Here is a 57,671-nt window from a genome sequence, read left to right on the forward strand (position 1 = left end):
GCCAACATGGTTTTAGCCACCTGTTCCGAGTTTTGCCTTCAAGTCCTCCGCACGAAATCTCACGATACTCGCACTACCTGTCAGCTATACATTTCCGCCACAACGGCATGTTAGGGACTTGCACCCTTTAGAGCGAAGCGCTGCCAAGCGCACAAGAAGCTGCCCATATTAAAATGAACAGCTTCTTTCAAGAAATCCCCAATCTCCAGTCAAAGTCAAAAAGAACTTTCCTCTTCATCTGAAGTCATTTCATGGTCAATATGACCACTATTATAAGATTCCATGATTTGCTCACTTACCATATTTGCTCCCTGCTCATCAAATTCATACTTTGTCTGTTGATTTGGATCAATTCCCATGGATGATACTCCCTTCAATATGATTACCTCATTATTGTTCGAAAACCTGCCACAGTTATACGCTGTTAAATAATGTATAATCAGGGTGAGGAGGAGGATAGTCATGGAACTTAAATATACAAATATTTTAGTGGCAATTGATGGTTCGAAAGAAGCTGATTGGGCTTTTAAAAAAGGGATTGAAATTGCCAAAAGAAACCACGCTAAAATGCTGTTAGTCCATGTGATTGATACCAGATCATTTGCCTTAGTTGAAGCATATGATACGGTTATTGGCGATAGAGCAGAGAAAATGGCAAAAGAAATGCTTGTAAATTATAAAAAGCAGGCTGAAGAGGCCGGCTTATCAGATGTACAGTATGAAATTGATTTTGGCTCCCCTAAGGTAAGAATTCCAAGAGAACTTGCTAAAAACCATAAAATTGACTTAATTCTTTGCGGAGCAACAGGACTAAATGTCGTCGAAAGAATCTTTATCGGCAGTGTTTCCGAACACATCGTCCGTTATGCCCCTTGTGATGTTTTAGTAGTTCGAACAGAAAAAGAAACAGATTAACTTTAAAACCTTTAGCGGGAGCAAATTTTGCTCCCTTTTTTAATAAAATTTCGTCCAAGGCTTCAAGTTGTGTAGTACAATGAAAACAACTACAAATTATGGAGGAATACCAATGAAAGAATATTTTTCCTTTGACCAGCGTCTCGGCATTTTTATTCCTGAATTAGCGCTGGACTGGGACGAATATAGTAAAGATATACAAGAGAAGGTTCTCTTCCATTGGGAGAAAATCCGAGGTTCTATACCAGACCGCATTGTAGACCTAGAAGCTGAAATTAATAGTAAACAAGAACAGCTGAATGACGAGAGTGATTTTCCGCGCTCCTGCCAACTAAACAGTGAGATAGCGGAACTTGCCTCCATCATCAATGATTTATGGTTATGGTACCGGGCAAACCAGGAGATTTCAGCAAAAATTCATCATTAGAAAAACTCCCTCAAAGATTGGAGGGAGTTTTTCTATAAATCCTTTTTTATTTCTCTCACGACGTGGCCGATTTCGGGCAATATTAATTTATTCATCGCAAGCTTTACTGCACCAGAGGAACCAGGTGTTGAGAAAATGGCCTTATCATGAACAACACCGGCGATAGCCCTGGATAATATGGCAGCTGACCCGATATCCTCTTGATAACTTAACATTCTAAACAATTCACCAAAGCCGACAATTTCCTTTTCAATCAGTCCCTGAATGGTTTCAATCGTTACATCCCTTTTGGCGATCCCAGTTCCGCCATTAGTTAAAATCACTTCGATATTATCCTGACCGCAAGCATGCAAAATTTCTTGTTGAATGGCCTCTTTTTCATCCTTCACAATCACATACTCCATTACTTGGTGGCCAGCTTGTTCAAGCAGCTCTGCCATCAGCCTGCCGCTTTTATCTGTTTCTTTGTCTCTTGTATCACTAACCGTAATCACTTTGCATTTCACTGACTTAGGCGCCTTCATCTTATGTTCCTGGTTACTCATCTATAACTCCTCTTTTGCTTTAAGATAGCGATATTGATAATATTTATGAGCCAAATCTGTTACTTTTCTAGTTAACTGGTAATTGGCACCAGCACCAATTGTCATACTGACAAGCGGAATGCCTTGAAACATCTTTTTCCTAAACAACGTAATCACTATTGCTTTTAATAACTGCTGAAGAGGCTGCTCTATCCAGGTTATATCAGTGATTTCTTCCATTCCTTGATAAAAATAGTGACCGTCGTCAACTGCCATTTCCTCCATTAATAAGGACCAGCCATTCAGCTGCATTCTAGCAGGAAGAGTACCCGTATGGAATACCTTTAAGGATGTCATCATTTCATGAGGGGAATTTATTTCATAACCGTACGTCATAGCAATCAACTGTACCACCCTCAGATTAATAACCGCCATTGCAGGAATATCAGTACCTAATAACAGTGCCCCTCCTTTACCTGCAAGCCCCCCTTGAGCAAGTGAATATAATCTATGTCTTGCAATTTGCTGTTCGGCTATGTATTGCAATTGATCAATGGATAATTTTTGCATATCACTAATTTCTTCAATTTCCTTTTGGAAAATCCTCCCTGAAGCGATAATCCGCTCTTTAGCATCCATTTGGAGTTGGGAACCCTGAATAATGCCGTGCAAATGGAATAGCCAGGTATCAATAACCGAAAAAAATTGTCTCTGAACCCTTTCTGGTAATAAAGAAAAGGAACGTTCTAAATATTTTTCATATACTTGTTGAAAATCATTAGGTTCGTAACTATTTAGTTTTTTCTCCCATTCCTGAATATCATTCAAAACATATCGTTCCCGATCTGTTAGCGGCATCGCTAACCCTCCTCTAAATGGTTCTGTTTCCAGTATATCACAAAAGGAAAAGACAAGAAAAAAAGCAAAGACTGCTGATAGTCTTTGCTTCCTCATTAGCTTTTTAGGTAAGCCTGATTACATCGCGTGCAATCATAACCTCTTCATTTGTAGGAATGATTAATACTTTTACTGGTGAATGAGGGTAGTTGATAAATGCCTCTTGTCCTCTTACCTTGTTAAGGGCTGGATCCCAATATACACCCATAAACTCAAGGCCTTTTAACACATTTTCACGGATGACATCACTATTTTCACCAATTCCAGCGGTAAAGATAATGGCATCAACACCATACATCCGTGCAGCATAGGAACCAATATATTTGTGAATGCGATTAGAGAACACATCTAAAGCAAGCTGTGCCCGATCATTCCCTTTCTTCGCCTCAATTTCAATATCTCTTAAGTCACTCGAAAAACCAGAGACTCCCAGCATCCCGCTCTTTTTATTCAATATCTCCAATACTTCATCTGCTGTTTTCCCAGTCTTCTCCATAATAAACGGAATTAGAGCCGGGTCAATATTTCCTGAACGTGTACCCATTGTAACCCCTGCTAAAGGGGTAAATCCCATGGAAGTATCAATCGATTTTCCTCCTTGAATGGCGGCGATACTTGCACCATTTCCTAAGTGGCAGGAAATCAAACGAAGCTGTTCAAGCGGACGTCCTAAAAGCTCAGCTGCCCTGCGGGAAACATATTTATGACTTGTTCCGTGGAATCCGTATTTTCGGATTCCATATTTTTCATAATACTCAAACGGCAGGCTGTATAAATAAGAACTTTCAGGCATCGTTTGATGGAAGGCAGTATCAAACACAGCAACCGCCGGAACATTTGGAAGGACACGCTTGAAAGCTCTAATCCCAGTCACGTTTGCCGGATTGTGCAATGGTGCCAGCTCTGATAATACATCGATTTTTGCTAAAACTTCTTCCGTAATTACTACCGAATCATTAAATTCTTCTCCACCATGGACAACACGATGACCGATTCCGTCAATTTCACTTAAAGATTTGATAATACCCAAAGATGTCAGTTTATCTAAAAGCAATTTAACAGCAACTTCATGATCAGGAATATCAAGAGTCTCTTTAATTTTTTCGTCGCCTGCTGTTATGTTAAAAATGGAATCATTTAAACCGATTCTTTCAATTAGACCTTTTGTAATCACTTTCTCGCTTGGCATTTCAAATAATTGAAACTTTAAAGAAGAACTTCCAGCATTAATCGCAATAATTTTTGCCATTTTCTACCGCTCCTTTTATATAACACATTAAATACATAAACCCTTTTATATATACTGTTCTATTTTGTGTAATTACTCCTTAATTAAATCCCCAAGTTCTCATTTAAACACTGTCAAACGCAACTTGCAAGGCGAAATTATCATGCAATCGATTACATCAAGATATAAATGTATTCTGAGTTTTCCTAAAAGAAAAGGGATGACACTTAATGAAAATGTCATCCCTTGTTTTCTTTAAACCACTTATCAATTTTAACTAAAATATTATCCATTTCCGCCTTATTAGATAAACTCGGCAAGTCAACCAGTAAAGCTTGTTTAGGCGGTTTTATCCCATCACCCTTTTTTTGGACAATAAAAATACTTTTGGCGGCATTTTTATTTTTAAACATGCTGAGTGGCAGCTGTAAAATTCCCTGAATTAAAAGATGTTCTTTCATATAATCATGGAGTTTTGAAGCCTGATCACTTTCAAACAATCCATTTGGAATAATAAAAAATAAATACCCGCCTGGCTTTGTATACCGGACGCTCTGTTCAATAAATAAATGATGTGCATATGTATGGCCTTCGTCCGCTTTTACTTCATAATCCGAAGCCCTTACATCGTTTGGATAATATCCAACTGGTAAATCGGCAATAACGGCATCAGCTAATTCAATAAAAAGCGGCTCTATACTATCTTGATTAAAAAATTGAACTGGCTGCTGCTGCAGGTTAGCATTAATATACGCAAGTTTTATCAGTAAATCATCAATGTCCACGCCTACTGCTTCTGCTTTTTTATCAATATAATTTAAAATGGTCAATAATAGATTTCCAGTTCCGACAGCTGGATCCAGCAGTCGAATAGAAGGTTCTTTCATAAATTTCCCAACCAGATATGCTGCCAGCATGCCGATAGAATCTGGTGTCATTTGATGATTTGGCTGGGATAGTTCCTTCATTCCTTTTAGAATAGCTAATTGGAAAGCCTTGCGAATCTCTTCATTAGAGTATTGGTCCATCCTAATCTCTTCATATTGCTTTTTTAACCATTTTGTTGTCAGCTCGCTAAGTTCTTCTTGAAGAATCGAACCATGGAATAAATTCTCTCCGGTTTCTGCCAAAGCCTCCAAAAAGGAGCACTCCAACTCTTCCTGCAAGCGAAGCGAAGTCTCATTAAATAATGTAAATAATTGTTCAACTGGAGAAACCTTCATCATATCCCTCTCTTTTTTCAATTTAAAAAGCCTCGCAAAATGACGAGGCCCTCATTCTTATACCATTATTGTCTATTTTTACGTTTTTATTTACTTCGCGCTCTTAGCTGCTTCAAGGGCTGCTTCATAGTTTGGATGATTAGTTGCTTCACTAACATACTCAACATATGTAACAGTATCAGAAGAATCAACCACGAATACAGCACGAGTTAATAATCTATTTTCTTGAATGGCTACACCATATGCTTCACCAAATGAAAGAGCACGATGGTCAGATAATGTTTGTACATTTTCAATTCCAGCTGCAGCACACCAGCGTTTTTGAGCAAATGGAAGGTCAACGCTGACGGTTAGAACCTTAACATTTCCTAAGCTGTTAGCTTCTTCATTGAAACGGCGTGTTTCTGCGTCACAAACACCAGTATCAAGTGATGGAACAGAAGTGATTAAACGAACTTGTCCTTTAGTATCATTTAAAGTAACTTCAGACATATCATTTGCTAAAACTGTAAAATTAGGTGCTTTATCCCCTGCTTTTACCTCATTTCCCAGTAGAGTAACTGGTTTTCCCCCAAATGTAACGTTTGCCATTTTTGCATCCTCCTTTGTTTTTTCCTGAAGGGTGAATTCATTTAGAACCTCCCCGTCAGCAATATGTACAGTGTAACTATATACTGTCAGAATTATTTTTGCAATTAATATGATTTTAGAAAATATCATCATTTCCTCTTTAAGCCATAAAGAAACTCGCCGACCGGCGAGCCGTTATTTCAAATAAGTTTAAACTATTGAATGACATCAATATCCAGGTCCGCTTTCGGCTTTGAACCAGAAGATTGATTGTTTGATTCGGAGTGCTGGTTTGATTCATTTTTCTTTGAGAACATTTGTTGAATTTTATCAACTGCTTGTGGAGCCAGCTCTAATATTTTTTCATACAAATGGGTGCTTTCATCTAAATGAAGCATTTTTACTCCTGAAGAGTTCACTATTAAAAAGGCAATTGGTGTAATAGAAACTCCCGCACCACTTCCTCCGCCAAACGGAAGCTGGGAACCTTTGCTCTGCCCTTGTCCTTGTCCTTGCCCTTGCCCCTGCCCTTGACTTTGGCCTTGATTTTGCCCTCCAGAGCTGCCGCCGCTCATATTGAATTCACTGCCTCCTGCTGCAAATCCAAAACCAACTTTTGAAACCGTTAAAATAACACTTCCATCAGGGGTTTCGACAGGATCGCCAATGATTGTGTTGACATCAATCATTTCCTTTAAGCTTTCCATTGCAGTAGTCATTAAGCCTTGAATTGGATGATCTGCCATCGTAATTTCCTCCTTCTTCAAACAACTTTCGTTTTATCATTTGAAAAATTTGTTTTGTTTGTACGGCGGTCTTTCCCGCCTTTCCAGAATTTTATTAACTTTAATCCTGCTAAAATAGCATGCCCGATTCGAAACTGAAAAATACATGAAAGACTGGTCTGAATTACTGCTGCCTGGAAATGAGGTGTAATAGTTAATTGAGGCATCACCATTAAGTTTAAATAGCGGCTGATAAGTCCGGTAATACTGCCCTTTAGCGTCCATAAAGCACCAGCGGCAATTGCCGTATGTGCTGCATCGCCAAGTCCTATATTGGTCTGCCACTCAAATTTTTTAATACGAATCTTACGAAAAAATTTCCTGACAATCACATTCATTCTGACTACCTTTTTTAATAAATCTCTCGCCTTCTCCATTTTTTCCATAACTTTATTTTTCGTAATTTGTTCGACCTTATGATCTGGAGTGTCATTAGATGCTTCCCCCATTTGAGATTGATGCTTCACAATGACACTTGGAGAATTATCATCAATTTTGATGAGCGGCACGTTGATTTTATATTTTATCAGCCCGAACCAAACTCTGAATTCAATCTTTAAATCATCATCATCATTGTGATGATAGTAATTAACGATTATTGTTAACTTAGTAAAAATAATAAGAATTACCAGCAGAATGAAGACGGATAAGGAAATATAAAGCCAAAGCATCTTTTCACAACCTTTCCGCCTGCTAGTATCTCCTTAATGAAAAAAAATAAACCTATCAAACTTTTGGTTGATAGGCAGTTTTTCTAATTGGTATGAATCACTGTAGTGTCTGTAAATAAATCATGGAGTCCTTGCTTTTTAGGGAGGAAGGCAACGATAATATACCCAATCACGATTGTAGCTGATATAAACCTTCCAATCCATTCACGGAAGAGGATTGTTCCCCAGGATAGTTGTTCATGCTTTAAGTCAATTACTTTTAAACCAAATACCATTTTTCCAAGAGTTTGATTAAAAAACTTCGTCATTAAAACGAAATATAAATAAAAGATAACCGCAGAGGCAATGGAAATGGGTGCAAACATATTAAATTCAGTTAATGGAATATCAAACAGGCGGAATACTGGATTAATAAACAGCCGGACTAAACTTCCAATCACAATTAAATCCAAAAGATAGGCCCAGAAACGCATCCAAAAGCCAGCATAGCGGACAGGAGATGGAATAGTTTCCAAATGATTATTTACTCTTATTTCTTGATCAGAATGAGAAGTGCTGCTTGACTCCTCTTTTGGATGAATAGAGTCCTCTTTAGAGCCTTCTTTCAACACATTTAAACTTTCATTAGTATCCATTATGTCACTCCTTATTCCGCGTAAAGGTACATAAGCCTTGGTGAGTTCGGTTTAGAGAGAACCTTCATAAGTCCAGCCATTTCTGCGCTGTCACCCATTAACTTCTTTGCCTGGAAGGTAAATAGTGAGCCAAGGCCAAGTGTTTCCGTATAACGGACAACCTTTGCTCCTTTAAGCTTTTCATCTTTTTTCATTTGCTTGATACAATCATCCAAATAGCCAAAACCATCGATTAAATTTAATTCTTTTGCCTGCCGTCCATCATAAATTCGGCCATCCGCAATCTTTTTAACCTGATCTACGCTTAAATTACGGCCTTCAGAAATCACTTTTACAAATCCCTCATACGAGTTATTGATCATCGTTTGTAAAATTTTACGCTCCTCCTCGGTCATCTTACGGGTCGGGCTCATAATATCTTTGTATTTTCCACTTTTAATGGTCACAAAATCAACACCGTATTTATCTGCTAAACCTTTATAATTAATTCCCTCCATAATGACTCCGAGGCTGCCAGTCAAAGTTTCTGGACTAGCATAAATCTTTTTAGCTGCAGTGGAAATATAATATCCCCCTGACGCTGCCATAGAACCCATGGATATATAAACCGGCTTTTTGGTGTTCTTTTGAATTTCCACTAATTTATCATGAATTTCCGCACTTTCAACAACACCGCCGCCAGGAGAATTCACTCTAATAATCAAACCTTTTACGGTATCATCATCCTTAATATCATTTAATTGTTTTAAAAACAGCTGATGATTGTAACCGGTACTTTGTAATAGTGACCCAGCGTCGCCAGAATCCTGTATAACACCCTCCACATCTAGTACAACAATTTTCTTTAACTCATTCCCATCCTCAACCACTTCTTCCGTAAACGGCTGATCTGCTGCAGCAAAAAAATCGCTAAAATCCGTTTGAATACCTTTAACAGCAAAAGCAGTTAAGAAATTTATAAGAACCGATACAAAAAATAATGCTGCAGCAATACCAAGCGCTGCCCAGCGTCTCCCATTCATCTATTTGCCCCCTCTTTTTTTCTATAATTTAAAACCCGTTGTATTTTCATATTGTTTCAAAAAAATGCTAAACTAAATTCAGGACTTGCCTTATTTTATCAAAAATTAATGGTAAAATGACTAAAAGGTTGAAGTTTTCTCATTTTCTTCTAGGGGGAATCATTTATGGAAGACAGACGGAATGTATATTTTTATTATAAACGCGATGACGAATTAATCAGAAAAGCTGCCCCTCTTTTTGAAGCAACGGAACGTTATGGCTTTACCATCGTAAACGATTATCGTAAAGCGAATATCATTATCAGCATTGGAGACGACGGAGCATTCCTTCAAGCAGCCAGACAAACCGGGTTTCTTGAAGATTGCCTTTATATGGGGATTTCTACTAAAAATCACTTAAACATGTATTGTGATTTTCATATAGAAGATTCTTCAAAAATAATTGAAGCGATCTTAAATAAACAGCTGGAGGTTCGACGTTACCCGCTGATTGAAGCGGCTGTAGACGGGCAAGGAACTTTTTACTGTCTGAATGAATTCAGTATTGTCTCCTCTATCATAAAAACTCTTGTGATTGATGTGTTTATTGATAATCTTCATTTTGAAACATTCAGGGGGGATGGCTTAATTGTGGCAACCCCAACTGGTAGTACAGCTTATAATAAATCTGTCAAAGGAGCGATTGTTGATCCACTCCTTCCCTGTTTACAGGTAAGTGAAGTGGCATCCATTAACAATAATAGCTACCGGACGCTCGGCTCTTCTTTTATTTTAAGCGGCGACCGAAAACTTATCCTTAAGGTCGTATCCGAGTTGAACGATCACCCGACAATGGGCATGGATAATGAAGCGTTAAGCGTCCGTGAAGTAGACAACATCCAAATTCAATTGGGAAATAGACGTTTAAAAACCTTAAAATTAAAAGATAATTCCTTCTGGGAAAAAGTGAAACGGACGTTCTTATAAGAACAGAAAACCTTACCTAATGGATGGGTAAGGTTTTCTTATTGTGACGACTCTTTTTCTTTTAATCCTTTTCCGGCGAAAGATATTGTTTTAGATAGGGAGTAAACCGCTAATGCCGACCAAATAAATAGAAATGAAATTAATTTCACTTTCGAAAAATGCTCCTGATAAACAAATATTCCGAGCAGCAGCATTAAAGTTGGTGCAATATATTGCAGAAAACCAAGTAAAGACAAAGGTATTTTTTGCGCCCCTTTGGCAAAATAAAGCAGCGGTACTGCCGTTGCTGCCCCGCTGCCTATTAACAGCCAATCGGTTTGAACCCCTGCAGCAAAAAAAGCATTTGTACCATGAATAAACAAATAAACCATATAGATGACTGCAATCGGTGTAATCACTATAGTTTCCAATGTTAATCCTACAGAAGAATCCACATTAATTAATTTTTTCGCCAGGCCATATAACCCAAAGGAAAGTGCTAAAGCGATAGCAATCCAAGGAAAACTGCCATGTGAGATGGTAATAATTAACACACCAATTATCGCTAAGCCAAAGGAGATGTATTGGTACAGAGACAATTTCTCCTTTAAGATAATCATTCCTAATAGGATACTAACCAACGGATTAATGTAATAGCCGAGACTGGCATCAACGATATGTCCGTTATTTACAGCCCAGATATAAATATACCAATTTACGCTTATTAGAACCGAAGCCAGCAGCAAAGCATAAAGCTGTTTTTTATTTTCAGCAAATTCCTTGATTGTGGAATGAAACAGCCTCCACTTATTTGTGAAATAGAGGACAATTAACATAAAGACAAACGACCAAAAAATTCGGCTGGCTAGAATCTCCTCCGCACCTACATGATCTAAAAGCTTCCAATAAATCGGTAATAATCCCCACAAAAAATAGGAAAAGCCGGCATGGATTGTACCAAGCTGTATTTCATTTTTTTTCATCACTTTTCCAGCTCCTAATTATTTCTAGTTTCGAAATAACTATAATTATACCTTGAATTACTGTGTCAGGGGGAATTATTTATAAAAAAATATAAAGCAGACGGTAGGACCCGCCTGCTTCGCTTCAGTTAATTACTTCTTCACTGCTCCTAATTCCTTCTGCCTTAGCTCCACTCTGCGGATTTTCCCTGAGGTCGTTTTAGGAAGTTCCTGTACAAATTCAATTTTTCTTGGATATTTGTATGGGGCAGTTAATTCCTTTACATGATTTTGCAATGTTTTAGTTAATTCAGGTGCATTGACATCAATACCTTCTTTTAAGACAACGAATGCTTTTACAATAAAACCGCGGATCTCATCTGGGCTTGCAATAACCGCACATTCCTTTACATACGGGTGTTTAACAAGGGCATCCTCTACTTCAAACGGTCCAATGGTATATCCTGAGCTGATAATAATATCATCACTGCGGCCTTCAAACCAGAAATAGCCTTCTTCATCCTTTTTGGCTTTATCACCAGTGACATAATAATCTCCGCGGAACTGCATGGCCGTTCTTTCTGGGTCTTTATAATATTTTTTAAATAAGGCAGGAGTCTCTACATGTACAGCAATATCTCCTACTTCTCCGACATCACAAATTTCTCCATCATCATTAATGATTTCTACACGATTTCCAGGGGTTGGTTTTCCCATTGAGCCTGGTTTCAAATTCATACCTTTTGTTACCCCGACAAGCAAAGTATTTTCCGTTTGACCATATCCGTCACGCACATCTATTTGGAAATGCCTTCTAAAAATATCGATAACCTCGCGATTCAATGGTTCCCCTGCCGAAACAGCACTGCGAAGGTTTGGCAGCTGATATTCTGCTAAATGATCTACCTTTGCCATTAAACGATATTCTGTCGGTGTGCAGCAAAGGACATTAATATCATATTTTTGAAGCAGATGTAGGTATTGATTGGGTTCAAATTTACCATTGTAAACGAATCCTGTGGCACCTGAACCTAGAACAGACAGGAATGGACTCCATATCCACTTTTGCCATCCTGGCCCTGCTGTTGCCCAAACGGTATCTCCTTCTTCAATACAGAGCCAATTGGATGCGGCTGTCCTTAAATGGGCAAATGCCCACGCATGGGTATGAACAACTCCTTTTGGATTCCCAGTAGTACCTGATGTATACGACAAGAAAGCCATATCCTCTCTATGTGTATCAGCCATTGTGAATTCATCATCTGCTGCTTCCATTTCAGCATCTAGATGGATCCATCCCTTTTCATTTGCTCCAATAGAAAATTTAACAAGCGGCTGAGTGGTGGTAATATTAGTAAATTGGTCAACGTATGGATAATAGCTTATTACGGCCTTTACATCCCCATGGGTAATACGATATTGTAAATCTTTTTCACGCAGCATTTCGGAACTTGGAATAACAACCATGCCAGCTTTTAGTGCAGCTAAATAAACTACGTAGGCCTCAATCAACCTGGGTACGATTACGAGAACCACATCGCCTTGATGCAAACCACAAGATTTAAAAACATTACCAGCACGGTTGACCTGTTTTAATAGTTCCTCGTATGTAACTTGCTTGGTTTCTCCAGACTCATTTTCCCATTTTAAAGCTATTTTATTTGGATTACTGGCAAAACGCTCTACTTCTGATACAAGATTATACCGCTCAGGCGCAATTAAGTCTTCCCGGTTCATACTATTCCCCCTAAAAAAATGTCTTCCACTTAATTATACTAAATTATTTTAAAATTTAAAAAGATAGTCCAGGAAAAAGATATTACAACTTTTAAAACATGCAAAAAGAGAGTGGAGGAAATTCTCCACTCTCTGTAGCCATTATATTCTTTTATTGATTAGCGGGAATATCCGCTTAATTGCTGCTGCGCCATAGAAACGAGACGCTTAGTAATTTCACCACCAACAGAACCGTTAGCACGTGAAGTTGTATCAGCACCAAGGTTTACTCCAAATTCTTGAGCGATTTCTACTTTCATTGACTCAAGAGCCTGCTCAGCACCTGCAACTAATAATTGATTTGAATTGTTGTTGTTTGCCATGTGATTTCACCTCCTTGTGAGTATATAATGTGTAAAATCACATGGCATAATTCTTTATTTTAACTGGTAATTATTCGCAAATTTTTAAAAAAATACTATTAAAACAAATCATCAAATTCCTGTGAAAGTTCCTCGCCTGGTTTAATGGTAATGGTCTCTACATCATGAACCGCTTTTTGAATTAAAGGTTCAAAGTCAAAGTAACTTTCATATTGACGGACCTTTTCTCTTTTTGGCTTTGTTTTTGGTGAAGCAGGCACAAAGATTGTACAGCAATCTTCATAAGGTCTATTTGATATTTCTAATGTATCAATCTTATCAGCAATTTTTATAATATCGTTTTTATCCATCGATATCAACGGGCGTAAAATGGGTGTATTGGTCACATCATTAATTGCATACATACTTTCAATGGTTTGGCTTGCAACCTGTCCCAGATTTTCCCCGGTAATGATAGCCAATGCCTCTCGATTCTTCCTGATTTCATCTGTGATCCGCAGCATCATTCTTCTCGTCGAAGTCATCGTATAATTTTCTGGTACCTGTTCCCGAATTGCCTGCTGTACCTCAGTAAACGGCACAATATGGAGGGTAATGGAACCTCCTGCTATTTCTGCCAACTTCCTTGAAAGATCAATCACCTTATCTTTTGCCCTCTCACTGGTAAACGGCGGGCTAAAAAAATGAACCGCTTCAATATCCAATCCTCTTCTCATTGCTAAATAACCTGCCACAGGGCTGTCAATCCCGCCTGAAAGCATCAGCATGGCTTTACCGCCCGATCCTGCTGGAAGACCACCTGCGCCTGGTATCGTTTCACACGACAAATAAATAGCATCTTTTCGTACTTCAACTCTCAAGTTAATATCAGGATTTTTCACATTAACTTTTAAGCCTGGGATATTTTGCAGCAAATGGTCTCCAAGTGTGTGATTAATTTCATCCGTAGTTAATTCAAATGTCTTATCCGATCTTTTGGCTGTTACTTTAAATGTTTTTCCATCTTTATATTGTGACTGAACCAAGTCCAAAGACGATTGTTTTACTAACTCTATTTCTTTAGCCGCTTTAATAGCTGGACTGAAAGATTGAATTCCAAAAATATGGGTTAATTTTTCAATAATTTCCCTCGCATTTTCACCATTCAGCACAACATACATTCTATCGCGGCTTGCTTCTATTTTAATTTCAGGGAAGTTTCTCAAGGCGATGCGTACACTTTTTCTTAACTTATCAATAAATTTATTACGGTTTCTGCCTTTAGTAGATATTTCCCCATAACGAATTAATATACGATCATACTCCATTTATTTCATTATCCTCTCTAGTTGTTTTACTGTGTTTTTAATCTCTTTAATAACTTCAATTGCCTCTTCAATTGTATTCTCAAATGAAAGACTGATTCTGATTGCACTCTCAGCGATTGAATCAGGGACTCCCATTGCAATTAGTGTTGAACTTGCCGATTTCTTTTTGGACGAACAAGCACTTGTCGTTGATACGAAAATCTCTTTCTCCTCAAGTGAATGAATAAACACTTCTGATTTTATCCCTTTTAAAGAAAAATTAAAGATATGTGGCGCCGCTTGTTCACTTGGCGTATTTATTTTCACAGTTTCTATTTTACCTAGTTCCAACCTAAGCAGGTTCTGAATTTTCTTCATATTCTCCACCCCGGCTTGGAATTGATCAAAAGTCATTCGTAAAGCTTTAGCCAAGGCAACGGCACCGGCAACATTTTCCGTTCCGCTTCTTAGTGTCCGTTCTTGGTTCCCTCCCGAAAACAGAGGCATTATTTTTGCACCATCACGTGCATAAAGGACTCCAGTCCCCTTTAAGCCATGAAACTTGTGTCCGGAAAAAGAACAAAAATCAATTTTACTTTCATATATGTCAAACGGAACTTTTCCAATCCCTTGAACGGCATCAACATGGAAAAGAACAGTCGGATAATCCTTTAACATTTCTCCAATTTCCTTAATAGGCTGAATAGTGCCTACCTCATTATTTACCAGCATGATGGAAACTAAAATAGTGTCTTTCCGAATAGCTTGTTTAACATCAAGGACTGAAACCCGCCCATATTGATCAACAGGTATATACGTAATCTCAAATCCGGCCTCCTCAAGCTGTTCCATCGCAAGACGTACAGAGGGATGCTCTACTGCAGATGTAATTAAATGCCTTCCTCTACTTTGATTCTTGTAAGCAGCACCCTTTATTGCTAAATTATTACTTTCAGTACCGCCAGAAGTAAAATAAATTTCGTTTGCTTTCACATGCAGAAGCCGGGCTGTTTGTTCGCGAGCCTGAGAAAGCAATTTTTCGGCATGTCCTCCAAAGCTATGCAGTGAAGACGGATTTCCAAAATATTCACTAGAAACCGTCAAAAAAGAGTTTAAAACTTCTTTATATGGCTTTGTCGTAGCACTATTATCAAAATAAATCATCGTCGTCACCTTTCTCTACCGAGATAAATCTTAACACAAAAGAATGGATTTTTAAAAACTTAAATAAAGAAACCGGTCGACCAATATTTGGTCAAACCGGATTCCTTGTTAAGCAGATTCCACTGCCGCTTTTATCTTTTTCAATGCCTCTGGGTCGATTCCTTCAAGTGATGCAGCAACTTGTTCCAATGCCTCTTGATATTCGTATCGTCTAAATGCCATTTCAGCTTCTGACAAACCTTTAGCAACCGATGGATAATGAGTTCTATACCGATTACCATATTGGATGGCCTTTTCTGCAAGCATTACATTTTCAATCAGCTCAACTGTGGAATCCGCCAGTTTTTCAACGGTTGAGACTGCAGTCTCTAAATATTGATTTATAGCGGAAACATTAAGAGGCTTTTCCTCAAGCTGAAACCGAACATTTTGAATGCTTTCATTTGCATCTTCAAATAGATATTTATAGTCTTCAGGCAGTCCTGGTACATTATTTTTTTGTACAAAACGAACCGTTTCGGCCACTTTTTTGGTTAATTCTTTCACTTTCTCTCTTGCCTCAAACTCATCCTTCCTGAGAGCCTGAAGCTTTTGAGCCAAGGTCTGCTGTTCTTCTAAAATTAAATCCAGCTGTTCTTTTATCTCTGCAAGTTCCTCACCAATAACCGATTGCGCAGTTTCATTTTGCTTCATTTTTTCCATTAAAATCTCGTAACGTTTAAAAACAGCTGAAAGCTCTTTTTCTAGATTCCCTTGAATTTCAAGATCCTGCTCAGATACTTGATAGCTCGATTGAACGTGCAAAACTTCTTCCGACAGAACTTTATTTTCCTCCTCAGCAGAAACAAGCAGGCCGCCGGCAAGTTCCTGATGTTTCAATACAAAGTGCTTCGCATGTACTTCTTTTTCCAATAAATCTAGAAGGATATCAATTCTATCCTTTACTTCTTTAGTCCCTTCAGCCGCTATTTCAATTTCCAGCGTTTCAATGGATTTAATATTCTCAGCAAGTTTCTCTTGCAAACGTTTGGTTTCTTCTTCTACATTAATATGTTCTAAATAATATTCCTGCTCAGTCATTTCCTTATAGCCGCCAAGAACCTCTGAAAGCTGGTTCGGAAGAAGTGACTGGTTTTCAATTAAGAGCTGAGGAATGACGTTCATATTATTTTGTATGGTTTCAAGCTTGTTGTGAATCAACAAGACAACTTCACGGGCTTCTAGATAATTCCCGTGTTCCGTCTTTTCATCGAATTCATGGAACTTTTGAGTAACCTCTTCAAGCACTGCTTCAAGCTGTTTTTCTGCTTTTCCAAAATTATGACGGTGAGCTAGAAGCATTTTCTTTGAATCTCGATATAACTCCTTCATTTGCTCAATTTCTTCACGATTTTTTTCCTCACTGCCAACCAATTCATGTAATTCTTCCAAAATCGTATTAATTTGGCCTTCCGTCTCCTGTAAATGTTCAGCAACTTTCTGCTGAACGTCTTTAGCCTTTTTGAAACGGTATCTGTCTATGTACTCTTCAGCATCAAACAGCATTTCTTCTAGATTTGGAAGCTTATCGGTTATAACCTCGTCCCATTGATTTCGCCAGCGTTCAAAGAGTTCTTCCGTTTGTCCTGTCATATTTAATTGTTTCACCTTAGACATTTCATCCGGAACCGGACGATTAAATAACTCAATCTTCCAGGCCTCCAGGCGATCCATTTCCTTAAAATACTTTTTCTTGATGATATATCCCACTACAAATAAAGCCAGTAAGAGGATGAATGGTCCAATGATATATATCACAAGTAAGCCTCCTATTCCAAACCACAATTAAATCATCATTCATCTATGATATCTATTTTTTTAATCGTTTAAAGTTTTGTCCAATGCCTTAATGATACCATGATAACGACAATTTTTGACTATTATTTTCAATTTTTTTGTAAAAAAAATAGCGGATGGCCGCTATTTTATTAATGCACCTTTTCTTATCGGTATGTCCGAACATAAAGTTTTGTCAATCCATAAATAAATATCTTTTAAATATTTCTGTACAAAAAATGCTTCATTAGGAAATATATATAAAACTTCTCTCATGTAATGTGTATTTGTAAACGGCATCATCAATAGGGACTTCAGCTGGATAATTAAATAGGGAATTGAGTGCGGGCGGAATTCATTCCATTCGAAGCCCCTTTCAAAGATTTTCTGAAAGTAATATTTTTCTTTTAAAGAATAGGTCGACAAAATTTCGCGGACTACTTGCGAATCCACTGACATTTCGCGATAAACAAAACTTGCCAGCTGAATATTTTCACATTGAAATTGAAGCAAATCCCCTGCCACTTGTTTTAAACAAGCTCTGGCACCCTTTTCAATAGAATTATACGCATTTTCCATTTTTTGAATATACTGTTCAAAAAAATGTGTAAAACAGTGCTCTAACAAGCCAGCTTTATTTTCAAAGTGGTAAGAAATAGAGGCAGAATTGACTTTTGCTAAATTTGCAATGTCCCTCACTGATGTTCCTGCATATCCTTTGGAATTAAATAAAAGAATGGCCGCTTTAACAATGGCTTCCTTTGAATTTTTTTTCATCGGTATTCCCCCTTTGGAGCCTCCATATTTCCCTATAATATTAAGATTCTTGTTGTCACAATTGATTCCTTCAAAAAAATGTCGACAAAGTCTGCTCATTTTCTTCGTTATCTGATAAAATAGACTATAAAATTTAAAGAAACTGGGTGAAATGGCATGTTTAGCGTCGAAATATATACCGGGACCCGTGAAGAAAATTATGAACTTGTAACAAAACAACTCCGTGCACTGCTGCACGATGAAAAAAATCAGATTGCTAATCTTAGTAATGCAGCAGCCTTATTGAATCAATTTCTTGACCGAATTAATTGGGTCGGGTTTTATTTAACGGATACGAATAATGAACTAGTATTAGGACCATTCCAAGGCCTCCCAGCCTGCGTCCGAATTCCTATTGGCAAAGGGGTTTGCGGTACTGCCGCACTGAAGAAAGAAACGGTCCGCGCTGCAGACGTAAACCAATTCCCTGGACACATTGCCTGTGATTCCGCTTCTCAGTCAGAAATCGTCATACCTCTATTAAAAGGGGATCAATTAATAGGCGTATTAGATATTGATTCACCGGAAACAAACCGCTTTGACGAACTGGATCAAGAAAAGCTTGAAGAATTTGTAAAAGTATTAACCGAATGCATTTAAAAACCCGCCCGTTTTAATGGGCGGGTTTCCTTATAGGCTGCAAACCAGTGAATCACCGCTAACATCACTGGTCATTCGCAAGTATTTTACGACTAAATTCTAAGAAAATCACATCAAGTATTGGCGGCCGAAACTGGTTAAATGGAGTATTTCGGCCGCCAATCAAGGCTATTGTTTGGGCGGGCTTTGTTATATTTTTTCCAATGCTTGTTCAAGGTCTTCTTTTATATCCTCCCATGCTTCAAGACCAACGGACAGCCTCAGCAATGTATTTTCAATCCCCATTTTTAAGCGTTCATCCTCAGGTATAACCGCATGAGTCATTGATGCAGGATGCTGTATTAAAGTTTCAGGGTCCCCAAGGCTGACCGCAATTTTAATTAATTTAAGCTGATTCATAAATTGCTGAGCTGTTTCCTTTGTTCCTTTAACTGAGAAAGAAATCATACCCCCAGGCTGCCTCATTTGTTTTTGCATGATTGAAAAGTCCGGGTTTTCCTGATCCCCTGGATAATAAATGGTATCAATTTTCGGATGATGTTTCAAAAATGCAAACAACTTGCTGGCATTTTCTGAATGACGATCCATTCGAACAGGCAGTGTTTTCAATCCTCTTAATAGCAGCCATGCATCAAATGGAGACATAATGCCGCCCATGTCTTTTTGAGTTGTCCGTGAAACTCGTTCAATCCACTCTTTTTTTCCAACCACTACTCCAGCCACAACATCGCCGTGTCCGCATATAAATTTGGTGGCACTGTGAATCACGACATCACAGCCTTTTGTTATAGGAGTTTGTAAATAAGGTGAACAAAAGGTATTATCCACAACAACCGGAATTCCTCTTTCCTTTGCAGCATTCACCGCCATTTCTAAGTCAACCAGCTTCATCGTCGGATTAATGGGCGTTTCAATATAGATAACAGCGGTATTTGGCTTAATTTCTTTCTTAAGTGACTCAATGGAGTCCATTGCGGAAAAGTCATGAGATATTTGATATTTTTCCTTAAACAATTGCAACAATCCAAATGTACAGCCGTAAATTCCTTGTGAACAAAGAATATGATCACCTGATTTTGTTAAGTCAGAAAGTGCTGCACTAACAGCGGCCATTCCAGACGAAAAGGCAAGTGCAGCCTCCCCTTTTTCCAGCATTGCGATTCGATCCTCTAAAATCTTTACCGTTGGGTTTCCTAATCGCGAATAAATATATCCCTTATCTTCACCGGCAAATCTTTTCTCTCCTTGTTCTGCATTGGAAAATGTAAAAGTGGATGACTGATATATTGGCGGCACTAAGCTTCCATGATACTGTTCTTCCTGATAACCAGCATGAATGACTTCCGTCTCAAATCGTGACTTCTTTTCTTTCATCTCGCCAGCTCCTCCTGCTCAGAAAACGCTCTCATTATACTATATTATATGATTAACTCATTATTATCGTTTAGGCTGGTTACTATCATATTTATCCTCACAATCCTCTATAATATCTGTTCGAACCAAATCAAAACAGAAATTACCTTGACTTTAGTAGTATAAAAATTATATAATATTTTTTGTGTAAAATATTGCAGCCTTTGAGAATGATCTATAATTGTTTCATTTTGTTCCTCATAAGAAAGGCGGAAGGCGACGCTTAACAGCGTATTGGACTTTAACCCTTCGACTGAGATATAGGAACCACGAAGAGCATAAGCGAATTCGTGCTTCACTTATCGTAGAGAGAAGAGCGAAGGACACTAGCCGATAGAGCCTGGAGATGGACAACTGTCCGTCCAATTTATGATGGTGCATCGTGTAACCCTCTGCTGCTAGGGCGATGGTGCATGAAAACAAAATGACTGTTATGGTGTTTCTTAGCGGTTTTTATTTTACCAAAATAAAAACACGAAGGAGGAGTCATATTATGGCTCGTTATACCGGCCCAAGCTGGAAATTATCCCGTCGTCTTGGAATTTCTCTAAGCGGCACAGGTAAAGAATTAGAAAAGCGTCCTTACGCTCCAGGACAACATGGTCCAAACCAACGTAAAAAGCTTTCTGAATACGGATTGCAATTACAAGAGAAACAAAAACTTCGTCATATGTACGGAGTAAATGAGCGTCAATTCCATAACTTGTTTGTAAAAGCAGGTAAAATGGGCGGCGTTCACGGCGAAAACTTCATGATTCTTCTTGAGTCCCGCCTTGACAACCTTGTATACCGTTTAGGTCTTGCCCGCACTCGTCGTGCAGCTCGTCAGTTAGTTAACCACGGTCATATTTTAGTGGATGGTTCTCGTGTAGATATCCCTTCATACCGTTTAACTCCTGGACAAGTAATCAGTGTTCGTGAAAAATCACGTAGCCTTGATGTCATTAAAGAAGCAATCGAAGTAAATAACTTCGTTCCTGATTATTTAACTTTCGATGCTGAAAAATTAGAAGGTACTTTCACTCGCTTACCAGAGCGTTCTGAATTACCTGCTGAAATTAACGAAACATTCATCGTTGAGTTCTACTCTCGTTAATGGTAAAAAGAATCCCCTGCCACAATGGTCAGGGGATTTTCTTTTTCATTTGGTTTATTAAATCGATTTTCTAAATAAGGTTTATTACATAAAAAGCACACGAAGAAAATTCTCGTGTGCTTTTCTTTATGCAGGCTTATCGGCAGGTTTTTCTGTCGGTTTAACTGGTTTAACCGGTTTGTCTGGTTTAACTTTTGGTTTGTCTTCCGGTTTATTACCCGGCTTTTTAACCGGTTTTCCTGACGCAGGTGTATCTGCAGGTTTTTCCGCTGTTCCAATTTGCACCACATTCGATGGTGCTGACTCATTCCCGGCAATGTCAACTGCTGTTACATAGTAAGCACCATTACCAGCATTAAATGAACGTTTCGACCCATTCACCACACTGCCCACTTTTGAACCATCTCGGTAGATGCGGTAACCGACAACATCTTTATCTGAGGCAGCGGACCAGGATAAAGTATTTCCACTCATCTTTAAACCGACAGGATTTGGCTTTTTGCCATTATCCTTCATTTTCGCTGTTGTTACAAGAAGTTTTCCCCAACGGTCATTATTCGGAATCAGCTGGCTGTAATTATGAAAATTACTTCCTGTCAGACGTTTGACAAAATCAGGGTTTAAGATTACACCAAACTGGGAAAACTCTTTTGGTGTGGAATTCAATGCTAAATATTTTTTACCGCCAACCGTCACATATTTACCTTCAATTAAACTATCATCCACTTTTGTGGGGACATTATTGACATTGAAATAATCACTCCTGACAAGCCCTGCTTTTACGCAGGCAGCTGATGGGAGCATGCCGGAAACACCGCAATAGGAGCGTTTTACAATTCCGTCCGGCATTTTAAATGATTGTTTTGGAGCAATTAAATCCGGTTTAATTTTATAAGCTGCATTCATTAATTGAGCCCATAGGTTATTTGTCCTTTGGCTGTATGACATTCCTGCTGTCTGAAGTGACTTAGGCTTGTCATACCCCCTCCAAATGCCAAATGTAATATTAGGGTTAGTTGCAACAAACCAAGAATCAATATACTGATTTCCTGTACCTGTTTTTCCAGCCCAGTCAGTACTGAAATTAAGCTTGCTTTTAATTCCGGATGCCGTTCCCATTTTAATTACATCCCGCATCATATCTAAAGTCAAATAAGCTGTCTGCGGCTTAAATACATCCACCGGTTTCACTTTATGTTGATAAATGATGTTGCCATTTTTATCTACAATTTTATCAATCAAATAGGCATCGATAAATTTGCCGTCATTTGCAAATGTGCTAAAAGCATTTGTATTTTCTTCTATTGTTACACCATTTGTCAATGAACCGATACTAGCAGCAAGATTTGTGTGATCCGCTTTTGTAAGCGAAGTGAAACCCATTTTTTCAAGGTACTTTGCCGGCTGCTTATTTACAATTTCCTTATAAAGCTTAACAGCCGGAACATTATAGGATTTCGCAAGCGCGTATCTTGCTGAGACAATACCATTATATCGATAATCATAGTTATGCGGCCATGGACTGCTGCTTCCAGGATTCAGACTAAGCTCAACATCAGGAAGCGGAGTACCTGGCGATGCCTTCCCAAGTTCAATGGCAGGTCCATATATCAGCAAGGGCTTCATGGTGGAACCATTCTGCCTAATGGCATTTGTTGCATGATTCAGCTGATGTTCACTGTCATAATTTCGTCCGCCGACAAAGCTGATTATTTTCCCTGTTTTATTTTCGATTAGCATGGCACCTACCTGAGCGGGCTCCATGGCCGTTTTCTCTTCACCTGTTTCCGGATCTTTTACCTTCTCCGGTTTATCTGGTCCGTACCATTGATAGTTATCCTTTACCTTTTGGAAGACATCATAAATATCTTTATCAATGGTTGTATAAATTTTATAGCCATTTTGCCTCAAATCGTGAGCTGCTAATGTCTTATACTTATAATAAAGAGAATCATCCTTTTTCAAATCTTCCTCGGAATAACCGTCCTTTTGTGCTAAAACTGTTGTGAGAACCTCTTTGGCACGGTTTTCTATTTCAAACGTGAGATAAGGATATTTTTCAATCGGATTTGCCACAGGCGGTGCAAAATCTTTTGTAATATCATAGGCCAGGGCATCTTTATATTGTTTTTCAGTGATATATCCGTTCGTAAACATTCTTTTTAAGACGGTCTTCATCCTTGTAATCCCGGGCTCAAGATTTTTCTTAACGGCTGCATCGTTCGTAAAAGGCGTATAGCCGAATGGACTTTGCGGCAGACCTGCAATGAAAGCAGCCTCCGGCAGTGTTAAATCACTTACTTTTTTGCCAAAGATACCTTTTGCAGCGGCCTGAACACCGGCAATATTTTTACCTGATGAGTTCCTTCCAAATGGTGCAACATTTAAATATGCTTCAAGAATTTCCTTTTTATCAAAAAATTTCTCTAAGCGAAGTGCAAGCAAAATTTCATTGGCCTTCCTTTCGAAGGATACTTCATTAGTCAGAATCTGATTCTTGATTAATTGCTGTGTTAACGTACTGCCTCCGGATTGAACAGATGAATTTGTTACTTCTTGAAACAGGGCACGGAAAACAGCCTTAGGCACAACACCATGATGTTGATAAAAATATTCATCCTCGGTTGCCACAACAGCCTTGACTAAATAATCCGAGACTTGATCGATTTTCACTTCTTCCCGTTCAAGATCCGTTCTTAACTTTCCAAGATAGACATTATGATCAAAAAATAATTGCGATGTTTCCGTGTAATTATAAATGTCTTTTTTCATACTATCGTAAGAACGAATTGGTTCATCTTTTACAAGCGAGGCAAAATAACCGGCACCCACTCCTGCAGCAAAAGAGCCTCCAATAATGATTACCACGACAATGAGGAGTACTAAGTTCCACACAACTGAATAGGTAATCCGGGCACCCTTTACCGTTTTTTTATGGGTAAGCAAGGTAAAGATGGATTTGACTTTATTAATCCAAGTTTGCCATTTTTCATTCATTCAATGCATCACCTCATTTTAAATCACCATTCATTATAGCATACTCAGTATATATAAATTGACAGGATTCCACTTTTTCTGAAATTTCCATTTCTAATTTGACAAGATATGATGTTTATGTTAAAAAGACTATAAGTTCATTTTTAACATAAGCATTGAAGGGAAACAATGGTAGTTCTTCTATCCCTGATTAAAGAGAGGCAGCGGTGGGTGCAAGCTGCTACAAATAGAAGAGTGAATTACATCCTGGAGCTTTCTCTGTGAAAATTTTATTAACAGAGAACGGTCAAAACCGTTATTTTTTTGAGTTGGAGGAGTATTCCTCAAGCTGGGTGGTACCGCGATTATTTCGTCCCTGCACTTTGTGCAGGGATTTATTTTTTTATGGAGGTATTGGATATGGATCTATTAGAGGATTTAAAATGGCGGGGAATTATTTATCAGCAAACAGATGAAGATGGCCTAAAAGAATTATTAAATAATGAAAAGATTTCGCTTTATTGCGGGGCAGATCCAACAGCTGACAGCCTGCACATCGGTCATTTAGTACCATTTTTAACATTAAGGAGATTTCAGCAGCATGGACACCGTCCCATCGTGTTAGTTGGAGGAGCCACCGGTCTAATTGGTGATCCAAGCGGTAAAAGTGAAGAAAGAAAACTACAAACATTAGAAACTGTTCAAAAAAATGTGGATGGAATTCAAAAACAGCTTGCCTCTATCTTTGATTTTAATGGAGAAAACGGAGCCGTCTTGGTGAATAACTATGATTGGACCAGTTCAATGAGTGTTGTAACATTCCTGCGTGATATCGGCAAGAATATTGGTGTTAATTACATGCTTGCAAAGGATATAATTGCTAACCGGCTTGAAACAGGAATTTCCTTTACTGAATTCACCTATACCATTTTACAGGCTATGGATTTCAACCATTTATATGATCACTACAATTGTAAACTTCAAATTGGCGGCAGTGATCAATGGGGAAACATTACGACTGGACTGGAATTAATCCGGAAAATGCACACCGAAGAAACAAAAGCCTTTGGAATGACCATTCCTCTCGTAACAAAAGCAGATGGCACAAAGTTCGGTAAAACAGAAGGCGGAGCTATCTGGCTTGATCCCGAAAAGACAACACCATATGAGTTCTATCAATTCTGGTTTAATACAGCAGATGCCGATGTAGTGAAATACTTGAAGTACTTTACTTACCTTTCTCATGAAGAAATTGATACGTTAGCGGTAAGTGTAGAAGAAGAACCTCATCTCCGGAAAGCTCAAAAAGCATTGGCAGAAGAAATGACACGCTTGATTCATGGTGAAGAGGCATTGCAGCAGGCGATAAAGATTTCTCAAGCTTTATTCAGCGGCGATGTCAAAAATCTTACAGCTGCAGAGATTAAGCAGGGATTTAAAGATGTACCCGCCTATGAAACAAAGGGTGAAGAAAATTTAGTTGACCTATTAGTCGCTGCAAAAATTTCCTCATCAAAACGTCAGGCCCGCGAAGATATCTCCAATGGAGCAATATCTGTAAATGGTGAGAAAATTACTGATACTGCCCATATCCTGCAGGAATCTGACAGAATCGAAGGCCAGTTTACCATTATTAAAAGAGGTAAAAAGAAATATACTTTAATCAAATTTTAATAAAAATAGACCTTGGACATGAAGATATGAACCAAGGTCTATTTTTATTTATTAATCTTCCATTGTTGAAAGGTCACCCGTTGGCAAATCTAATTCCCAAGCTTTCAAGACACGTCTCATAATTTTACCGCTCCGTGTCTTCGGAAGTTTATCACGGAAATCAATTTCCCTTGGAGCTGCATGGGCAGCAAGACCTTTTTTCACAAATTGACGGATTTCTTCTTTTAATTCGTCAGATGGACTGTAACCATCTCTAAGCGCGATAAACGCTTTAATGATTTCGCCGCGGACAGGGTCCGGTTTACCGATTACCCCTGCTTCTGCTACGGCAGGATGCTCCACAAGCTTGCTTTCGACTTCAAATGGACCTACACGTTCGCCCGATGTCATAATAACATCATCCACCCGGCCTTGGAACCAGAAATAGCCATCCTCGTCCATATAGGCTGAATCACCAGATACATACCAGCCGCCATTTGGTAAAAAGTAAGACTCATATTTTGCTTGGTTTTTCCAAATCGTATGCATCATGGAAGGCCAGCCTTTTTTAATGGCCAAGTTCCCCATCCGGTATGGCGGCAGCTCATTGCCCTGATCATCTACAATGGCTGCAACAACTCCCGGAATTGGTTTACCCATGGAACCAGGCTTAATTTCCATACATGGATAGTTACTGATTAGCTGTGCACCGGTTTCTGTCATCCACCAGTTATCATGAATCCGCTTATTGAATACTTTTGCTCCCCATTTTACTACTTCAGGATTCAATGGTTCACCAACACTTAGAATATGGCGGAGACTGCTAAGATCAAATTTCTTCACAACCTCATCCCCTGCCCCCATTAACATCCTAAAGGCGGTTGGTGCGCTGTACCATACTGTTACCCCAAAATCTTCAATCATTTTATACCATGATTCCGGACTGAAACGGCCGCCGATAATTACGTTTGATGTCCCGGTTAACCAAGGACCGAAAATTCCATAAGAAGTTCCAGTAACCCAGCCAGGGTCTGCGGTACACCAGTAAATATCATCCTCTTTTAAGTCAAGAACCCATTTGGCTGTCTGATAATGCTGAAGCATTGCATTATGTACATGCAGCACGCCTTTTGGTTTTCCTGTCGAACCAGAAGTATAGTGAAGAATCAAACCGTCTGTACGTTCCACCCATTCAATATCAAGCTTGCTGCTTGCATCTTCAAATTTTTCCATAAAATTAATGAATAGTCCCTGGTCTTGCACATTGCCTCCGACCACGAAAATATGCTTTAATTCTGGCAAATCTTGGACCGGTACACGATCAAGGAGCTCCGGTGTTGTTACTAAAACACTTGCACCACTATCCTGCAGTCGGTCTCTGACAGCACCCTCCATGAAAGCTTCAAATAATGGGCCGACAATGGCTCCAAGCTTTATCGCGCCTAAAACAGTAAAGTATAGTTCAGGTGAGCGGGGCATAAAAATAAATACCCTGTCTCCTTTCACTACATCACCATAATTTTTTAATACGTTTGCCGCTTTATTCGTCAGTTCCTTCATTTCCTTAAAGGTATACTTTTCATTTCTAGAACCATCACGATAGTAGAGAGCAATCTTATTCTTCCTGAAAGTCTCAGCATGCCTGTCAATAGCTTCATAGGCTAAATTGACAAGCCCAGTCTTACTCCATGAAAATTCCTTTTCTGCCTCTTTCCAGTCAAAGCTTTTATACGTTTCTTCATAATTTTGTAAATTGTATTCCCCTTGTACAACTGGCAACGCTTCCACTTTCACTTAAATCTCCCCCTTTTGAAGTTGATAATAATATTATATTACAAATAAGAATTATTCACAATTTTAAAAAAATGATTTTTTAAAAAAATTTAATTCTTCATATAAATAATCCTAATCAAATAATACCGAAGATTTTGTGGAATTGTCTTTTCTAAAGGAAAAATTATGTATAATAGAATTGTTCAGTATAGATTTTTCCAGGGGTGACCTAATGAGACATAAAAAAACCTATTATGCAAGGGAATTAAATACTCCATATGGCATGTTAATAATTGAGGGCCCTATTTCTTCTGAAATTGTGCAGTCTTATGATTTTCATGAAGATTTGATTGCATTCAGGCCGCCGGATCAGCAGCATAAAGCATTAATTGGGATTGCTGAACTTGAAGAAGGCAGAATTATTATTGCACGACATCAAAACACGATTGTTGGTTATGTCACTTTTCTCTATCCAGATCCGCTTGAACGGTGGTCAGAAGGGAATATTGAAAATTTAATAGAATTAGGTGCTATTGAAGTAATACCTCAATTTAGAGGATGTGCTGTCGGCAAAAACCTTTTAATCGTATCCATGCTGGATGATGCCATGGAAGATTATCTTATCATTACTACCGAATATTATTGGCACTGGGATTTAAAAGGAACAAATTTGAATGTATGGGAATACAGAAAAGTCATGGAAAAGATGATGAGTGCCGGCGGACTGGAGTGGTATGCAACTGATGACCCTGAAATTTGCTCCCATCCTGCTAACTGCCTTATGGCAAGAGTGGGGAGCCGGGTAAGTCTTGAGACGGTGCAAAAATTTGACCGACTTCGCTTCATGAACCGGTTTATGTACTAATGGAATGTATTTCCTCCTGCAAACTTAAAGAAATGAGGGGATATGAATATGATTGTTGAAGAAATAATGAAAACAGATGTTGTCACATTGTATCCAACAGATACCATTGCAGATGCCATTCGTGTAATGGAAACGAATAATATCCGCCATATACCCATTATAAATACAGATAAAAAGTTAGTGGGACTAGTGACAATCTCCCGATTAAAAGAAGCGACTCCTTCCACTTTCCGTACAAACGAGAACCCGGATGATTTGAAGAAACCGCTTGAGTTAATTATGGAAAAGAACGTCATTACCGGTCATCCCCTTGATTTCGTAGAAGAGATTGCAGCAGTGTTTTATGAACATAAAATCAGTGCGATTCCTATTTTACTAGACCAAAAAGTAGCAGGGATTATCACTGAAACGGATATCCTTCGTACGATGGTAGAGCTGACAGGTGCTCATCAGCCAGGTTCGCAAATTGAAATACGGGTTCCAAACATTTCAGGCGTCCTATCAGATATTGCCGGAATCATTCGCAAACGGAAAGCCAATATTCTCAGCGTTTTAGTTTACCCGGATAAACAGGATGATCAATTTAAAGTACTAGTTATTAGGGTGCAATTAATGAATCCAATAGGCCTGATTCAAGACCTGAAAGAAGCCGGACATGAAGTAATATGGCCTAATCTGCCGGGGATTTCTCTATGACAGATCGTTCCGTATTCGTCTTTTCAGAAGAACTGCTAAATTATAAATTTAGCAGTCATCATCCTTTTAATCAATTCCGGCTTAAATTAACTATTGATTTATTAAAGAAAATCAATGCTTTAGATTCTGAGCATATTATTCCTCCTAGGATGGCATCTGAAGAAGAATTGCTGCTTATCCATGACCCGGGATTTATCAATGCTGTAAAAAAAGCTGGCTATGGACAACTCCCAAAGGAAATTGCGGAAAATTACGGACTAGGTACAGAAGATACTCCAGTGTTTCCCAATATGCATGAGGCTAGTTCCCTATTGGTCGGAGGAACCCTTACTGCAGTTGATCAAGTCATGACGGGAAAAGCTCTCCATGCAGTACATCTTGGCGGGGGGCTGCATCACGGATTTCGCGGAAAGGCTTCAGGATTTTGCGTTTATAATGACAGTTCTGTCGCATTAAAATATTTGCTGAAAAAATATCGTGCACGGGTTTTATATGTTGATACAGATGCCCACCATGGTGATGGTGTTCAATGGTCTTTTTATGATGAACCAAATGTATGTACACTATCGATTCATGAGACAGGGCGCTATTTATTCCCAGGAACAGGCAACATTAATGAAAGAGGACAAGGAGCAGGATATGGATATTCGTTTAATATACCTGTTGATGCCTTTACAGAAGATGAATCATGGCTATACGCTTATTCCCATGCAATTCGAGAGGTTGCAGAGTTCTTTAAGCCTGATGTCATTCTTACCCAAAATGGAGCAGATGCCCATTACTATGACCCTTTAACACATTTATCAGCAACTATGAAGATTTATAGAGAAATTCCAAAACTGGCTCATAAAATTGCTCATCAATATTGTGAGGGCAGATGGATTGCTGTCGGCGGCGGCGGATATGATATTTGGCGAGTTGTCCCTCGTGCTTGGGCAATGATTTGGATGGAAATGATAGAAAACCCAAACTCCATCGGCCGTCTTCCGGTTGAATGGGTCGAATACTGGCAAGCCAAATCGCCGGTTGAACTTCCAAAGGAATGGGATGACCCGGAAGATTTATATCCCCCCATTCCAAGAAAGCCCGAAATAACAGAAAAAAATCTTAATACGCTTGAAAAAGCACTGTACCCGATTAGAAGTCAGAAAAAAAGTGAAACTATTTAGAAAAGCGAAAGCTCTACCAAACAAGCACATCATGTTCCTGCGAATTCTTATAAAAATAATAAAGAAAAGAATAAAAAAAACGACTCTAAAAATTCATTTTGAATTTTAGAGTCGCTTTTTTGATTGTTGTCCTATATTTGCCCAAAAGATACTAAGGATTTTCAGTACCTTCGTTAAACTTTGCAGGAATTACGAGGTGCCATGGGAATAATTGTCGTACATCTAAAAAGAATTTTGAAATGAATTGATTAAAATATACGAAAAAAAACCCCTATTCCGCTGCATTGTACACGTGTCTGTGTTTTAATTTTCTATTTGACTGGATTTAATTTGTCTACTAACTCTATTTCCTTTTCTTTTACTTTAATTAAACAATAAAAAAGGTATAAAACCCTTAAATAATGCGGATTTTATACCTTTTTTATTTTGGTTTTGTACAAAGTAATTAAAAAAATTTAACACCGTTGATTGGAGCGGAAGGCCGTGTAGACTCCTCGTAAATGCTAACGCATTTCCTTCGTGCGTGGGCGGATTCAATGAAGTAAATTCAGTGTCCCGCGGGGAGTACGGAGCAGCAGGGAATCCCCACAGACGCTACAGCGCCGAGGAGACTTCCCGGCACGCCCGCGGAAAAGCGAAGCCGCCTGGAGCGGAAATCAACAACTAAGTGAAACAGTCATTTTCCTATAAAGGGTACTTTTTCAATGCCCTCAGATTAACCTGCCTCTTTCTTTTTAGTTTTCTTCCCTCGTAGATTGACGATGTTCAATTCGATGTGGAAGAACGACGATTTGATTTTCAACCTTTTCTTTGTTCATTAGCTTTGTAAGCAGACGCATAGCCACTGCTCCAATATCATATAACGGCTGTACAATGGTTGTAAGCTGCGGTCTGACCATTAATGACAATCTTGTATTATCAGATGTAATAACCTCAAAATCCTCAGGAATCTGATAGCCTTTATCTGCTGCCCCATGGACTACACCAAGAGCCATTTCATCCGCACCGACAAGAATGGCAGTTGGCTTTTCAGGTAATTCTACTATTTTTTCAAAGGCTTCGAGACCTGCATCATACGTATAATCCCCTTCAAGAATCAACTCCTCCTTGAAGGAAATATTAGATTCCTCTAGAGCTTTTTTATATCCATTTAATTTTTTTACAGCTATATCAGGTTCATAATGCGGCCCATTCACAAATGCAATCTGTTTATGGCCTCTGCCAATAAACTCTTTCACTGCATCATATGCAGCCTGTTCATAATCAATATTGACTGATGGAATCCTTTCTGATTCTTCAATAGATCCAGCAAGAACAATGGGCACTTGTGATTTTTCAAATTCTTGAACATGTTCCTCTGTAATGTTTCCTCCCATAAAAACAATTCCATCCACTTGTTTACCAAGCATTGTATGATACAAATGAATTTCCTTATCTTTATTTTGATCAGAGTTACTAAGGATGATATTGTATTTATACATTGTTGCAATATCTTCAATTCCCCGGGCTAATTCGGCAAAAAAGATATTGGAGATATCTGGAATGATGACCCCGACGGTTGTAGTTTTCTTACTTGCCAGCCCTCTTGCTACCGCATTGGGAACATAACCAAGTCTCTCAATTACTTCTAATACTTTTTTTCGTGTCACCGGTTTTACATTTGGATTTCCATTGACGACACGAGAGACCGTTGCCATGGATACGTTTGCCTCACGGGCAACATCATAAATCGTAATATTATTCACTATTAACACTCTCCTAAGAAACGAACATTGTTTTCTTTATTTTGCTGCAGGATGTAAAAATCTAGTCATTTTTCCTTGTATGTGATGAATTATACAATCCTAATTATGTACTAATGATACGATAAGAATTAAAAAGCCGCAATTATAGTATAAAATATTTTTTAAAGAAAAGAACCCTCTGCCGTGGCAGAGGGTCTTCATTTCAGAATTCATTAGATCCTTACGTAATTGGATGCAAGGAGTTCATTATAGAATTGATCGAATTGTTCTAAGTTCATTTGCTGCTGAGCATCAGATAAGGCAACAGCAGGATCTGGGTGAACCTCAGCCATTACGCCGTCTGCTCCAACTGCAATTGCTGCTTTTGCACAAGGAAGAAGCAAATCTCTTCTGCCTGTAGAATGAGTAACATCAACCATAACTGGCAAGTGTGTCTCTTGTTTTAGAATTGGAACGGCAGAAATATCAAGTGTGTTTCTTGTTGCGCGTTCATATGTTCTAATACCGCGTTCACAAAGAATAATTTGTCCATTCCCCTGTGCCATAATATATTCTGCTGCATTGATAAATTCTTCGATTGTAGCAGCTAGTCCTCGCTTCAATAAAACTGGTTTATTAACTGCCCCAGCGGCCTTTAATAATTCAAAGTTTTGCATATTGCGAGCTCCAATTTGAATGACATCCAAGTACTCTGCTGCCATTTCAATATCTGCTGGGTTCACAATTTCACTGATAACAGCCATATCAAATTCAGTTGCAACCCGTTTTAGAATTTTTAAGCCTTCTACACCCAAACCTTGGAAATCATATGGAGAAGTTCTTGGTTTGTATGCACCGCCGCGTAATAGCTTTAAGCCTTTTTCTTTCATTGCTTTTGCAACAGTTGCCACTTGCTCGTAAGATTCTACTGCACATGGACCGAAAACAAAGTGCTGTTTGCCGTCACCGATATTTTCACCCTTTAAGTTAATAATGGTATCTTCCGGCTTTTTCTTTCTTGATACAAGTAATGCTTTTTTGTGATCATCCTTTTGTAAATCAAGGCCAGCTTTGAAGATTTCTTTAAAGATATGGTCAATTGTAGCATTGTCGAAAGGACCATCATTACTTTGCTTTATCTTATCAAGCATCATTCTTTCGCGAACTGGATCAAAACGAAAGACACCCTGGCTTCCTTTTACCTGTCCAATATCTTGGACGAGCTGGGCCCTTTCATTGATTAACCTCAACAGTTCCAAGTTTACTTCATCCACGCGTTCTCTCAACTGATCTAATTCATTATTGCCCATATTCGTCCCCATCCTTTCATTGCAAATCAGAATTACATGTTAACTGACTCACAAACACATATATTTTTAATTTTAAAACAATTTTTGTAATATTAGGGTTTATTATAACTGAAAAAAATTTCTTTGTCACCTATTTTTCCTTTATTTCTTAAACGCTTTTAAGCGTTAAAGCCTTTTGATTATATTGAATTATAATATGAATCAATCCACAAGTTGGTGAGCCTTTTATTCAGTTAAATTAGGATCTTCATACCTAACTTAGCTATTTTCCATTAGTGCATTGATTAGAGATTTATTTGTAATTTTCCAATGTGATGCATTCCATACAGCTTTCCCATCTGAAAACAAAATTGCCTGCGGGGATTCATGTTTGATTTGGAAGTGATCAGCTATTTCCGTTGATAATGGACGTGATTCCTGTACAGCAAGATAATAACTTGGTATCTCTTCATGCTCTGCCGCAAACTTCTCATATTCTTTATAGGCGGCCTGGCTGATTGGACATGTAAGGCTGTGTTTCAAAAAATAAAATCGGTCCTCATCCTTTAATAAATCATTAAATTGTTCAATGGTATCAACTTTTTTAATCATTCCAAAGCCTCCAATTCAAAAAATAAACGATGAAGTCATTTTATCACTTCACCGTTTATATAACAATAAAACTGAACTTTCTTAACCAAATTTACAATTTGATCCTATTTTCTTCTTCATCAAAGGCCACTTGAGCTTCCATTAATTTTTTTCTAATGGCCTCATCATCAGAAGCACCTTTACTCTCTTGTTTTTTAGAATCCGCTTTTCCAGTGCCTCCAATAGGGATAAAGCGAATTTCCCTTTCATTCTTATTTTCAGTTGCTTCCCTGTTTGAAGCTTTTTCTTTAACTTTGTTGATTAAGTCTGAAGATTGATGAACGATTTCTTGAGAAAAAGATGAAGTTTTGGCAGCCAATTCATTTCCTTTATTTTTCATCGTTTCGCCTAATTTTCCTGTTTTGTTCACAATGGAACCCGTATTACTGCTAATCTTATTACGAATGTCTTTTCCGCTTTTTGGCGCAAACAGAAGGGCACAAGCGGCTCCAACTACTCCCCCAATAATTGCCCCAAGCAAAAAGCTGCTGGAATCCTCATTCCGGTTTTGATTAATTTCCCGTGATTCATATTCTCGATTAGACAAATCTCTCAGCTCCTTTTTTATTTAATATGAACGAACTTTCTGCTTTACTTGGATACTTTCTTCCTTCTTAGTTTCTTTTGCTTCTTTTCTTTCTCTCCATTTTTCCTTTAGTTCCAAAATAACATTACTCCACTGAATAATTTGTGAAACCTTTTCTTTACTTTCTTCCACCTGCTTGTCCACTGTCTTCGTAATGTTTTGTAAGGTCCCATTAAAGTTAGAAACCGTTTCGCCAACCCCTTTTACCGCATCTACAACACTGTTTAATTTTGCTGACTTTTGACCAACATCATCTGCCAGTGCATTCGTCTTCTGTAAAAGTAAAGTGGTTTCTCTTGTTACTCCATCAAGCTGCCCCTCAACACCTTTTAACGTATCAGAGACACTATCAAGTGTTCTTTGAAGAGATTTAAGAGTTTTAGATATATAAATCACCAGTACCAAAAATGCTACAGCAATCAAGGCTACGCTTAAATATAAAATTATTTGCATCGTTCAACCTCCTGCTTAATCTCTCTTTCTTTATGTATTACCCAATTATGTGAGAATCTACACATTAATGCTTTTCCTTACTACTTCCATATATTTGTCTTGTTTTCCTGCAAACAGAATAAAATTTTTATATGACCTTAAAATATTGAAAGGATGCCACAACCTGTTGGCATCCCCTTCATTACACTAGCTGCTTTTCATAAGCTTCCTGGAACTTTTGGATATCTCCAGCTCCCATAAACAGAATGACACTTTGATCATGCTGTTTTAAGACGGAAGTATTTTCTTCTTTGAGAATTTCCGAAAATGGGACTTTCTCCTGTAAATCCTTAATTGATAATTTCCCGTGATTTTCTCGGGCTGAGCCAAAAATCTCACATAGATATGTTTTATCTGCCAAACTTAATGCCTCGGCAAAATCTTCAAGAAATGCCTGTGTACGAGTAAAAGTATGCGGCTGAAAAACTGCTATGATCTCTTTATCTGGATATTTTTGCTTAGCAGAATCTATAGTTGCTTTAATCTCAGTTGGATGATGGGCATAATCATCAATTAGAATCTGACTTCCAACCCTTTTTTCTGAAAATCTCCTTTTAACTCCCTGGAAAGTTGCCAATCGCTCCTTCACCATCTCAACATTCATTTCATCATAGTGGCATAAACCTATAACAGCTAATGCATTTAAGACATTATGATCACCAAATGTTGGAATTAAAAAGGTATTATAGAATGTATTTCGAATAAATACATCAAAGCTGGTTCCATCCGTTGTTTTAACAATATTTTTAGCTTGATAATCATTTCCCTCATCAAAACCGTAAAACACAACAGGAACCTTTGCTTGAATTTTTTGAAGCTGCTCGTCATCACCACAGGCAAATATTGCTTTCTTTACCTGAAACGCCATTTCTTGAAATGCGGAAAAGACATCATCAATATTGGCAAAATAATCAGGGTGATCGAAATCAATATTTGTCATGATGGCATAGTCTGGAAAATAAGAAAGAAAATGTCTTCTATACTCACATGCCTCAAAGACAAAGTATTCTGCCCCTTCCTCCCCTTTTCCTGTTCCGTCACCTATTAAGAATGAGGTAGGCTTCATTCCCGAAATTACATGGGCCAGTAATCCTGTTGTTGACGTTTTTCCATGAGCACCGGTTATGGCAATACTAGTGAAATTCTGCATAAAATCGCCTAAAAACCGATGGTACCGTACGATAGGAAGTCCAAGCTTCATAGCTTCTTGAATTTCCTCATGTGTATCAGGAAATGCATTTCCTGCAATAATTGTCATCCCAGGTTTAATATTTTCCTTTTGAAAAGGAAGAATCGTAATCCCTGACTTTTCAAGAGCATCCTGCGTAAAAAAGTGCTTTTCAACATCGGAGCCTTGTACTTCATATTTCATATCATGCAGCACTTGCGCAAGTGCACTCATTCCTGACCCCTTTATACCCACAAAATGGTAAATAGTCATAGAAGAACCTCCAACCAACATAATACTGTAAAACAGTATATGACATCTGTCTGTATTTGCTAATAATTGAAACCTGCATTTTTAAAACACTATTTATTATATTAACTCATATTTCAATATTATAGCATTGTTCATTTGTAAAAACTATTTTGATACGCTGGCACAAATCTGCCAGTTCTAACATCATTCTTATTATTTGTTCATGTCATTAAAGAATACTATCGATTATACATTATAACTTGCTTCTTGGATTGCCTCCAAATCGGATTCTGAAATCAATACTTCACGAGGCTTGCTGCCATTTGCACTTGTAATGTATCCATTTTGTTCAAAGCTGTCCATCAACCTTGCTGCACGGTTATAACCAATTTTAAACCGACGCTGCAGGCTTGAGGTGGAAGCAACCCCTTGGTCAACAATAAATTCACATGCCTCAAAGAACAGCTCATCCTCTTCTTCCGTTACCTGTGCCTTTTTTAATAATTCTTCCTGCTCAAATAAATAATCTGGTGCCTGCTGCTCTCTGACGTGTCCAACTACAAGATCAATTTCTTCATCAGATACAAATGTACCTTGCAGACGGATTGGTTTTGATGAGCCATTTTCTAAGAACAGCATGTCGCCCCGTCCTAATAATTTCTCCGCACCGCTAATATCAATAATGGTCCGGGAATCAACCTGTGATGACACCGAGAATGCAATACGGGTTGGAATATTGGCTTTAATTAGTCCGGTGATAACATCTACAGAAGGCCTTTGGGTTGCGATTATTAAATGAATCCCACAGGCCCTGGCTTTTTGAGCTATACGGCAAATCGCTTCCTCTACATCAGCCGGAGACATCATCATCAAATCAGCCAGTTCATCAATGATGATGACGATATACGGAAGTTTATCGGAATATTGCTTATGCTCCATAGCCAGTTCATTAAACCGACTTATGTCACGAACACCTGTATGGGCAAATAATTCATAACGCCGTTCCATCTCGTCGACAGCCCATTTCAAGGCAGCCGTTGCAGCTTTCACATCCGTTATTACAGGACTGACAAGGTGTGGAATCCGATTATACGGTGCGAGTTCGACCATTTTTGGATCGATAAGCAGCAAGCGCAAATCCTCAGGTAATGCCTTATATAACAAACTGATTAGAATTGAATTTACACAAACACTTTTCCCAGAACCTGTTGCTCCGGCAATCAAGCCGTGCGGCATCTTTTTTAAATCCGTCACAATTGGCTTTCCTGCAATATCAAGACCAAGAACGGCTGTTAACGGTGAAGCAGATTCTTCAAAAGTACGGGTTTGAATGATTTCACTTATTTGTACCGGCCTTGAAATTTGATTAGGCACTTCAATCCCGATTGTGTGCTTTCCTGGAATAGGTGCTTCCATCCGGATATCCCTTGCAGCAAGGCTTAATTTAATATCATCACTAAGATTGGTAATTTTGTTGACCTTTACGCCTGGCTCCGGCTGGACTTCAAACCTAGTTACTGCAGGACCTTGTGTAACATTCACAACACCGGCACTAACATTAAAGTTTTGCAGCGTTTGATTTAGTAGCTCTTGCTGTTGATCCAGCCACTCCGTATCTTTCCCTTTCGAAACCGGAGGCTTTAACAAACCATAGTCAGGAAAGGTGTAATGGGCTTCGTCATCAGATTGTTTAACCCCATCCACGTTCTTAATCTGCTGCACATTTGATTCTTGAACAAGTACCGGTATTGGTTCTATGCTTGATTCTTGGACGGTAACCGGTATTGGTTCTTCGCTTGATTCTTGAACTGTAACGGCTATTGGTTCTTCACTTGATTCTTGAACAGCAACCGCTATTGGTTCTTCACTTGATTCTTGAACTGTAACGGCTATTGGTTCTTCACTTGATTCTTGTACAGCAACCGGTATTGGTTTTTGTTCCGTTGGTGTTTCTTTCTGCGTTTCCAGAGATTTTTGTTCGTTCGCATTCGGCTTGGTTCTTCTTGTCTGCTTGTGCCAATCCCATTTTTGCTTATCCTGTTTTAACATCATCACATTAAACGGCAAATGCGATCTTTCAGACCTGGCTGACCTTCTTTTTTCAATATTTTCCTCTTTTAAAAATGGTTCATCATTTTTTTCTTTAAGGACATCCACCTTATTCTCTGTTTTTTCCTGATGGGAAACGGGCTCTTCATATGTATTTTCAAGATCATAATCTCTTTCAGCTCGTTCTAACGCTTCAGTTAAAACATCCGAAATTCCCTTGTTCTGTTCAGCAATTGTTACAGCTGCCTCTAGTTCAGTCTGCATCTGAATATCCTTTTCTGCCTCTTGTTCAGTCTGCATCTGAATATCCTTTTCTGCCTCTTGTTCAGTCTGCATCTGAATATCCTTTTCTGCCTCTTGTTCAGTCTGCATCTGAATATCTTTTTCTGCCTTTTCTTCAATAACTTGCTGTGATTCGGCTTCTGATTGCAAAAAATGGCTTAATTCATGCTCTACGATGGCAGTTGATTTTTTTCGCCGATGAAACCCAAACACCGGTGATGGAATTTCAGTCGGATGGAATGGACCATGAATTTTTGGCTGAGGCTGCTCTTTTTTTATTTTTGGCGGGTCAGCCTCTTTAGAACTCATTTTACTTTGATTGGTACTGCTTTTTTCAGCCTGACTATTTTTTCGGCTTTTTGGTCTTTCTTCCCTGGGTGTTGTTTTACTAAACATCATTGATGAAGAAGAAGGTCCTTTAGGATATTGATAAGAAACTTTAACATCAACATCTTTTACATAGTCATCTGGCGGTGATAAGTCTCCCGTTTTATCATTATGAAAAAAACGTTCCTCAAATTCATCTTCACCGTCTTTTTTTAACTTTTGAAATAAGTTTTGGATCCAGCTCAAAACTATCACTCTTTCTACTTCATCTATCATTCTATTTTAACAGCATTTTTATTTTTTTCGACACATTTCTGTAGAATTAGTCAAATTCTCTTATTTTCTGAATTGACCAATGTAAAAAGGACCAAATATATGGTCCTCTCCCTGTTTTATCCCGCATTAACGGGCAGCAAGCCCCCGTTTCATGGCTTAGCATAAGCAGGAAGTATAAGCGGGGGCAACTGCTGGTTCAACTAAAAATCAGTGGAGATGACACCTCCCTGCTGATTGTAGTTACAGTTTATTTGTTTTTCCCAAGGATGAAAATAGGCTCTAATTCACCATTTTCATAATAAAAGGATAATGCCGTAATCGGTACATGCCCGCTTGCAAAAAAGCTCATTGTCATTTGTGCAAGTACATCATACCCTCGATCATTACGAACATCTGCAATAATCAATACATCCTGATGTGGAACAGCCAATACCATTTTTCCTTCAATTTTCTTTTCAATCTCATTCAAGAAGCCTTTATTTAAAATCCGGCTTGCATCATAACCATCATTCGTGTTTAAAAAATAGAAAATGTTCCCTGCCACCTGATCTTCTTTTAAAGAAGTTGATAAAGATCTTACATTAAACAAAGCAATTTCTTTTATCCTATTCGTATCCCAGCCCTCTTTTTCAAGAAGTTTTGAATCAATTAACCGATATGTTTTCCCCATATCATATGCATAATAAATTCTTGTTTCAGCGGTATGATCATCTGTTAAAAAACGAATACCCTCTTTTGATTCTAGTGGAAATGAAGTAGAGCGAATGACTGGGAAAATTCTCTTCTCATGGTCATTTAATTGAATAGGGCTTTCCATTGCCTTTAGACCCTCTTCTACATAATAGACAACTTCTTCAATAGCCTTTTCCTTTTCGGTATGCCACTTTGCCACAATATTTGAAATGGATACGGTTATTCCTTTTCCGGCCTTTGCACTTTCAATTCGCAGTTCATCTTTCTCACGGTCATAGGAAATGATTCTGTCTTCGCCCGAAAAGCGTGACTCTAATTCACGTTTCATTTTTATACTATCCATCTTCATCCTCCTTTCATTTCGGAGTCATTTCTTTTTATTTTACATGAAAAAACCTCCTTCTCCAAAGGAAGGAGGTTTGCCATTATTTCAAGCCCTTAATAAAGTTTTCAATTTCTTCTTTTGTCTTTCTGTCCTTGCTGACAAATCTTCCAAGTTCTTTACCATCCTCAAAAGCAATAAAGCTAGGAATACCGAAAACATCCAGCTGTTGGCAAACATCAATATAATCATCACGGTCTACATGAATAAAAGTAAACTCTGGGAAATCTGATTCTATTTCAGGTAATACTGGTTCTATGAAACGGCAATCTGGACACCAGCCCGCAGAAAACATAAAAATGGTTTTTCCTTGATTACGAAGCTGCTCAAATTGCTCCATTGATTCTAGATTTTTCATGTCAAAGCCTCCATCTGCCTTATTATTATTTAAGGTTCCTTCACATAATAGCAGTCTAAGGACCCATTAGTCCAACAAAAAGCAATCATTGATTAAACGACATTCACTAATCCACAGGCACTCTCTTTGAAACTATTTCTTCGCTTTCCACACCCGTCTTGCCCCATAAAACACACTATACGGCTGTTTCTTTTCCGTCTTTGCTTATCTCTCTATGAGACTGTTCCTTCACGTTCACCGCCTGAACTGTCCCATAGATACTCCTTATAAGTTTGTTTTCTTAACCTTCCATCATTTCAAAAATCAGCGGCTATTATGTTTTTGCTGATAAGCAAATTGCCCTGCTAATAGATTTATTACATGGGTGAACATTTCTGCACGATTAACCGCCTCATTTGTAAAGACACCGATAGCGCCTTCGTGTTTCCTTACATTTTTCTTTTTTACATAGTCCTCCATTACAGGTCCAAGTTCTTCACCAGAACGCAGTCTTGATGCCACTTCCTCAGGAAGTAAAATCCGCGCACCACCGGCTATTATAGGTTCCATGCCCCTGGCTGCCAAGGCACCCCAGTTACACATCAAAAGACCATATGCCGTTTCTTGAACTCCCCCCTCAAGTCCAATGCCAATATCACCTTCCCCTTCACGAAGCGCACCTTCTGCCCTGTTGATTGCCCCCTTAATCGTTTCTTCATCCAAAAAAGGCTGTCCACTTACTCCTGACGGGATATCAAGAGAAATGTATTGAGTGTCTTGATGAATAAAACTATTTTTTACCGCCTGAACTTTTGCCGGGTTCTTTGACCCAATGATGATTTTCATTAAATTACATCTCCTCGTAAAAAAGAGAGGCAAGTTCTCCAATGCCTCCCTTTAACATTAACTATTTGCTTTAATCGTATCCACTGCAGCTTTGTCGCAGGCTTTAACTAATTTCACTAATAATTCCTTAGCAGCCGCATAATCATCGACATGGATAATAGAGGCATGGGTATGAATATAACGTGAACAAATACCAATTACCGCACTAGGGATTCCTTCATTTAGGAGGTGAACCCGACCGGCATCTGTCCCACCCTGTGAGACAAAATATTGATAAGGAATGTTATTTGTTTCTGCCATATCAAGAACAAACTCCCGCATTCCGCGATGGGTAACCATGGACCTGTCAAGGATACGGAGCAGTGTCCCTTTCCCTAATTGACCAAATTCATTTTTATCTCCGCTTGCATCATTGGCCGGACTTGCATCTAGAGCAAAAAAGATATCAGGCTTAATCATATTTGCCGCAGTTTGGGCACCGCGCAGCCCAACCTCTTCTTGAACAGTTGCTCCAGAGTATAAGACGTTTGGCAATGTTTCATCTTTCAGTTCTTGTAACAGCTCAATCGCCAAACCGCAGCCATACCGGTTATCCCATGCCTTTGCCATAATTTTCTTCTTGTTAGCCATTGGGGTAAACGGACAGATTGGCAAAATGGCCTGACCAGGTTTAATTCCCATACGTTCAGCATCTTCCCGGTCATCAGCACCAACATCGATCAGCATATTTTTTTGTTCCATCGGTTTATTTTTCTTTGATTCATCTAAAAGGTGCGGCGGAATCGAACCTATTACACCAATAATTGGACCATTTTTCGTCATCACCTGAACTCTTTGGGCAAGCAGAACCTGACTCCACCATCCTCCCAGCGGCTGGAATCGAATCATCCCATTATCGGTTATAGCCGTTACCATGAATCCTACTTCATCCATGTGACCAGCAACCATAATGGTCGGTCCAGTTTCATCGCCTCTTTTTACACCAAATATACTTCCAAGCTTATCTTGGACGATTTCATCCGAGAAGGGCGCCAGCTGTTCCCTCATAAATTTTCGGACTGCATGTTCATTTCCTGACGCGCCAGGCAGTTCCGTCAATGTTTGAAAAAGCTTTAATGTTTGATCATTCATGGACTGTAAGCTCCTTTAATTGTATTCTAAATAATATGTATACAAATTATTTTACAGAATTACGGTTTGTCTTACCAACATTTCATTTTCAATATCAGTAATATTACCTTCTTCCTGTTAAATACGATATACTAAGGGAAAATGTTTACATGCAATCTTTTCCATTTTTAATCTTGGAGGTCCTATTAAATGAACTGGAGATCTTTTATTATTGGAGCTGCGATTGGAATTCTCAGCGGCTACACGGCACGGGAACTTCTAAACAAAAAGGCAAGAGTTTCACCTGAAAAAGTTTTAGAAAACGTTAAAAAGCAATTTAATCAAAATGGACCAATAACAGGTTCATGGATTCATATGACAGCAGAGCCATATGAAAAACAACAAATTCAGTATCAAGTCTATAAAGGCGGCATTTCTAAAAATGTGGATGGAAACAATGAACAATATGAATTCGCCGCTGATGCCACAACCGGCACCCTGATTGATGTCCGCCGTATAGCATCTTAAAAGCCGTATCCACACGGGTACGGCTTCCTTTTATTTTGTACGTTTTATACTTTCCACTATTTGACCGTCAGGCCCCCACTTAACTGCACGGTATAAACAATCATGATAAAAAGTAAACCATGCATTCTTCTCCATGGCAAATGGCTGCCACTTCCCTTTTGCTGAAATGGAATCCATTGGATAATCATCATAAGCCATCACCCACAACACATTTTGATGGGCATGCGTGGCTAAAATATCAGCCATATGAATCGCCATTTCTCCTCCATCTTCAATTATGATAATGGAATGACCATTACTGTGCCCGCCTGTATGAATCATCCGAATTGGTCCCAAGCTCCAGGTTTCTTCAAATGGCTCTACCTGCATTTCAATAGCTTCCCAATTTTCCTTCCAGTATGTACTTTTTGAACGGATATTGGGATTTCTCATTTCATCCCATTCGATTTGTGAGGTAATAATTTTTGCATTTGGAAATACAGATACATATTCCCCGTTCACAGGTTTGGTTAAACCACAGGCATGGTCGAAATGTAAATGGGTCATTAACACATAATCTATTTTGGATGGATCAAGGCCTAAGCTTTCTAAAGAAGAGTCCACTTCTGATTCCCTTGTCACACCATAATTACGAATCTGTTTTTCCGTTAATTTCCCCTTGCCGATTCCAGTTTCAATTAAGATATTCTTTCCATCCGCTTGAACCAGAATAGGATCTGTAGGTAATTCGATTTGGTTTTTTTCATTTACAGGATATTTTTTTGACCAAAGCGGTTTTGGCACCACTCCAAACATGGCTCCACCGTCTAAATTGGTGATACCGCCGGTTAACCAGTAAAGAGACACGTCTCCAATTTTCAAAGTATCCATCATTTCATCTCCTTTCCTATAGTTTAACATTACCTGACAATTATGAAAATTAAAAAGACAACCCTTTAAAAGAGTTTGTCTACAGTCTTTTTTCTTTTAAAATAGAAATAGGTAAATAGTGTAGGTTGATTTCCATTCCGGGTGGAGGCTTTTCGCGGGCGGGGCCGAGCCGCTTCCCTCGCTACGCTCAGTCCAGGGTCTCGACTTTCCCGCTTTTCCCGCAGGAGTCGCCACCCTCCGCTCCAATCAACATCAACGTTTTAAACATTGGATAAAATACTTTCGAGGTGACGTACCAAGATGACGAGAAACCAATCAAATGAAGCGGACATTTAGAAATGCTGACAATTGATCAATTAGTTCCTGAAGATCATTTAGTACGCAAGCTAGAGTCAGCTATTGATTTTTCGTTCATCTATCCCTTGGTTCAACAACTATATTAAGGGATTGGTCGTCCAAGTATCGACCCCGTAATTTTGTTTAAGATGGTCTTCATACAGTACATATTTGGCATACATTCCATGCGCCAAACCATAAATAAAGGCTGTTTTCGTAAACTATGTTGTTATGCCAAGAAAAGCGGTGGTTTATTCTATTTAGGAATAAGCGGACTCTGCGAAAAAGCTGGATTACAGGATAGCCCCCTTGAAAGTAAAAAATAAGCGGAAGTTTTCCCGTTATTTGCAAAATTAAACTTAAATAGTAAAAAATAAGCGGAGTTTTTTCCGTTATTCAATGAAAAGCACCCGATTTTAGCAGTTTAAAATCAAATAAGGGAAATTCCTCCGTCTATTTCAGCTAATTAACATCCAATTTCCTAAATAAGGGGAATTTCTACCCCTATTTTTTGAACGAATCTTAAAAAGGGAGCAAAAAGCAACAATCTTTTAGAAAAGAGCCTAAATAAAAGAAATTGAAACAAACATGGACTATCGATGATTTCTAGGATTTGGTTTCTACACAGAAGTCCCTCACTTCTCTACCTTCGGTAAAAATTATGAGCGTCGCTTTCACAATACCGATGTGTTCGAAGACATCTTTTACCACATTTTGAAGGAGATTATGGATAAGGGATTGCTGTCTGCTGACCATATTTTCTTAGATTACACGGGAAAAGCCATTTCCTTCTGAGAAATTTGAAAAAGAAGAATGGAAAGAAATTAAGGAAAGTACCACAGACCCAGAAAGTGGCTACTATGTGAAAGATGAACGAACCAAACAGTTTGCGTATTCGTTCCATGCAACTACCGATGAAAAAGGATTTGTATTAGGTACGATAGTGACTCCGAGAAATATGCATGATAATCATCTGTTACAGCCTCTTTTCGAGAAGGTTATAGAAAAAGTTAAGAAGCCACTTGCAATCGCTGCTTACGCAGCTTATAAAACACCAGCGATCACGAACTTTCTATTAGAGAATCAAATGCAGCGATTTGGACTGAATGTCCGTTTCTATCGAAAGTGTACCGAGAGTAAAAACCATCAAAAGCTTATACAACGTCATATTTGGGAGGCTTATTTAGAAGAGGTAGAACATCTACGCCACAATGATGAAATCAAACAGATATATGCGAGACGCAAGGAGACGATTAAACGTGTCATTGCAGATGCAAAGGAAAAGCATGGTATGCGATGGACAACCCTACGGGGTCTAAAAAAATTGTCTATGCAGGCGATGCTTACGTTTGCTTCTATGAATTTGAAAAAATTAGCAAATTGGACGTGGAAAATGGTTTGAAAGAGCTCAAACTAGTTGATTGGAGTGGAAGGTGTTTGACTCCTGGGGGATTAGCGTTACAGGCGAGACCCCGCAGGAGCTTCAGCGACGAGGAGGCTCGGCGAACGCCCCTCGGAAAGCAAACACCTGGAACGGAAATCAACGTATTTTTAACCGAAATATAATCCAAAAATGACAAAGACATCGAGAGGGAGTCCTCTCGATGTCTTTTGTTGACAATCTGAGACAACCCTTTAAAAGAGTTGTCCAACCTTATCCTTATTTCGATTGAAATTTCACTTCACAACGGTAAATACGATTCCCTTTTTCAGAAAACTTCTGTTCATATTCTGTCATGATATTGCCTTCAGAATCACTGTTATGAAGGTCAAGACTGATAAACTTTAACAGCATTCCATATGCTGAGAAACTCATTAAAGAATATTCAAACAGGCCTTGATTGTCGGTTTTAAAATGAATTTCTCCGCCATCGACCATGATTGCTTCATAAAGCCTTAAAAAGTCTTTATAGGTTAATCTTCTTTTTTCATGGCGTGTTTTTGGCCAGGGATCAGAAAAATTCAAATAGACACGATCTACATCATTTTTAGCAAAAAACTTTGCTAAATCATTTGCATTCACATTTAACAATTTAAGATTCGGCAGATCTGCCTCGATTAACCTGTCTAAAGCCTTAATAATGACACTGTCAAACAATTCGATTCCAATGTAATTTATATCAGGATGAGCTTTCGCCATCTCTGTAATAAAGCGGCCTTTGCCGGTTCCTACTTCAATATGAAGCGGCTGCTGTCTTTCAAAAGCCTCATTCCATTTTCCTTTATACTCTTCCGGATTTGGAACCACATATTGCGGGTATTCTGCGATTCTTTCCTTTGCCCAAGGTTTATTTCTAAGTCTCATGCCGGCACTCCTATTTAAATAAATATCGTTTTAAACGATATCATGAAGCAATTTTACTTGCAAGTGTATAAACAAAAAAAGAATTCACAACCTAAGTGTGAATTCCGTTTTTTATTTTGTTTGAAAGGGTGTTAAAAAATGCCGTTAAGTCATCTTGATCAAGTAACATTACTGAAAGATATATTGAATAATCATCAAACAGATTGCTGCGGGTCAACAGCTGAATGTGAACAACTGGAACGATTAGCAAAATCACTGATTGTCAATGCACAGGTGAATCAAAATGTCAAAAACGTTTTGGAAGATGTTTACAATTATAGTCAACAAGGTGCCCAGACAGCTGACTTGGATCAGCATATTTTAACCAATCAAGAAAATCTATCTCAATGGGTAAATGATATCGGTCAATATTCATAATTAAAGGATATCATGTAAAAATTGGATCCATTTATTCATTTCTTCTAATTTATGCTTGTCTTTATGAAATTGAATAGATGAAATAGTTTGAAGAACAACATACCATTTCATTCTTAGACGTAAATCGTCGGTAAGCTCTTCTCCATACATCAAGAGCCAGTCCTGCCAATTCTCTTCAGGAATGTACCAATATAAAAGCATTCCAAGGTCAATGGCGGGGTCAGCAATTGCGGCCCCGTCCCAATCTATTAAATACAACTGGTTATCCTCCGTAAGCAGCCAGTTGTTATGATTAACATCTCCATGGCAAACAACTTTTTCATCACTATGGACATTTTTAGCTTCCTGATTTAAAAAGTTCAATGCATTTCTTACTTCTGGCAAAGAAAGAGTTTCTTTGTCTACTTTCTTAATCATGGATTCAAAAATCATTTCGGGATTTAAAGGAGACTTTTCAAGCCGGCTGAGCAGGCCAAGCATCGGTTCTGAACGGTGAATTTTCTTTAACAGCCTGGCAACAAGCTCATGATTCATCTCCGCCGGCTTTAATTCTCGCCCTTCCAGCCATTGCTGTGCAGTAATGACATCCCCATTTTCCAATCGTTTTGTCCATACAAGTTTTGGAACAATCCCTTCAGCTGACAATACCGCTAAAAAGGGGGAAGAATTCCGTTTAAGAAACAGACTTTGGTCCTCAAACTTTGCATAAAAAGCCTCACCCGTAGCACCGCCAGCAGGAGCAATCTCCCACTCTTGTCCTAATATATGATCCAACATTGTTCACCTTCAATTTATGCCGTTCTAATGGTGGACGGCCCCTCCCCTAACCCGTGGAAAGGGAACCTATCTATAACAATGGTAAAACCTAGACGTCTTAAGGTTCTACCCTTTACCATAGCCAATTCCATTAAAAAAATTTAAAAAGCATGAGTTTAAATTAAATAAAAAAAAGCTATTGATACGTTTTTCTACAATAGCCATCTTCATAAATTTTATCCCCAACTACCTTTTTTCGTCAAGTCATCTTTTTGAACAAAAAGCTCAGGTGCCTAAGGCAGCCCGGCCAGCGTATGACAATCTCGCAGAATGCCGCTGCAAATAGTTATTTTCTGCTGGCGTGCGTCGAGGTGAACATCCCTTCGTCGAATCGCAATGCTGCAGGAGAAAGGCTGCAGTTTTTAATGATACCAAGTTTAGTTTTGACCCTAAGAGCTAGGCGCTTGAGCTGATTTCAAGAATACATTGAGTGAAATAGGTGTAATTGATATATTACCATGATAAACATCACCTGTCGTTTTTTTGCCAGCATAATGTTGATTTGCTAAAACTGACCATTCCCCCTCCGGCAGTAAAATAGAAAGGTTTTTTGGAGCAGGATTAATAACAAATAATAGAATGTTATCATCTGATTTCATCGTGTATCCTAAAAGCGGAGCAGCCAATGGATGGGACTGAATGTTCGCTCTAATTTCAGCCGCCGTCCGAAAGCGAAAACAAGAGTAAGCCTTTCGAATTTGAATAAGACCTTTTACATACTCAATATTTTCTTTAAATTGGATTTTCCGCCCCCAATCCAGCTGGTTGATGGTATCCGAAGAACGATAGCTGTTTCCATTTCCTTGTTTGCTTCTAAAAAACTCCTGTCCGCTGTGAAGAAAAGGAATACCCTGTGAAAGGATCACAATACCTGTTGCAAGCACATGGTATTTCCGTAACAATTCTTCATCCTCATCCTTAAAGCAGAGCTTAAGTTTATCCCATAATGTATGGTTATCATGACATTCAACATAATTCACTGATTGTGCAGGCCCATCAAACAGTCCTTTGCTATCCTGATTAAATCCGATGCTGCCGAGTATAGATTCAAATGCCGCAAGACGGTAAAGGTCATTTCCCAAGGCATATCCTTTATCATATAGATTAAATGTGCTGCCTTTAATATGATCCCGGAATTGATCATTAAATTGACCAATTTCCGGCAGTTTCTTTTGATTAGCAATAATCGATTTTTGCTTAAAAGGGAGAGGAGTATTAAGATTCCAGCCCTCACCAATGATAAGAATATTTTTATCAATCGAATGACAGACATTTTTCACTTCGTTCATGGTTTGGACATCCACAATCCCCATTAAATCAAAACGAAATCCATCAATATGATATTCTTCCACCCAATATTTCACAGAATCTAGAATAAACTTACGCACCATACGTCTTTCAGATGCAATATCATTTCCGACACCAGTTCCGTTTGACGGCATGCCCATCTCATTATGACGGAAGTAATAGCCGGGAAGAATTTTTTCAAACGAAGACTTTTCACGACAATAAACATGATTATAAACCACATCCATAATGACCCGCAGTCCGGCCTTATGGACTTGGTCTATCAATTGTTTTAATTCAATAATTCTGGAATATGGATTTGCGGGGTCAGTGGAATAACTTCCTTCTGGAGCATTGTAATGAAGAGGATTATATCCCCAATTATACTCATTATCAGGTGCCAATTCATCCACACCTGCAAAATCATGGAATGGAAGAAATTCAATATGGGTAACACCTAAATCCTTAACATAAGATAAGCCCGTGGGTTCAGAATCTTTTCCAATTACGTTCAGCTGGCCTGCACCAAGGTATAATCCTTTATTCTTAACACCACTTTGGGGGTGAATGGTAAAATCTCTTATATGTGTTTCATATATGATGGCATCAACAGGACTTTCCAGCGGCGGAAGAACTATTTTGGGGCGGTTTGTTTTCTTCAGATTCACAACTACGCCCTTTTCTCCATTTGCTGTTACAGCCTTTACATAAGGGTCAACTGCCTCCCGCCAAACCTGATTTACTTGAATAAGAAAACTATATTGGTAATATTCCAAATCACGTGGAACAATTGCAGACCAAACGCCTTTGTCCCCACGCTTGAGTTTTACAATTTCGGAATACTGACTGTCAGGGGCCCGCAATTTTAATTTTACTTGAGAAGCTGTTGGCGCCCAAATTTTAAAGAGGCTCTGTTCGTGTCGATACGTTACACCTAAATCGGTTCCATCATAATAAAACTTTTGATCAAAAGCTTCTGTTCTGATTACTGCACCGATTTGCAGGTCGGTTTTCCCTCCATGTTCATCCATAATCCAATATTGTTTTCCAAAACAATATTCCATAGAAAATTCACAAACATACTTATAGCACCCTTCTATTGAAAACCTTTTTAATACTTGCAGCCGGCTCTTACCAGGCCCGTCAGTTATATAAAAAGAGGAAGACAACCCTTGATGATATGAAAGGGGAAGAAGGATGGTAATCAAATTCAACTCGTCCAAATAGGCTAGAAAATCCCTCTTAATGGATGTCATTTTAAATCCCTCACTTTTATATCAGCTTCTTTTGAATATCGCAAATAGTCAAGCACCTGTACCGCCTTCACCTGGATATTGATTTTTAATGGAGCCCTATCAATATGTTCGCCGTCCCCATGTACAAATAAATTTTCGATTGATTGAATCGAAATCATTCTGCCTTGAAAGGTTTTTACTTCCGGAAAGTTTACATGCTTTCCCCAAAATACGTTTATAAATAGGAGAAGCAGTTTCCATCTTGATAATCCATGGACCACTATAATATCAAGAAGGCCATCATTAAGGACCGCATCTGGTGCAATTTTCATCCCGCCCCCATAATACGGCTGATTTGAAACAGTGATAAACCATGTTTGTTTAAATGTATGCTTTCTTCCGTCAATTAATAATTCTATTGCCGTTGTTTTGTAAGTAAATAATTCTTTGAGCAAAAAATAAACATATACCAAGCGTCCCAATGATAGTTTATTGAATATCGGCTTGATCCGTGAATGATTAACCTGATAGGCAATGAAGGCGTCAAATCCGACCCCCATATTATTAATGAAAAATTCTTCAGTATCGTTCATCATGTTTATTTTCCCGGCATCAATGAGGACGGGTTCTGTTTTTGCTAGACAAAGCAGCATTTTTAAAGCCTTGACAGGGTTCTGAGGTATTTTAAATTCCCGGGAAAAATCATTTCCTGAACCTCCTGGAATAAACCCGAGCACTATATTTTTATGCATCATGATACCATTCATTACTTCATGCAGGGTGCCATCGCCCCCAACAGCTGTCATTATTTTATCCTCCTGATTTTTATCGGCAATTTGTTCTGCCAGCTTTTTCGCATGACCCGGATATTCTGTAAAAAATGCCTGATAGGAAACTCGTTCAGCCTTTAGTTGAGCTTCCATTTCCCCCCACACTTTATAGCATTGTCCGTTCCCCGCTTTTGGATTGATGATAAAATATAGACTCCTCATAACCCCAGTCCTTCACTATTTTAATGTAATGACATTAATGGCTTCGTATTTTGGCAGCTGATCTAAACGTGTTTGATATAATACAATCTCATTTACTGTAAAGGGAAGAGGCTCAAACAAGAATGGCTCCAGCTTATTTTTTTCAAAGCTGGACACTGAATCCCATTTCCGCGCCAATGTTATATGAGGTCTGAAAGGTCTAGACTCAAGGCTGAACCCTGCTTTCTCGCAAGCCAAAAATACTTTTTTTCTAATCGATGATAGTTCAGCGCTTTCCATCGTATCCGCCCAAAAAATTCTTGGAGAATCCTTCCTGCCAAATATTCCAAGCCCATGAATTTTTAATGAAAAGGTCTTTTCATTTTTTAGTCCATCTTCCACAAAACGTACAGCTGCTGTCAGCATGTCCGAATCAGCAGCTCCTAAAAAAGCAAGTGTAATATGTAAATCCTGATGATATACCCAGCGCTTAAAGGGGAAAGCCTTCTGTAATTTTTCCATTTTTCCCTTCATCACCACTTTTGTCTCTTCAGAGATTTTGACAGCAAAGAAATAATGGGTGTACTGCATCATATATTCATTCCTTTCCTCAAGTTTATTCTATTTTCACCAAATTGTATGTAAGAATATTACAAAAAAAGACGTGGATGCTTCTCCGCGTCTTTTCTTGCTCCTGTTACAGCTTGCCGCATTGTTTTTCAATTTCTTTTCGAAATAGGTCTTGTATTTTTTTTGTAACAGGACCCGGCTTCCCGTCCCCGACATTTTTTCCGTCTATCACAACAATCGGAGTCACTTCACTTGTTGTACTGGAAAGGAAAACTTCATCTGCCTCTTTCAGCTCATCTATTGAAAAAGTCCGCTCCTCTGCGTGGATGTTGTTTTCAATGCAAACTCGCAAAATCACTTCTTTTGTAATCCCTTTTAAAATCAAATGATTTGATTCATGCGTGACAACTGTACCGTTTTTAACGATAAAAACATTAGAAGAACTGCCTTCTGTCACCTCTTCCCCACGGTGCTGGATGGCTTCATAGCAGTCATTTTCCTCTGCTTTTTGTTTGGCCAAAACGTTGCCAAGCAAATTTAGGCTTTTTATATCACAACGGAGCCAGCGAATATCCTCCGTCAGAATGGTTTTTACACCAGCTGTAAGATTTGTTTTAGGAATCGGATACTCCGATGTATAAGCGGTTAGACATGGAGTCACATCATGTGTTGGAAAGGCATGATTTCTTGGAGCTGTCCCCCTTGTGATTTGCATATAAATAATCCCTAACCTAAGGCTGTTTCTTTCAATCAGGTCTTTCAGCATGTTTGTTATGTGTTCAAGAGTATAGGGAAGTTTAATCCCAATACTGTCGGAACTTTTCACGAACCGCTCCATATGCTCTTTCGCAGCGAACATTTTCCCATTATATACTCGAATAACCTCGTATACTCCATCACCAAATTGATACCCTCTGTCTTCTATGTCTACCAATGCACTAGGCCGATTGATCATCCTGCCGTTTAAGATCGTGTACTCCATGTTTCTCATCTCCCAATTAATCTTTATTAACTACATTATTTTTATTTCGGAAAAATTTACCATAATATTTAACTGAAGATTCTAATATTTTATCATAATCCGTGCACCATAGACCATACCTTATAGTAAACAGCTGGAAAAAGGAGGTTGATAGTCACTTTTTTTCAAATTAGTGGTAAATTTTTTGTAAACTTTACTATTACGGTGGAAATTTTCAGAAATTGTGGGTACAATATGGATAGATGTAGACAATCAAGTACTCACATGAACTTTCTTTAAAGGAGATGTCTGCGCGGAAAAGAAAACTACATATTTGAAGAGTAGTCTTCAAACAGGCTGTCGGTAGAGGGATTAAGCCATAGGTTTGAAAAAAGGATAGGGAGTGGTTCTTTGAAACCTTCAACTAACCGGATGTTAAACCGCATCAAATGTATCTACATGTTTATTCGTAAGAACGGCACTGTTACAACGCAGGAACTTGTAGAGGAATTTGGTATCACTCCTCGCACGATACAACGAGATTTAAATGTCTTAGCCTATAATGACTTGGTCATGAGCCCAAGCCGCGGAAAATGGACAACAACACGAAAAAAAGTAAAGATGTCATCGTAAATATTAATATTAGTATAGTTTAGCACGCTGATTACAGCGTGCTATTTTATGTTTATAACGGCTTCGACTCTAATAAAACCAATTGACAAATAGACAAAAAATGATATATTAGTATAAAATACTTTATTGCTTAAAAGCGTCTAAGCATGGCAGAAAAAGGTGCGATATGGGACAAAAACAACAAGATTTAAACAAAGGATTATTGCCGCGTCATGTACAATTTATAGCATTGGCCGGAATGATTGGCACCGGAATCTTTAAAGGAAGCTCTGATACGCTTCATATTGCCGGCCCTAGTGTTATTATTGCTTATTTAATAGGCGGATTATTACTATTCATTATTATGGCAGCATTAGGAGAATTAGCCCTGGCTTATCCTAACCACAATGTACAGCATTTAGTGAACAGGGCATTTGGTTACCGGACTTCCTTCATGGTGGGATGGCTATATTGGATTAACTGGATCATTGTGACGGTTGTAGAATTATTGGCAGCAGGAAGCTTCCTGCAATTTTGGTTACCGCAAATACCTCTATGGCTATTAAGTTTGATTTGTGGGGTCATTATTATTGGAATCAATCTATTCCAAGTAAAATATTATGGCGAACTGGAATTTTGGTTTGCCGGCGTTAAAATACTTGCTTTAACAGCATTTATTGTTTTAGGACTTTTACTCTTGTTAGGTATTATTCCAAGCGGGATTCAACATCCAATGTCAAACTATACAGCACACGGCGGCTTTTTTCCGAACGGTTTTAGCGGTACATTCAGCGCCTTTTTAGTGGTTATGTTTTCATATGGAGGTGCTGAATTAATTGGTGTCGCTGTTACCGAAACTAAAGATGCTGAGCGGGTTCTGCCGAAAATTATTAAAAGTGCAGTTTGGCGGGTAGTCATTTTCTATGTATTTCCTATTCTCATTATTTGTGGAATGATTCCGTGGGATAAGGTTACCGGTGAGGATAGTCCATTCGTGCAGGTATTTAGTGTAACAGGTCTCCCGGGTGCAGCTCATATTATGAATTTTGTGCTTTTAACAGCGGTCCTTTCCGCAGCCAATTCAGGGATATACGCCACATCCAGGACCCTATTTTCAATGGCACAAAGTGGTGTGGCACCCGTAAAGTTAGCCAAATTGTCCCGTAACGGTATTCCGATTGCAGGTCTTATGATTACAAGTATATTTATTTTGGTCGGTGTATTCCTAGCATACTTAACCCCTGAAGAAGTAATCAGCTACTTGATGACAATTCCAGGTTTCACCGTCATGATTATTTGGATGAGTATTTGTGCGGCACAGTTAAAACTTCGGCCGCATTATCTGAATCAACCTTCCTTTAAAGTAAAATGGTTCCCATACACAACCAGTTTTGCTTTAATCACTTTAGGAATTATCTTTTTCGGATTTCTATTTAATCCTAATAATCTAACGGGTACAACAGTAAGTCTTATTGTAATCGGGATTTTAATTCTATTTTCGTTTATTACTAGAAAAACAAATTCTGCAACAGTATAAAAGCCAGCCCCTGTGCTGGCTTTTTCTTATGTCTATTAAAAAACTTTTTTCTTTCCTTGTTCATCCTTTAATATTTCCACAGCCTCGCGGAAACGCTGAGAATGCACGATTTCTCGTTCCCTTAAAAAACGCAGACCGTCATTTAAATCAGGGTCATCACTCAAATTAATAAGCCACTGGTAGGTTGCCCTGGCTTTCTCCTCTGCCGCAATATCTTCATAAAGATCAGCGATAGGGTCTCCTTTAGCCTGAATATAAGTAGCGGTCCAAGGGACACCGGCTGCATTGTGATAAAACAATGCCTTATCATGATCAGCATAATGCCCTGTTAAGCCGGCTGCTTTCATTTGATCTGGAGTTGCATCTTTCGTTAATTTATAGACCATTGTTGCAATCATCTCAAGGTGGGCAAACTCTTCTGTACCGATGTCTGTTAAAAGTCCAATGACCTTATCTGGAATCGTATACCGCTGGTTTAAATAACGGAGTGCAGCAGCAAGCTCCCCATCAGCACCTCCATATTGTTCAATTAAGAATTTAGCCAGCGCTGGATTACAGGTACTTACGCGAACAGGATATTGCAGTTTTTTTTCGTAAATCCACATGTCTTCTTCCACCCCCAGTTGTATGTTTCTGCCTTATACCTGCCAAGGCCATGGTGAATCATTCCAATTCCATGGAAAGTCGGAGTAACTATTTCCAAATTGCTGAAGCGGTCCATATTGACTTTCAAAAGCCTTTTTAATTCTTTTTCTTTCTTTTACATAATGATTAAACTGTTTTACTGCCTCTAGGTCATCATCATGTGTATCAAGGTAAAGAGTGAGCTCAACCAGAACAAAATCAACAGCTTGAAGTTGTTCCATTAATTGATAATACTCAGCTGGCATCTGTTTCATGATTGATGCCCTCCCCTATTCGGCTTCTCATACGGACTATACCATGTATCATAAAAATCTTTCCAAAGTGTCCCTGCTTTAAGTGCTTCAACTGGAGTGAATTGTGGAAGATTCGGCGGCTGGAAACCCATGTATAGATGGGGCGGAGTAGAATATTTTTTTTCTAAAATAGGCTTACAAGGGTCAAATGGACTTACATATGGATGGTAGGTCTTAAGATGTGTACTCATCGTAACCCTCCTTTTGTCAAATCACTTAATCATATGATATCGAACAAAAAACATGCCAAAACTTTAAAATTTCATGGTAAAAAAAGAAATCTTGGCATTAAAGAGAGCCTGCCTTTATTTTAAAAATTGCTAAAAAAAAGCATACAAATCATTTACGATTTGTAATGCCTTTTTAGGTTTTTCGTCACGTTTGTTTGGGCATCTAGACACTCTCTACTTGACCCGAATCGTTATTACTAGCTCCGTTCGGGCACCTAGACATCCTCTACTTGACCCAATTCATTATTACAAGCTCCATTCGGGCATTTAGACATCCTCTACTTGACCCAATTCGTTATTACAAGCTTTGTTCGGGAACCTAGACATCCTCTTCTTGACTCAATTCGTTATTACAAGCTTTGTTCGGGAACCTAGACATCCTCTTCTTGACTCAATTCGTTATTACAAGCTCCGTTCGGGCATCTAGACATCCTCTACTTGACCCAATTCGTTATTACAAGCTTTGTTCGGGAACCTAGACACTCTCTGTTTGACCGAAATTGTAAAAACTATAAGGATAGTTATTGATTAACGATTGGATAAATATTTCCTACTGTTTGAACATCTGCCTGTGGTGCCGGTGTTAATGGATAATAGCCTTTTTTCACCATGTACTGCCAAATATCATATGCATGTCTGCTGCTATTTAGAAATGCATTTTCAAAAAAGGTCCTTAAATCAGGATTGGCACTCTCCAGTGTTGCTGCAGCATAATTCTTCGCTGCTGCTTTTTGATTCAACAGATAGCTGGTGGCAATTTCCCTATCGTTATGCTGCTGAGCGTATAACCTAACCTCCGCTGGTTGGAAATCGGGTGAAGGCGGCTGCGTGAAAGAAGTTAGTTTTGGATGCAGCTCAGTTGGAACAAACTTCGTAATATCAGGTGTAGTGCTGCTCTTTAAAAATTCCGCTTTTAAATTATAATCAGCCACATGTTTAGGAAAATGTCCTTGCAATAACTGCTTTAATTCTGGATCTTGAGCTTGTTCAATAAAACTGGACATACAAGTGATTGTGTTGTAACAACTCATAACTAATTCACTTAATTCATGAAATTCATGGCCTGCTAACTGCATGAAAGTTTCCTCCATTCATTCCTATTTAGACAAAACTGAATTTTTCACTCTGTCCATTGGTTATGCTTTTCATATCCTGATGAAAATATTCTGATATCGTTTTTTCCTATATTTTAGCTGTCAGCCATTTTATATAAAAAAAAGTGCCGAATTTATCGACACTCGAAGAGACTTTCTATCACTATTTTTATTGGCCGGTTGATAGTAATGCCTGCGCAATTCCGATAAAATACTCTGATTCGCGGATAATATGCACCAGCACTACTTTTGCTGTGTGATTGCTGCTTACCGCT

56 protein-coding genes, 2 pseudogenes and 1 other annotated feature (1 of these 59 running past the window's edge) are annotated in these 57,671 nt (G+C 38.6%); of the genes and pseudogenes, 15 read left to right on the top strand and 43 right to left on the bottom strand.

From position 1 onward, the window contains the following. Positions 1 to 215 precede the first annotated feature (215 nt). Positions 216 to 359, bottom strand: coding sequence for a hypothetical protein (locus tag M3183_RS16035; protein WP_251471213.1), 144 nt, complete (start codon positions 357 to 359; stop codon positions 216 to 218). Positions 360 to 462: 103 nt separating this feature from the next. Between M3183_RS16035 and M3183_RS16040 the strand changes: the two genes are divergently transcribed. After that, a complete protein-coding gene (locus M3183_RS16040) occupies positions 463 to 915 on the top strand; it encodes a universal stress protein (RefSeq protein WP_251471215.1) in 453 nt (150 codons plus the stop codon). A gap of 112 nt (positions 916 to 1,027) precedes the next feature. Next, positions 1,028 to 1,342, top strand: a complete 315-nt coding sequence (locus tag M3183_RS16045; protein WP_251471216.1) for a hypothetical protein — start codon at positions 1,028 to 1,030, stop codon at positions 1,340 to 1,342. A gap of 32 nt (positions 1,343 to 1,374) precedes the next feature. Here M3183_RS16045 and M3183_RS16050 read toward each other — a convergent pair whose 3' ends face one another. The 9 genes from M3183_RS16050 to sppA all read right to left on the bottom strand — a co-directional run bounded on the left by M3183_RS16050 (position 1,375) and on the right by sppA (position 8,897). Beyond that, positions 1,375 to 1,887 (bottom strand): MogA/MoaB family molybdenum cofactor biosynthesis protein, encoded by a 513-nt coding sequence (locus M3183_RS16050; protein WP_251471218.1) that lies wholly within the window; start codon positions 1,885 to 1,887, stop codon positions 1,375 to 1,377. Beyond that, positions 1,888 to 2,724: an EcsC family protein gene (locus tag M3183_RS16055; protein WP_251471221.1), complete on the bottom strand. Its 837-nt coding sequence runs from the start codon at positions 2,722 to 2,724 to the stop codon at positions 1,888 to 1,890. A gap of 103 nt (positions 2,725 to 2,827) precedes the next feature. Beyond that, complete coding sequence (locus M3183_RS16060) at positions 2,828 to 4,012, bottom strand: acetate kinase (protein WP_251471223.1); 1,185 nt, start codon at positions 4,010 to 4,012, stop codon at positions 2,828 to 2,830. A 218-nt stretch (positions 4,013 to 4,230) separates the two neighbouring features. Continuing rightward, on the bottom strand, positions 4,231 to 5,214 hold the full coding sequence (locus tag M3183_RS16065) for a class I SAM-dependent methyltransferase (protein WP_251471445.1): 984 nt from the start codon (positions 5,212 to 5,214) through the stop codon (positions 4,231 to 4,233). A 90-nt stretch (positions 5,215 to 5,304) separates the two neighbouring features. Beyond that, complete coding sequence (tpx, locus tag M3183_RS16070; protein ID WP_251471225.1) at positions 5,305 to 5,805, bottom strand: thiol peroxidase; 501 nt, start codon at positions 5,803 to 5,805, stop codon at positions 5,305 to 5,307. A gap of 194 nt (positions 5,806 to 5,999) precedes the next feature. Continuing rightward, positions 6,000 to 6,530 carry a GerW family sporulation protein gene (gene ytfJ / locus M3183_RS16075; RefSeq protein ID WP_251471226.1) on the bottom strand — a complete coding sequence of 177 codons (531 nt, stop codon included), beginning with the start codon at positions 6,528 to 6,530 and terminating at the stop codon, positions 6,000 to 6,002. A 17-nt stretch (positions 6,531 to 6,547) separates the two neighbouring features. Next, a complete protein-coding gene (locus M3183_RS16080) occupies positions 6,548 to 7,240 on the bottom strand; it encodes a DUF2953 domain-containing protein (protein ID WP_251471228.1) in 693 nt (230 codons plus the stop codon). An 83-nt stretch (positions 7,241 to 7,323) separates the two neighbouring features. After that, positions 7,324 to 7,875 (bottom strand): RDD family protein, encoded by a 552-nt coding sequence (locus tag M3183_RS16085; protein WP_251471229.1) that lies wholly within the window; start codon positions 7,873 to 7,875, stop codon positions 7,324 to 7,326. A gap of 11 nt (positions 7,876 to 7,886) precedes the next feature. Beyond that, complete coding sequence (gene sppA, locus M3183_RS16090; protein ID WP_251471230.1) at positions 7,887 to 8,897, bottom strand: signal peptide peptidase SppA; 1,011 nt, start codon at positions 8,895 to 8,897, stop codon at positions 7,887 to 7,889. 165 nt (positions 8,898 to 9,062) lie between these two features. Between sppA and M3183_RS16095 the strand changes: the two genes are divergently transcribed. Further along, a complete protein-coding gene (locus tag M3183_RS16095; protein ID WP_251471232.1) occupies positions 9,063 to 9,863 on the top strand; it encodes an NAD kinase in 801 nt (266 codons plus the stop codon). A gap of 38 nt (positions 9,864 to 9,901) precedes the next feature. Here the strand turns inward: M3183_RS16095 and rarD are convergent, their stop codons facing one another. From rarD to refZ, 7 genes are all read right to left on the bottom strand, one after another. After that, positions 9,902 to 10,825, bottom strand: a complete 924-nt coding sequence (gene rarD, locus M3183_RS16100) for an EamA family transporter RarD (protein ID WP_251471447.1) — start codon at positions 10,823 to 10,825, stop codon at positions 9,902 to 9,904. 132 nt (positions 10,826 to 10,957) lie between these two features. After that, entirely contained in the window at positions 10,958 to 12,541 is a 1,584-nt protein-coding gene (mbcS, locus tag M3183_RS16105) for an acyl-CoA synthetase MbcS (protein ID WP_251471236.1), read from the bottom strand. Positions 12,542 to 12,699: 158 nt separating this feature from the next. Continuing rightward, positions 12,700 to 12,903, bottom strand: coding sequence for an alpha/beta-type small acid-soluble spore protein (locus M3183_RS16110; protein ID WP_251471239.1), 204 nt, complete (start codon positions 12,901 to 12,903; stop codon positions 12,700 to 12,702). Between the two features lie 98 nt (positions 12,904 to 13,001). Further along, positions 13,002 to 14,210: a tRNA uracil 4-sulfurtransferase ThiI gene (thiI, locus tag M3183_RS16115; protein WP_251471242.1), complete on the bottom strand. Its 1,209-nt coding sequence runs from the start codon at positions 14,208 to 14,210 to the stop codon at positions 13,002 to 13,004. Next, positions 14,211 to 15,353, bottom strand: coding sequence for a cysteine desulfurase family protein (locus M3183_RS16120; protein ID WP_251471245.1), 1,143 nt, complete (start codon positions 15,351 to 15,353; stop codon positions 14,211 to 14,213). It lies immediately after the preceding gene. Positions 15,354 to 15,461: 108 nt separating this feature from the next. Further along, the gene (gene ezrA, locus M3183_RS16125) at positions 15,462 to 17,150 is read right to left on the bottom strand and encodes a septation ring formation regulator EzrA (RefSeq protein ID WP_251471246.1); all 1,689 of its coding nucleotides are present in this window, start codon (positions 17,148 to 17,150) and stop codon (positions 15,462 to 15,464) included. A gap of 162 nt (positions 17,151 to 17,312) precedes the next feature. Beyond that, complete coding sequence (refZ, locus tag M3183_RS16130) at positions 17,313 to 17,945, bottom strand: forespore capture DNA-binding protein RefZ (RefSeq protein ID WP_251471248.1); 633 nt, start codon at positions 17,943 to 17,945, stop codon at positions 17,313 to 17,315. Positions 17,946 to 18,101: 156 nt separating this feature from the next. Between refZ and M3183_RS16135 the strand changes: the two genes are divergently transcribed. Next, complete coding sequence (locus M3183_RS16135; RefSeq protein ID WP_251471250.1) at positions 18,102 to 18,584, top strand: GAF domain-containing protein; 483 nt, start codon at positions 18,102 to 18,104, stop codon at positions 18,582 to 18,584. A 189-nt stretch (positions 18,585 to 18,773) separates the two neighbouring features. Here the strand turns inward: M3183_RS16135 and megL are convergent, their stop codons facing one another. Further along, positions 18,774 to 19,958 carry a methionine gamma-lyase gene (gene megL, locus M3183_RS16140; RefSeq protein ID WP_251471251.1) on the bottom strand — a complete coding sequence of 395 codons (1,185 nt, stop codon included), beginning with the start codon at positions 19,956 to 19,958 and terminating at the stop codon, positions 18,774 to 18,776. Positions 19,959 to 20,490: 532 nt separating this feature from the next. Here megL and rpsD point away from each other — a divergent pair. Next, complete coding sequence (rpsD, locus tag M3183_RS16145) at positions 20,491 to 21,093, top strand: 30S ribosomal protein S4 (RefSeq protein ID WP_251471253.1); 603 nt, start codon at positions 20,491 to 20,493, stop codon at positions 21,091 to 21,093. A gap of 126 nt (positions 21,094 to 21,219) precedes the next feature. On the opposite strand, the gene M3183_RS16150 is transcribed toward rpsD, so the two are convergent. Next, on the bottom strand, positions 21,220 to 24,090 hold the full coding sequence (locus tag M3183_RS16150) for a transglycosylase domain-containing protein (protein ID WP_251471255.1): 2,871 nt from the start codon (positions 24,088 to 24,090) through the stop codon (positions 21,220 to 21,222). A 146-nt stretch (positions 24,091 to 24,236) separates the two neighbouring features. After that, positions 24,237 to 24,450, top strand: a binding site (T-box leader). Positions 24,451 to 24,489: 39 nt separating this feature from the next. Between M3183_RS16150 and tyrS the strand changes: the two genes are divergently transcribed. Then, positions 24,490 to 25,743 carry a tyrosine--tRNA ligase gene (gene tyrS / locus M3183_RS16155; protein ID WP_251471257.1) on the top strand — a complete coding sequence of 418 codons (1,254 nt, stop codon included), beginning with the start codon at positions 24,490 to 24,492 and terminating at the stop codon, positions 25,741 to 25,743. Positions 25,744 to 25,794: 51 nt separating this feature from the next. On the opposite strand, the gene acsA is transcribed toward tyrS, so the two are convergent. Further along, a complete protein-coding gene (gene acsA, locus M3183_RS16160; protein ID WP_251471260.1) occupies positions 25,795 to 27,516 on the bottom strand; it encodes an acetate--CoA ligase in 1,722 nt (573 codons plus the stop codon). Between the two features lie 211 nt (positions 27,517 to 27,727). Here acsA and M3183_RS16165 point away from each other — a divergent pair, with 211 nt between their 5' ends. The 3 genes from M3183_RS16165 to M3183_RS16175 are packed head-to-tail and all read left to right on the top strand — an operon-like array spanning position 27,728 to position 30,225. Continuing rightward, positions 27,728 to 28,360: a GNAT family N-acetyltransferase gene (locus M3183_RS16165; protein WP_251471263.1), complete on the top strand. Its 633-nt coding sequence runs from the start codon at positions 27,728 to 27,730 to the stop codon at positions 28,358 to 28,360. Positions 28,361 to 28,408: 48 nt separating this feature from the next. Then, a complete protein-coding gene (locus M3183_RS16170; protein ID WP_251471284.1) occupies positions 28,409 to 29,056 on the top strand; it encodes an acetoin utilization AcuB family protein in 648 nt (215 codons plus the stop codon). Next, the gene (locus M3183_RS16175) at positions 29,053 to 30,225 is read left to right on the top strand and encodes an acetoin utilization protein AcuC (RefSeq protein ID WP_251471288.1); all 1,173 of its coding nucleotides are present in this window, start codon (positions 29,053 to 29,055) and stop codon (positions 30,223 to 30,225) included. Before M3183_RS16170 ends, M3183_RS16175 begins: the two co-directional genes overlap by 4 nt. Before the next feature lie 734 nt (positions 30,226 to 30,959). On the opposite strand, the gene ccpA is transcribed toward M3183_RS16175, so the two are convergent. The 11 genes from ccpA to M3183_RS16230 form a co-directional block, all read right to left on the bottom strand. Next, entirely contained in the window at positions 30,960 to 31,979 is a 1,020-nt protein-coding gene (gene ccpA, locus M3183_RS16180) for a catabolite control protein A (RefSeq protein WP_464514035.1), read from the bottom strand. Between the two features lie 203 nt (positions 31,980 to 32,182). Next, positions 32,183 to 33,259, bottom strand: coding sequence for a bifunctional 3-deoxy-7-phosphoheptulonate synthase/chorismate mutase (locus M3183_RS16185; protein WP_251471289.1), 1,077 nt, complete (start codon positions 33,257 to 33,259; stop codon positions 32,183 to 32,185). A 258-nt stretch (positions 33,260 to 33,517) separates the two neighbouring features. Beyond that, entirely contained in the window at positions 33,518 to 33,850 is a 333-nt protein-coding gene (gene ytxJ / locus M3183_RS16190) for a bacillithiol system redox-active protein YtxJ (protein WP_251471291.1), read from the bottom strand. Positions 33,851 to 33,941: 91 nt separating this feature from the next. After that, on the bottom strand, positions 33,942 to 34,436 hold the full coding sequence (locus tag M3183_RS16195; RefSeq protein ID WP_251471292.1) for a YtxH domain-containing protein: 495 nt from the start codon (positions 34,434 to 34,436) through the stop codon (positions 33,942 to 33,944). Between the two features lie 21 nt (positions 34,437 to 34,457). Continuing rightward, positions 34,458 to 34,928 (bottom strand): DUF948 domain-containing protein, encoded by a 471-nt coding sequence (locus tag M3183_RS16200; protein ID WP_251471293.1) that lies wholly within the window; start codon positions 34,926 to 34,928, stop codon positions 34,458 to 34,460. Positions 34,929 to 35,109: 181 nt separating this feature from the next. Then, positions 35,110 to 36,408 carry a UDP-N-acetylmuramate--L-alanine ligase gene (gene murC / locus M3183_RS16205; protein WP_251471296.1) on the bottom strand — a complete coding sequence of 433 codons (1,299 nt, stop codon included), beginning with the start codon at positions 36,406 to 36,408 and terminating at the stop codon, positions 35,110 to 35,112. A gap of 225 nt (positions 36,409 to 36,633) precedes the next feature. Further along, positions 36,634 to 39,321, bottom strand: a complete 2,688-nt coding sequence (locus M3183_RS16210) for a DNA translocase FtsK (RefSeq protein WP_396953730.1) — start codon at positions 39,319 to 39,321, stop codon at positions 36,634 to 36,636. Between the two features lie 247 nt (positions 39,322 to 39,568). Next, complete coding sequence (locus tag M3183_RS16215; RefSeq protein ID WP_251471307.1) at positions 39,569 to 40,357, bottom strand: DUF1444 domain-containing protein; 789 nt, start codon at positions 40,355 to 40,357, stop codon at positions 39,569 to 39,571. An 82-nt stretch (positions 40,358 to 40,439) separates the two neighbouring features. Beyond that, positions 40,440 to 40,754: a thioredoxin family protein gene (locus M3183_RS16220; RefSeq protein ID WP_251471309.1), complete on the bottom strand. Its 315-nt coding sequence runs from the start codon at positions 40,752 to 40,754 to the stop codon at positions 40,440 to 40,442. Positions 40,755 to 41,057: 303 nt separating this feature from the next. Further along, the gene (locus tag M3183_RS16225; RefSeq protein WP_251471311.1) at positions 41,058 to 41,579 is read right to left on the bottom strand and encodes a DUF84 family protein; all 522 of its coding nucleotides are present in this window, start codon (positions 41,577 to 41,579) and stop codon (positions 41,058 to 41,060) included. A gap of 57 nt (positions 41,580 to 41,636) precedes the next feature. Beyond that, positions 41,637 to 42,710, bottom strand: a complete 1,074-nt coding sequence (locus M3183_RS16230) for a M42 family metallopeptidase (protein ID WP_251471315.1) — start codon at positions 42,708 to 42,710, stop codon at positions 41,637 to 41,639. A 189-nt stretch (positions 42,711 to 42,899) separates the two neighbouring features. Here M3183_RS16230 and M3183_RS16235 point away from each other — a divergent pair, with 189 nt between their 5' ends. Further along, the gene (locus tag M3183_RS16235; RefSeq protein WP_251471317.1) at positions 42,900 to 43,217 is read left to right on the top strand and encodes a PepSY domain-containing protein; all 318 of its coding nucleotides are present in this window, start codon (positions 42,900 to 42,902) and stop codon (positions 43,215 to 43,217) included. A 30-nt stretch (positions 43,218 to 43,247) separates the two neighbouring features. Here the strand turns inward: M3183_RS16235 and M3183_RS16240 are convergent, their stop codons facing one another. Then, positions 43,248 to 44,087, bottom strand: coding sequence for a YtnP family quorum-quenching lactonase (locus tag M3183_RS16240; protein ID WP_251471318.1), 840 nt, complete (start codon positions 44,085 to 44,087; stop codon positions 43,248 to 43,250). Between the two features lie 338 nt (positions 44,088 to 44,425). Between M3183_RS16240 and M3183_RS16245 the strand changes: the two are divergent. Both M3183_RS16245 and M3183_RS16250 read left to right on the top strand, forming a co-directional pair. Next, positions 44,426 to 44,629 (top strand): annotated as a pseudogene (locus tag M3183_RS16245) (transposase); the annotation flags it as partial. A 361-nt stretch (positions 44,630 to 44,990) separates the two neighbouring features. Then, positions 44,991 to 45,825, top strand: a pseudogene (locus tag M3183_RS16250) (transposase); the annotation flags it as partial. A 258-nt stretch (positions 45,826 to 46,083) separates the two neighbouring features. Here M3183_RS16250 and trmB read toward each other — a convergent pair. After that, positions 46,084 to 46,728: a tRNA (guanosine(46)-N7)-methyltransferase TrmB gene (gene trmB / locus M3183_RS16255; RefSeq protein WP_251471321.1), complete on the bottom strand. Its 645-nt coding sequence runs from the start codon at positions 46,726 to 46,728 to the stop codon at positions 46,084 to 46,086. A gap of 138 nt (positions 46,729 to 46,866) precedes the next feature. On the opposite strand from trmB, the gene M3183_RS16260 reads away from it, so the two are divergent. Continuing rightward, positions 46,867 to 47,145, top strand: coding sequence for a YtzH-like family protein (locus M3183_RS16260; RefSeq protein WP_251471328.1), 279 nt, complete (start codon positions 46,867 to 46,869; stop codon positions 47,143 to 47,145). Here M3183_RS16260 and M3183_RS16265 read toward each other — a convergent pair whose 3' ends face one another. The 5 genes from M3183_RS16265 to dat all read right to left on the bottom strand — a co-directional run bounded on the left by M3183_RS16265 (position 47,146) and on the right by dat (position 53,006). Then, a complete protein-coding gene (locus tag M3183_RS16265) occupies positions 47,146 to 47,922 on the bottom strand; it encodes a phosphotransferase family protein (protein ID WP_285880090.1) in 777 nt (258 codons plus the stop codon). A 428-nt stretch (positions 47,923 to 48,350) separates the two neighbouring features. Next, a complete protein-coding gene (pulA, locus tag M3183_RS16270; RefSeq protein ID WP_251471333.1) occupies positions 48,351 to 50,504 on the bottom strand; it encodes a type I pullulanase in 2,154 nt (717 codons plus the stop codon). Further along, the gene (locus tag M3183_RS16275) at positions 50,501 to 51,475 is read right to left on the bottom strand and encodes a diacylglycerol/lipid kinase family protein (protein WP_251471337.1); all 975 of its coding nucleotides are present in this window, start codon (positions 51,473 to 51,475) and stop codon (positions 50,501 to 50,503) included. Before M3183_RS16275 ends, pulA begins: the two co-directional genes overlap by 4 nt. A 15-nt stretch (positions 51,476 to 51,490) precedes the next feature. Continuing rightward, positions 51,491 to 52,048 carry an RNA 2',3'-cyclic phosphodiesterase gene (gene thpR, locus M3183_RS16280; RefSeq protein ID WP_251471341.1) on the bottom strand — a complete coding sequence of 186 codons (558 nt, stop codon included), beginning with the start codon at positions 52,046 to 52,048 and terminating at the stop codon, positions 51,491 to 51,493. Positions 52,049 to 52,151: 103 nt separating this feature from the next. Continuing rightward, positions 52,152 to 53,006 carry a D-amino-acid transaminase gene (dat, locus tag M3183_RS16285; RefSeq protein WP_251471346.1) on the bottom strand — a complete coding sequence of 285 codons (855 nt, stop codon included), beginning with the start codon at positions 53,004 to 53,006 and terminating at the stop codon, positions 52,152 to 52,154. 390 nt (positions 53,007 to 53,396) lie between these two features. Between dat and M3183_RS16290 the strand changes: the two genes are divergently transcribed. Together M3183_RS16290 and M3183_RS16295 are read left to right on the top strand one after the other, a co-directional pair. Next, positions 53,397 to 53,618, top strand: a complete 222-nt coding sequence (locus M3183_RS16290) for a DeoR family transcriptional regulator (RefSeq protein WP_251471347.1) — start codon at positions 53,397 to 53,399, stop codon at positions 53,616 to 53,618. Between the two features lie 166 nt (positions 53,619 to 53,784). After that, entirely contained in the window at positions 53,785 to 55,134 is a 1,350-nt protein-coding gene (locus M3183_RS16295; RefSeq protein ID WP_251471348.1) for an amino acid permease, read from the top strand. A gap of 35 nt (positions 55,135 to 55,169) precedes the next feature. Here M3183_RS16295 and M3183_RS16300 read toward each other — a convergent pair whose 3' ends face one another. The 5 genes from M3183_RS16300 to M3183_RS16320 all read right to left on the bottom strand — a co-directional run. Then, positions 55,170 to 55,739: a manganese catalase family protein gene (locus tag M3183_RS16300; RefSeq protein ID WP_251471349.1), complete on the bottom strand. Its 570-nt coding sequence runs from the start codon at positions 55,737 to 55,739 to the stop codon at positions 55,170 to 55,172. A gap of 33 nt (positions 55,740 to 55,772) precedes the next feature. Next, the gene (locus M3183_RS16305; RefSeq protein ID WP_251471350.1) at positions 55,773 to 56,033 is read right to left on the bottom strand and encodes a spore coat protein CotJB; all 261 of its coding nucleotides are present in this window, start codon (positions 56,031 to 56,033) and stop codon (positions 55,773 to 55,775) included. Then, positions 56,030 to 56,263 (bottom strand): spore coat associated protein CotJA, encoded by a 234-nt coding sequence (locus M3183_RS16310; RefSeq protein ID WP_251471351.1) that lies wholly within the window; start codon positions 56,261 to 56,263, stop codon positions 56,030 to 56,032. Before M3183_RS16310 ends, M3183_RS16305 begins: the two co-directional genes overlap by 4 nt. Before the next feature lie 560 nt (positions 56,264 to 56,823). Next, complete coding sequence (locus M3183_RS16315; RefSeq protein WP_251471352.1) at positions 56,824 to 57,378, bottom strand: spore coat protein; 555 nt, start codon at positions 57,376 to 57,378, stop codon at positions 56,824 to 56,826. 187 nt (positions 57,379 to 57,565) lie between these two features. Beyond that, a protein-coding gene (locus M3183_RS16320; RefSeq protein WP_251471353.1) for a DUF2935 domain-containing protein crosses the window boundary here: on the bottom strand, positions 57,566 to 57,671 show its end. 323 nt of this gene lie beyond the right edge of the window; only the last 106 of its 429 coding nucleotides appear in the window; the start codon falls outside the window, past its right edge; the stop codon is at positions 57,566 to 57,568.

It is taken from the genome of Neobacillus mesonae, assembly GCF_023715155.1.
Taxonomy (GTDB): domain Bacteria; phylum Bacillota; class Bacilli; order Bacillales; family Cytobacillaceae; genus Neobacillus; species Neobacillus mesonae_A.

Bases quoted from the DNA above. Each gene is read 5' to 3' on its own strand.
- M3183_RS16035 (WP_251471213.1), bottom strand. From the start codon at position 359: ATGGGAATTGATCCAAATCAACAGACAAAGTATGAATTTGATGAGCAG.
- M3183_RS16040 (WP_251471215.1), top strand. From the start codon at position 463: ATGGAACTTAAATATACAAATATTTTAGTGGCAATTGATGGTTCGAAA.
- M3183_RS16045 (WP_251471216.1), top strand. From the start codon at position 1,028: ATGAAAGAATATTTTTCCTTTGACCAGCGTCTCGGCATTTTTATTCCT.
- M3183_RS16050 (WP_251471218.1), bottom strand. From the start codon at position 1,887: ATGAGTAACCAGGAACATAAGATGAAGGCGCCTAAGTCAGTGAAATGC.
- M3183_RS16055 (WP_251471221.1), bottom strand. From the start codon at position 2,724: ATGCCGCTAACAGATCGGGAACGATATGTTTTGAATGATATTCAGGAA.
- M3183_RS16060 (WP_251471223.1), bottom strand. From the start codon at position 4,012: ATGGCAAAAATTATTGCGATTAATGCTGGAAGTTCTTCTTTAAAGTTT.
- M3183_RS16065 (WP_251471445.1), bottom strand. From the start codon at position 5,214: ATGAAGGTTTCTCCAGTTGAACAATTATTTACATTATTTAATGAGACT.
- tpx (WP_251471225.1), bottom strand. From the start codon at position 5,805: ATGGCAAACGTTACATTTGGGGGAAAACCAGTTACTCTACTGGGAAAT.
- ytfJ (WP_251471226.1), bottom strand. From the start codon at position 6,530: ATGGCAGATCATCCAATTCAAGGCTTAATGACTACTGCAATGGAAAGC.
- M3183_RS16080 (WP_251471228.1), bottom strand. From the start codon at position 7,240: ATGCTTTGGCTTTATATTTCCTTATCCGTCTTCATTCTGCTGGTAATT.
- M3183_RS16085 (WP_251471229.1), bottom strand. From the start codon at position 7,875: ATGGATACTAATGAAAGTTTAAATGTGTTGAAAGAAGGCTCTAAAGAG.
- sppA (WP_251471230.1), bottom strand. From the start codon at position 8,897: ATGAATGGGAGACGCTGGGCAGCGCTTGGTATTGCTGCAGCATTATTT.
- M3183_RS16095 (WP_251471232.1), top strand. From the start codon at position 9,063: ATGGAAGACAGACGGAATGTATATTTTTATTATAAACGCGATGACGAA.
- rarD (WP_251471447.1), bottom strand. From the start codon at position 10,825: ATGAAAAAAAATGAAATACAGCTTGGTACAATCCATGCCGGCTTTTCC.
- mbcS (WP_251471236.1), bottom strand. From the start codon at position 12,541: ATGAACCGGGAAGACTTAATTGCGCCTGAGCGGTATAATCTTGTATCA.
- M3183_RS16110 (WP_251471239.1), bottom strand. From the start codon at position 12,903: ATGGCAAACAACAACAATTCAAATCAATTATTAGTTGCAGGTGCTGAG.
- thiI (WP_251471242.1), bottom strand. From the start codon at position 14,210: ATGGAGTATGATCGTATATTAATTCGTTATGGGGAAATATCTACTAAA.
- M3183_RS16120 (WP_251471245.1), bottom strand. From the start codon at position 15,353: ATGATTTATTTTGATAATAGTGCTACGACAAAGCCATATAAAGAAGTT.
- refZ (WP_251471248.1), bottom strand. From the start codon at position 17,945: ATGAAAAAAAATTCAAAGGAAGCCATTGTTAAAGCGGCCATTCTTTTA.
- M3183_RS16135 (WP_251471250.1), top strand. From the start codon at position 18,102: ATGTTTAGCGTCGAAATATATACCGGGACCCGTGAAGAAAATTATGAA.
- megL (WP_251471251.1), bottom strand. From the start codon at position 19,958: ATGAAAGAAAAGAAGTCACGATTTGAGACGGAAGTCATTCATGCTGGT.
- rpsD (WP_251471253.1), top strand. From the start codon at position 20,491: ATGGCTCGTTATACCGGCCCAAGCTGGAAATTATCCCGTCGTCTTGGA.
- M3183_RS16150 (WP_251471255.1), bottom strand. From the start codon at position 24,090: ATGAATGAAAAATGGCAAACTTGGATTAATAAAGTCAAATCCATCTTT.
- tyrS (WP_251471257.1), top strand. From the start codon at position 24,490: ATGGATCTATTAGAGGATTTAAAATGGCGGGGAATTATTTATCAGCAA.
- M3183_RS16165 (WP_251471263.1), top strand. From the start codon at position 27,728: ATGAGACATAAAAAAACCTATTATGCAAGGGAATTAAATACTCCATAT.
- M3183_RS16170 (WP_251471284.1), top strand. From the start codon at position 28,409: ATGATTGTTGAAGAAATAATGAAAACAGATGTTGTCACATTGTATCCA.
- M3183_RS16175 (WP_251471288.1), top strand. From the start codon at position 29,053: ATGACAGATCGTTCCGTATTCGTCTTTTCAGAAGAACTGCTAAATTAT.
- M3183_RS16185 (WP_251471289.1), bottom strand. From the start codon at position 33,259: ATGGGCAATAATGAATTAGATCAGTTGAGAGAACGCGTGGATGAAGTA.
- ytxJ (WP_251471291.1), bottom strand. From the start codon at position 33,850: ATGATTAAAAAAGTTGATACCATTGAACAATTTAATGATTTATTAAAG.
- M3183_RS16200 (WP_251471293.1), bottom strand. From the start codon at position 34,928: ATGCAAATAATTTTATATTTAAGCGTAGCCTTGATTGCTGTAGCATTT.
- murC (WP_251471296.1), bottom strand. From the start codon at position 36,408: ATGACTATTTACCATTTTGTGGGTATAAAGGGGTCAGGAATGAGTGCA.
- M3183_RS16210 (WP_396953730.1), bottom strand. From the start codon at position 39,321: ATGATAGATGAAGTAGAAAGAGTGATAGTTTTGAGCTGGATCCAAAAC.
- M3183_RS16215 (WP_251471307.1), bottom strand. From the start codon at position 40,357: ATGGATAGTATAAAAATGAAACGTGAATTAGAGTCACGCTTTTCGGGC.
- M3183_RS16220 (WP_251471309.1), bottom strand. From the start codon at position 40,754: ATGAAAAATCTAGAATCAATGGAGCAATTTGAGCAGCTTCGTAATCAA.
- M3183_RS16225 (WP_251471311.1), bottom strand. From the start codon at position 41,579: ATGAAAATCATCATTGGGTCAAAGAACCCGGCAAAAGTTCAGGCGGTA.
- M3183_RS16230 (WP_251471315.1), bottom strand. From the start codon at position 42,710: ATGAATGATCAAACATTAAAGCTTTTTCAAACATTGACGGAACTGCCT.
- M3183_RS16235 (WP_251471317.1), top strand. From the start codon at position 42,900: ATGAACTGGAGATCTTTTATTATTGGAGCTGCGATTGGAATTCTCAGC.
- M3183_RS16240 (WP_251471318.1), bottom strand. From the start codon at position 44,087: ATGGATACTTTGAAAATTGGAGACGTGTCTCTTTACTGGTTAACCGGC.
- trmB (WP_251471321.1), bottom strand. From the start codon at position 46,728: ATGAGACTTAGAAATAAACCTTGGGCAAAGGAAAGAATCGCAGAATAC.
- M3183_RS16260 (WP_251471328.1), top strand. From the start codon at position 46,867: ATGCCGTTAAGTCATCTTGATCAAGTAACATTACTGAAAGATATATTG.
- M3183_RS16265 (WP_285880090.1), bottom strand. From the start codon at position 47,922: ATGTTGGATCATATATTAGGACAAGAGTGGGAGATTGCTCCTGCTGGC.
- pulA (WP_251471333.1), bottom strand. From the start codon at position 50,504: ATGACATCCATTAAGAGGGATTTTCTAGCCTATTTGGACGAGTTGAAT.
- M3183_RS16275 (WP_251471337.1), bottom strand. From the start codon at position 51,475: ATGAGGAGTCTATATTTTATCATCAATCCAAAAGCGGGGAACGGACAA.
- thpR (WP_251471341.1), bottom strand. From the start codon at position 52,048: ATGATGCAGTACACCCATTATTTCTTTGCTGTCAAAATCTCTGAAGAG.
- dat (WP_251471346.1), bottom strand. From the start codon at position 53,006: ATGGAGTACACGATCTTAAACGGCAGGATGATCAATCGGCCTAGTGCA.
- M3183_RS16295 (WP_251471348.1), top strand. From the start codon at position 53,785: ATGGGACAAAAACAACAAGATTTAAACAAAGGATTATTGCCGCGTCAT.
- M3183_RS16300 (WP_251471349.1), bottom strand. From the start codon at position 55,739: ATGTGGATTTACGAAAAAAAACTGCAATATCCTGTTCGCGTAAGTACC.
- M3183_RS16305 (WP_251471350.1), bottom strand. From the start codon at position 56,033: ATGAAACAGATGCCAGCTGAGTATTATCAATTAATGGAACAACTTCAA.
- M3183_RS16310 (WP_251471351.1), bottom strand. From the start codon at position 56,263: ATGAGTACACATCTTAAGACCTACCATCCATATGTAAGTCCATTTGAC.
- M3183_RS16315 (WP_251471352.1), bottom strand. From the start codon at position 57,378: ATGCAGTTAGCAGGCCATGAATTTCATGAATTAAGTGAATTAGTTATG.